The 57671-nt window shown below is 39.0% G+C and carries 62 protein-coding genes, 7 tRNA genes and 10 pseudogenes (1 of these 79 cut by a window edge); 22 read left to right on the top strand and 57 right to left on the bottom strand.

The window, feature by feature from the left end:
• Positions 1–118, bottom strand: partial view of an MMPL family transporter gene (locus tag AU387_RS01950; RefSeq protein ID WP_059334590.1) — the 5' portion only. Its footprint begins 2540 nt before the window's first position; only the first 118 of its 2658 coding nucleotides appear in the window; its start codon is at positions 116–118; its stop codon lies off the left edge, out of view.
• Positions 115–573: a MarR family transcriptional regulator gene (locus AU387_RS01945; RefSeq protein ID WP_044161608.1), complete on the bottom strand. Its 459-nt coding sequence runs from the start codon at positions 571–573 to the stop codon at positions 115–117. Before AU387_RS01945 ends, AU387_RS01950 begins: the two co-directional genes overlap by 4 nt.
• Positions 574–740: 167 nt before the next feature.
• On the opposite strand from AU387_RS01945, the gene dinB reads away from it, so the two are divergent.
• From dinB to abc-f, 3 genes are all read left to right on the top strand, one after another.
• A complete protein-coding gene (gene dinB / locus AU387_RS01940; protein ID WP_059334588.1) occupies positions 741–1250 on the top strand; it encodes a damage-inducible protein DinB in 510 nt (169 codons plus the stop codon).
• A gap of 178 nt (positions 1251–1428) precedes the next feature.
• A complete protein-coding gene (locus AU387_RS01935; protein WP_059334586.1) occupies positions 1429–2808 on the top strand; it encodes an amino acid permease in 1380 nt (459 codons plus the stop codon).
• 319 nt (positions 2809–3127) lie between these two features.
• Entirely contained in the window at positions 3128–4762 is a 1635-nt protein-coding gene (gene abc-f / locus AU387_RS01930; RefSeq protein ID WP_059334585.1) for a ribosomal protection-like ABC-F family protein, read from the top strand.
• Between the two features lie 394 nt (positions 4763–5156).
• Here abc-f and AU387_RS01925 read toward each other — a convergent pair whose 3' ends face one another.
• The 4 genes from AU387_RS01925 to AU387_RS01910 form a co-directional block, all read right to left on the bottom strand.
• A complete protein-coding gene (locus AU387_RS01925; protein WP_059291873.1) occupies positions 5157–5630 on the bottom strand; it encodes a GNAT family N-acetyltransferase in 474 nt (157 codons plus the stop codon).
• Positions 5631–5762: 132 nt separating this feature from the next.
• Complete coding sequence (locus AU387_RS01920; RefSeq protein ID WP_059334583.1) at positions 5763–6107, bottom strand: DoxX family protein; 345 nt, start codon at positions 6105–6107, stop codon at positions 5763–5765.
• Entirely contained in the window at positions 6104–6703 is a 600-nt protein-coding gene (locus tag AU387_RS01915; RefSeq protein ID WP_059334581.1) for a TetR/AcrR family transcriptional regulator, read from the bottom strand. Before AU387_RS01915 ends, AU387_RS01920 begins: the two co-directional genes overlap by 4 nt.
• 159 nt (positions 6704–6862) lie before the next feature.
• Positions 6863–7198, bottom strand: coding sequence for a thioredoxin family protein (locus AU387_RS01910; protein ID WP_059334578.1), 336 nt, complete (start codon positions 7196–7198; stop codon positions 6863–6865).
• 334 nt (positions 7199–7532) lie between these two features.
• On the opposite strand from AU387_RS01910, the gene AU387_RS01905 reads away from it, so the two are divergent.
• Together AU387_RS01905 and AU387_RS01900 are read left to right on the top strand one after the other, a co-directional pair.
• Positions 7533–8117 (top strand): DUF421 domain-containing protein, encoded by a 585-nt coding sequence (locus tag AU387_RS01905; RefSeq protein ID WP_059334576.1) that lies wholly within the window; start codon positions 7533–7535, stop codon positions 8115–8117.
• A gap of 223 nt (positions 8118–8340) precedes the next feature.
• Positions 8341–8742 (top strand): annotated as a pseudogene (locus AU387_RS01900) (MBL fold metallo-hydrolase); the annotation flags it as partial.
• An 86-nt stretch (positions 8743–8828) separates the two neighbouring features.
• Here AU387_RS01900 and AU387_RS01895 read toward each other — a convergent pair.
• Complete coding sequence (locus AU387_RS01895) at positions 8829–9602, bottom strand: GNAT family N-acetyltransferase (protein WP_059334571.1); 774 nt, start codon at positions 9600–9602, stop codon at positions 8829–8831.
• A 375-nt stretch (positions 9603–9977) separates the two neighbouring features.
• On the opposite strand from AU387_RS01895, the pseudogene AU387_RS01890 reads away from it, so the two are divergent.
• A pseudogene (locus AU387_RS01890) lies at positions 9978–10861 on the top strand (carboxylesterase).
• Between the two features lie 83 nt (positions 10862–10944).
• Here AU387_RS01890 and pdxR read toward each other — a convergent pair.
• Positions 10945–12393, bottom strand: coding sequence for a MocR-like pyridoxine biosynthesis transcription factor PdxR (pdxR, locus tag AU387_RS01885; RefSeq protein ID WP_059334569.1), 1449 nt, complete (start codon positions 12391–12393; stop codon positions 10945–10947).
• A gap of 133 nt (positions 12394–12526) precedes the next feature.
• On the opposite strand from pdxR, the gene AU387_RS01880 reads away from it, so the two are divergent.
• Positions 12527–13426, top strand: a complete 900-nt coding sequence (locus AU387_RS01880; RefSeq protein ID WP_059334567.1) for a DMT family transporter — start codon at positions 12527–12529, stop codon at positions 13424–13426.
• 203 nt (positions 13427–13629) lie between these two features.
• Here the strand turns inward: AU387_RS01880 and AU387_RS01875 are convergent, their stop codons facing one another.
• The 4 genes from AU387_RS01875 to manR form a co-directional block, all read right to left on the bottom strand.
• Positions 13630–14055 (bottom strand): MaoC family dehydratase, encoded by a 426-nt coding sequence (locus tag AU387_RS01875; protein ID WP_044161648.1) that lies wholly within the window; start codon positions 14053–14055, stop codon positions 13630–13632.
• Between the two features lie 509 nt (positions 14056–14564).
• The gene (gene manA, locus AU387_RS01870) at positions 14565–15512 is read right to left on the bottom strand and encodes a mannose-6-phosphate isomerase, class I (RefSeq protein WP_059334565.1); all 948 of its coding nucleotides are present in this window, start codon (positions 15510–15512) and stop codon (positions 14565–14567) included.
• A 16-nt stretch (positions 15513–15528) separates the two neighbouring features.
• Positions 15529–17469 carry a PTS fructose transporter subunit IIABC gene (locus AU387_RS01865; RefSeq protein WP_059334563.1) on the bottom strand — a complete coding sequence of 647 codons (1941 nt, stop codon included), beginning with the start codon at positions 17467–17469 and terminating at the stop codon, positions 15529–15531.
• A gap of 148 nt (positions 17470–17617) precedes the next feature.
• Positions 17618–19570, bottom strand: coding sequence for a mannose transport/utilization transcriptional regulator ManR (manR, locus tag AU387_RS01860; RefSeq protein ID WP_059334561.1), 1953 nt, complete (start codon positions 19568–19570; stop codon positions 17618–17620).
• 562 nt (positions 19571–20132) lie between these two features.
• Here manR and bltD point away from each other — a divergent pair.
• Positions 20133–20591, top strand: a complete 459-nt coding sequence (bltD, locus tag AU387_RS01855) for a spermine/spermidine acetyltransferase (protein WP_044161656.1) — start codon at positions 20133–20135, stop codon at positions 20589–20591.
• 126 nt (positions 20592–20717) lie between these two features.
• On the opposite strand, the gene AU387_RS01850 is transcribed toward bltD, so the two are convergent.
• The 4 genes and pseudogenes from AU387_RS01850 to AU387_RS01840 form a co-directional block, all read right to left on the bottom strand.
• Entirely contained in the window at positions 20718–21608 is an 891-nt protein-coding gene (locus AU387_RS01850; RefSeq protein WP_059334559.1) for a Vgb family protein, read from the bottom strand.
• A gap of 184 nt (positions 21609–21792) precedes the next feature.
• Positions 21793–22665 (bottom strand): YitT family protein, encoded by an 873-nt coding sequence (locus AU387_RS01845; protein ID WP_044161659.1) that lies wholly within the window; start codon positions 22663–22665, stop codon positions 21793–21795.
• A gap of 195 nt (positions 22666–22860) precedes the next feature.
• Positions 22861–22965 (bottom strand): annotated as a pseudogene (locus AU387_RS21880) (MerR family transcriptional regulator); the annotation flags it as partial.
• A gap of 363 nt (positions 22966–23328) precedes the next feature.
• Positions 23329–23961 carry a type 1 glutamine amidotransferase family protein gene (locus AU387_RS01840; protein WP_059334557.1) on the bottom strand — a complete coding sequence of 211 codons (633 nt, stop codon included), beginning with the start codon at positions 23959–23961 and terminating at the stop codon, positions 23329–23331.
• A gap of 200 nt (positions 23962–24161) precedes the next feature.
• Between AU387_RS01840 and AU387_RS20955 the strand changes: the two genes are divergently transcribed.
• On the top strand, positions 24162–24362 hold the full coding sequence (locus AU387_RS20955; protein WP_232460800.1) for an EamA family transporter: 201 nt from the start codon (positions 24162–24164) through the stop codon (positions 24360–24362).
• A 96-nt stretch (positions 24363–24458) separates the two neighbouring features.
• Here the strand turns inward: AU387_RS20955 and AU387_RS01835 are convergent, their stop codons facing one another.
• The 4 genes from AU387_RS01835 to AU387_RS01820 form a co-directional block, all read right to left on the bottom strand.
• On the bottom strand, positions 24459–24875 hold the full coding sequence (locus AU387_RS01835) for an NUDIX hydrolase (protein ID WP_044161664.1): 417 nt from the start codon (positions 24873–24875) through the stop codon (positions 24459–24461).
• Between the two features lie 338 nt (positions 24876–25213).
• The gene (locus AU387_RS01830) at positions 25214–25831 is read right to left on the bottom strand and encodes an FMN-binding negative transcriptional regulator (RefSeq protein WP_059334555.1); all 618 of its coding nucleotides are present in this window, start codon (positions 25829–25831) and stop codon (positions 25214–25216) included.
• Between the two features lie 23 nt (positions 25832–25854).
• Positions 25855–26373 (bottom strand): spermidine/spermine N(1)-acetyltransferase, encoded by a 519-nt coding sequence (paiA, locus tag AU387_RS01825; protein WP_044161668.1) that lies wholly within the window; start codon positions 26371–26373, stop codon positions 25855–25857.
• 23 nt (positions 26374–26396) lie between these two features.
• Positions 26397–26849 carry a MarR family winged helix-turn-helix transcriptional regulator gene (locus tag AU387_RS01820; RefSeq protein WP_059334554.1) on the bottom strand — a complete coding sequence of 151 codons (453 nt, stop codon included), beginning with the start codon at positions 26847–26849 and terminating at the stop codon, positions 26397–26399.
• Positions 26850–26963: 114 nt separating this feature from the next.
• On the opposite strand from AU387_RS01820, the gene AU387_RS01815 reads away from it, so the two are divergent.
• The 3 genes and pseudogenes from AU387_RS01815 (at position 26964) to AU387_RS01810 (ending at position 28656) form a co-directional block, all read left to right on the top strand.
• Positions 26964–27608 (top strand): YczE/YyaS/YitT family protein, encoded by a 645-nt coding sequence (locus tag AU387_RS01815; RefSeq protein ID WP_059334552.1) that lies wholly within the window; start codon positions 26964–26966, stop codon positions 27606–27608.
• 216 nt (positions 27609–27824) lie between these two features.
• Positions 27825–27934, top strand: a pseudogene (locus tag AU387_RS22340) (hypothetical protein); the annotation flags it as partial.
• Positions 27935–27953: 19 nt separating this feature from the next.
• A pseudogene (locus AU387_RS01810) lies at positions 27954–28656 on the top strand (hypothetical protein).
• A 198-nt stretch (positions 28657–28854) separates the two neighbouring features.
• On the opposite strand, the gene AU387_RS01805 reads toward AU387_RS01810, so the two are convergent.
• From AU387_RS01805 to AU387_RS21455, 3 genes and pseudogenes are all read right to left on the bottom strand, one after another.
• The gene (locus tag AU387_RS01805; protein WP_059334551.1) at positions 28855–29448 is read right to left on the bottom strand and encodes a YdeI/OmpD-associated family protein; all 594 of its coding nucleotides are present in this window, start codon (positions 29446–29448) and stop codon (positions 28855–28857) included.
• A 194-nt stretch (positions 29449–29642) separates the two neighbouring features.
• Complete coding sequence (locus AU387_RS01800) at positions 29643–30020, bottom strand: hypothetical protein (protein WP_059334550.1); 378 nt, start codon at positions 30018–30020, stop codon at positions 29643–29645.
• A gap of 175 nt (positions 30021–30195) precedes the next feature.
• Positions 30196–30433: pseudogene (locus tag AU387_RS21455) on the bottom strand (tetratricopeptide repeat protein); the annotation flags it as partial.
• 88 nt (positions 30434–30521) lie between these two features.
• Between AU387_RS21455 and AU387_RS01795 the strand changes: the two are divergent.
• The 3 genes and pseudogenes from AU387_RS01795 to AU387_RS01785 all read left to right on the top strand — a co-directional run bounded on the left by AU387_RS01795 (position 30522) and on the right by AU387_RS01785 (position 32061).
• Positions 30522–30905: a VOC family protein gene (locus tag AU387_RS01795; protein WP_044161679.1), complete on the top strand. Its 384-nt coding sequence runs from the start codon at positions 30522–30524 to the stop codon at positions 30903–30905.
• A gap of 129 nt (positions 30906–31034) precedes the next feature.
• A complete protein-coding gene (locus AU387_RS01790; protein WP_044161681.1) occupies positions 31035–31373 on the top strand; it encodes an MmcQ/YjbR family DNA-binding protein in 339 nt (112 codons plus the stop codon).
• A 227-nt stretch (positions 31374–31600) separates the two neighbouring features.
• Positions 31601–32061: pseudogene (locus tag AU387_RS01785) on the top strand (CarD family transcriptional regulator).
• 926 nt (positions 32062–32987) lie between these two features.
• Here AU387_RS01785 and cspC (AU387_RS01780) read toward each other — a convergent pair.
• The 3 genes from cspC (AU387_RS01780) to AU387_RS22335 all read right to left on the bottom strand — a co-directional run bounded on the left by cspC (AU387_RS01780) (position 32988) and on the right by AU387_RS22335 (position 34898).
• On the bottom strand, positions 32988–33191 hold the full coding sequence (gene cspC / locus AU387_RS01780; protein WP_010333137.1) for a cold shock protein CspC: 204 nt from the start codon (positions 33189–33191) through the stop codon (positions 32988–32990).
• 751 nt (positions 33192–33942) lie between these two features.
• Positions 33943–34146, bottom strand: a complete 204-nt coding sequence (cspC, locus tag AU387_RS01775) for a cold shock protein CspC (RefSeq protein WP_010333136.1) — start codon at positions 34144–34146, stop codon at positions 33943–33945.
• Positions 34147–34736: 590 nt separating this feature from the next.
• A complete protein-coding gene (locus AU387_RS22335; protein ID WP_082687809.1) occupies positions 34737–34898 on the bottom strand; it encodes a molecular chaperone TorD family protein in 162 nt (53 codons plus the stop codon).
• 155 nt (positions 34899–35053) lie between these two features.
• Here AU387_RS22335 and desA point away from each other — a divergent pair, with 155 nt between their 5' ends.
• Positions 35054–36082 carry a Delta(5) desaturase DesA gene (gene desA / locus AU387_RS01770; protein WP_044161685.1) on the top strand — a complete coding sequence of 343 codons (1029 nt, stop codon included), beginning with the start codon at positions 35054–35056 and terminating at the stop codon, positions 36080–36082.
• Positions 36083–36557: 475 nt separating this feature from the next.
• Here the strand turns inward: desA and AU387_RS21875 are convergent, their stop codons facing one another.
• A complete protein-coding gene (locus AU387_RS21875; protein WP_059334547.1) occupies positions 36558–36911 on the bottom strand; it encodes a hypothetical protein in 354 nt (117 codons plus the stop codon).
• Positions 36908–37141: a helix-turn-helix transcriptional regulator gene (locus tag AU387_RS01760; protein WP_003240464.1), complete on the bottom strand. Its 234-nt coding sequence runs from the start codon at positions 37139–37141 to the stop codon at positions 36908–36910. The genes AU387_RS21875 and AU387_RS01760 overlap by 4 nt, the downstream gene beginning before the upstream one ends.
• Positions 37142–37329: 188 nt before the next feature.
• Between AU387_RS01760 and AU387_RS01755 the strand changes: the two are divergent.
• A pseudogene (locus AU387_RS01755) lies at positions 37330–37551 on the top strand (SMI1/KNR4 family protein); the annotation flags it as partial.
• Positions 37552–37947: 396 nt separating this feature from the next.
• Positions 37948–38250 (top strand): YfzA family protein, encoded by a 303-nt coding sequence (locus AU387_RS01750; RefSeq protein WP_059291894.1) that lies wholly within the window; start codon positions 37948–37950, stop codon positions 38248–38250.
• Between the two features lie 218 nt (positions 38251–38468).
• Here the strand turns inward: AU387_RS01750 and AU387_RS20945 are convergent, their stop codons facing one another.
• Complete coding sequence (locus tag AU387_RS20945; RefSeq protein ID WP_082687808.1) at positions 38469–38558, bottom strand: phosphatase; 90 nt, start codon at positions 38556–38558, stop codon at positions 38469–38471.
• 404 nt (positions 38559–38962) lie between these two features.
• Positions 38963–39442 carry an HXXEE domain-containing protein gene (locus AU387_RS01745; protein ID WP_059334545.1) on the bottom strand — a complete coding sequence of 160 codons (480 nt, stop codon included), beginning with the start codon at positions 39440–39442 and terminating at the stop codon, positions 38963–38965.
• Between the two features lie 321 nt (positions 39443–39763).
• Here AU387_RS01745 and AU387_RS01740 point away from each other — a divergent pair, with 321 nt between their 5' ends.
• The 3 genes from AU387_RS01740 to AU387_RS01730 are packed head-to-tail and all read left to right on the top strand — an operon-like array spanning position 39764 to position 41044.
• On the top strand, positions 39764–40183 hold the full coding sequence (locus AU387_RS01740; protein WP_044161692.1) for a MarR family winged helix-turn-helix transcriptional regulator: 420 nt from the start codon (positions 39764–39766) through the stop codon (positions 40181–40183).
• Between the two features lie 20 nt (positions 40184–40203).
• Positions 40204–40596 carry a rhodanese-like domain-containing protein gene (locus AU387_RS01735; protein WP_044161693.1) on the top strand — a complete coding sequence of 131 codons (393 nt, stop codon included), beginning with the start codon at positions 40204–40206 and terminating at the stop codon, positions 40594–40596.
• 4 nt (positions 40597–40600) lie between these two features.
• The gene (locus AU387_RS01730; RefSeq protein ID WP_059334543.1) at positions 40601–41044 is read left to right on the top strand and encodes an EVE domain-containing protein; all 444 of its coding nucleotides are present in this window, start codon (positions 40601–40603) and stop codon (positions 41042–41044) included.
• Between the two features lie 533 nt (positions 41045–41577).
• Here the strand turns inward: AU387_RS01730 and AU387_RS01725 are convergent.
• The 14 genes and pseudogenes from AU387_RS01725 to AU387_RS01670 all read right to left on the bottom strand — a co-directional run bounded on the left by AU387_RS01725 (position 41578) and on the right by AU387_RS01670 (position 47102).
• Positions 41578–42102, bottom strand: a complete 525-nt coding sequence (locus AU387_RS01725; protein ID WP_059334541.1) for an NAD(P)H-dependent oxidoreductase — start codon at positions 42100–42102, stop codon at positions 41578–41580.
• A 183-nt stretch (positions 42103–42285) separates the two neighbouring features.
• Positions 42286–42405 (bottom strand): phosphatase, encoded by a 120-nt coding sequence (locus AU387_RS20295; protein WP_069487534.1) that lies wholly within the window; start codon positions 42403–42405, stop codon positions 42286–42288.
• Positions 42362–42917, bottom strand: a pseudogene (locus AU387_RS01720) (tetratricopeptide repeat protein); the annotation flags it as partial. The gene AU387_RS20295 and the pseudogene AU387_RS01720, both read right to left, overlap by 44 nt.
• Positions 42918–43197: 280 nt before the next feature.
• Positions 43198–44235: a flavin-containing monooxygenase gene (locus tag AU387_RS01715; protein WP_059291904.1), complete on the bottom strand. Its 1038-nt coding sequence runs from the start codon at positions 44233–44235 to the stop codon at positions 43198–43200.
• Between the two features lie 130 nt (positions 44236–44365).
• Complete coding sequence (locus tag AU387_RS01710) at positions 44366–45313, bottom strand: cation diffusion facilitator family transporter (protein ID WP_059334540.1); 948 nt, start codon at positions 45311–45313, stop codon at positions 44366–44368.
• A 295-nt stretch (positions 45314–45608) separates the two neighbouring features.
• Positions 45609–45704, bottom strand: a pseudogene (locus AU387_RS21870) (lipoprotein); the annotation flags it as partial.
• A 103-nt stretch (positions 45705–45807) separates the two neighbouring features.
• Positions 45808–45891: transfer RNA gene (locus tag AU387_RS01705), tRNA-Leu, on the bottom strand.
• Positions 45892–45972: 81 nt separating this feature from the next.
• Positions 45973–46054, bottom strand: a tRNA-Leu gene (locus tag AU387_RS01700).
• An 11-nt stretch (positions 46055–46065) separates the two neighbouring features.
• A tRNA-Lys gene (locus AU387_RS01695) sits at positions 46066–46141 on the bottom strand.
• 27 nt (positions 46142–46168) lie between these two features.
• Positions 46169–46243 (bottom strand) — tRNA-Gln (locus AU387_RS01690).
• Positions 46244–46255: 12 nt separating this feature from the next.
• Positions 46256–46327: transfer RNA gene (locus tag AU387_RS01685), tRNA-Glu, on the bottom strand.
• Between the two features lie 29 nt (positions 46328–46356).
• A tRNA-Ser gene (locus AU387_RS01680) sits at positions 46357–46447 on the bottom strand.
• Between the two features lie 5 nt (positions 46448–46452).
• Positions 46453–46527, bottom strand: a tRNA-Asn gene (locus tag AU387_RS01675).
• Positions 46528–46649: 122 nt separating this feature from the next.
• Positions 46650–47102 carry a SprT family protein gene (locus AU387_RS01670; protein WP_059334538.1) on the bottom strand — a complete coding sequence of 151 codons (453 nt, stop codon included), beginning with the start codon at positions 47100–47102 and terminating at the stop codon, positions 46650–46652.
• 102 nt (positions 47103–47204) lie between these two features.
• On the opposite strand from AU387_RS01670, the gene cmpA reads away from it, so the two are divergent.
• Complete coding sequence (gene cmpA, locus AU387_RS20290; protein ID WP_003225207.1) at positions 47205–47318, top strand: cortex morphogenetic protein CmpA; 114 nt, start codon at positions 47205–47207, stop codon at positions 47316–47318.
• 9 nt (positions 47319–47327) lie between these two features.
• Here cmpA and AU387_RS01665 read toward each other — a convergent pair whose 3' ends face one another.
• The 13 genes from AU387_RS01665 to AU387_RS01605 form a co-directional block, all read right to left on the bottom strand.
• On the bottom strand, positions 47328–49487 hold the full coding sequence (locus tag AU387_RS01665; protein ID WP_059334536.1) for a Tex family protein: 2160 nt from the start codon (positions 49485–49487) through the stop codon (positions 47328–47330).
• Positions 49488–49592: 105 nt separating this feature from the next.
• Positions 49593–50192, bottom strand: coding sequence for a phosphoserine phosphatase RsbX (rsbX, locus tag AU387_RS01660; RefSeq protein ID WP_044161719.1), 600 nt, complete (start codon positions 50190–50192; stop codon positions 49593–49595).
• A complete protein-coding gene (gene sigB / locus AU387_RS01655) occupies positions 50192–50980 on the bottom strand; it encodes an RNA polymerase sigma factor SigB (RefSeq protein ID WP_024120303.1) in 789 nt (262 codons plus the stop codon). The genes rsbX and sigB overlap by 1 nt, the downstream gene beginning before the upstream one ends.
• Entirely contained in the window at positions 50946–51428 is a 483-nt protein-coding gene (gene rsbW / locus AU387_RS01650) for an anti-sigma B factor RsbW (RefSeq protein ID WP_024120302.1), read from the bottom strand. Before rsbW ends, sigB begins: the two co-directional genes overlap by 35 nt.
• A complete protein-coding gene (gene rsbV, locus AU387_RS01645; protein WP_024120301.1) occupies positions 51425–51754 on the bottom strand; it encodes an anti-sigma factor antagonist RsbV in 330 nt (109 codons plus the stop codon). Before rsbV ends, rsbW begins: the two co-directional genes overlap by 4 nt.
• A 60-nt stretch (positions 51755–51814) precedes the next feature.
• On the bottom strand, positions 51815–52822 hold the full coding sequence (gene rsbU / locus AU387_RS01640) for a phosphoserine phosphatase RsbU (RefSeq protein ID WP_044161721.1): 1008 nt from the start codon (positions 52820–52822) through the stop codon (positions 51815–51817).
• Positions 52823–52833: 11 nt separating this feature from the next.
• Positions 52834–53235, bottom strand: coding sequence for a serine/threonine-protein kinase RsbT (gene rsbT / locus AU387_RS01635; protein WP_024714447.1), 402 nt, complete (start codon positions 53233–53235; stop codon positions 52834–52836).
• A gap of 3 nt (positions 53236–53238) precedes the next feature.
• Positions 53239–53604: an RsbT antagonist protein RsbS gene (rsbS, locus tag AU387_RS01630; protein WP_059334535.1), complete on the bottom strand. Its 366-nt coding sequence runs from the start codon at positions 53602–53604 to the stop codon at positions 53239–53241.
• Positions 53605–53608: 4 nt separating this feature from the next.
• On the bottom strand, positions 53609–54433 hold the full coding sequence (gene rsbRA, locus AU387_RS01625) for an RsbT co-antagonist protein RsbRA (protein ID WP_082687807.1): 825 nt from the start codon (positions 54431–54433) through the stop codon (positions 53609–53611).
• Between the two features lie 115 nt (positions 54434–54548).
• A complete protein-coding gene (gene ndoA / locus AU387_RS01620) occupies positions 54549–54899 on the bottom strand; it encodes a type II toxin-antitoxin system endoribonuclease NdoA (protein ID WP_003156187.1) in 351 nt (116 codons plus the stop codon).
• Between the two features lie 4 nt (positions 54900–54903).
• Complete coding sequence (gene endB / locus AU387_RS01615) at positions 54904–55185, bottom strand: type II toxin-antitoxin system antitoxin EndoAI (RefSeq protein ID WP_003225183.1); 282 nt, start codon at positions 55183–55185, stop codon at positions 54904–54906.
• Positions 55186–55300: 115 nt separating this feature from the next.
• A complete protein-coding gene (gene alr / locus AU387_RS01610; RefSeq protein ID WP_059334534.1) occupies positions 55301–56470 on the bottom strand; it encodes an alanine racemase in 1170 nt (389 codons plus the stop codon).
• A gap of 116 nt (positions 56471–56586) precedes the next feature.
• On the bottom strand, positions 56587–57603 hold the full coding sequence (locus AU387_RS01605; RefSeq protein ID WP_082687822.1) for a LolA family protein: 1017 nt from the start codon (positions 57601–57603) through the stop codon (positions 56587–56589).
• Positions 57604–57671: the final 68 nt, after the last annotated feature.

Below are 57671 nucleotides of genomic sequence, written 5' to 3'. Positions count from 1 at the left end.
GTGACTGCCCCTTTTGATTGGCCAGCTCCGTTAAGTTGGGAGAAAATAAACTCAATATAACAGTCAGCGCTAAGATAACCGCCGCAATGGCCCATTTGAATCTGACAATCGATTTCATTCCGGAAGATCCCCTCCTTTAAATTTGCTTTTTAGAATGGTAAATATGTCAATGAATGATTGTAAGTGCTCCTCATCTATATCGTGCATCAGCTCTTTGAGCGCGTGAAAGATAGCTGAATCCAATTCTTCGATAATGCTTTCACCATTTTCTGAAATTTTGATTCGTTTCGTGCGTTTATCACTTTTTACCGGACAGTCATCCCACTCAACCAATCCCTTTTCCAGCAGCTTCTTCAATCGGTTAGAAATCGCGCTCTTATGCACGTTTTGATACATGGCCAGGCTGCCGGGAGAAGATGGGCCCTTGACTTTTAAAATTTTTAACAGGTCGGCCTGTTCTCTGGAGATGTGTTTGAATACATCCTGATCGACTTCATGATGTACAAACTCTGTACCTTCAAGTAAAACTTCCACGAAAAGATTGATCGCTTGGCATAGCTTCTGTTCATTCAACGTCTTTCCTCCTGCACTTTAGTTTACACCCCTAAACTTTCGATTGATGCTACATAGTTTATCCCCCTAAACTATGTTCTGTCAATACATTTTATTCACAGAAAACTCCCTAAAGAATGTTTGTTCGTATACAATAGAAACGATAAACGCGAAAGGGGAAAATTCACATGTCTGATCTAGCATTACAATTGTATGAATATAACGTATGGGCTCATCAGCAAATATTTAATCGATTAAAAGAGCTTCCACAGGAGGTTTATCGTCAGGAGATCCAAAGTGTGTTCCCGTCAATATCCCATGTCTTGTCCCATGTTTATCTTTCTGATCTCGGCTGGGCGGAAGTGTTTTCCGGAAAAAGTATGAACCATGCTTTGGCATTAGCTGAACAGCTTACAGACCAGACAGTGGCGAAGGAACTAGCGGAAATGGAAGCCCTGTTTCTAAAGTTGTCCGAGCGATATACAGCTTTTTTCGAGCAAAAGGAACAGATCCATAAACCCCTTCAGATTGAAAATCCCGCCGGCGGAATCATGAAAACGACTGCTTCTGAACTGGTGCCGCATGTTGTAAATCACGGGACATATCACCGAGGCAACATAACAGCGATGCTGCGTCAGATAGGGTACGCATCTGCTCCGACTGATTATGGCCTTTATCTGTATATGAAAAAAGCATAAAATGGCGTAAACAAAAGCGGCTCCCACGATTGAGCCGCTTTTTTCGTATCTTGTGATGAATTGATAAACCTTAAAATTTCCTTCCATATTTCCTGTATAGTAAAAAAGATAGAAATTTTAGTGTTATAATAGTATCTAAAAACATGTTTAAACAATTTTCAATGGAGGAACACACAAAGTGACAGACGACATGACGCAAGATCCTAATATAAATCAGCAGAAACTGTCGAGAGGCCTGAAAAACAGGCACATCCAGCTTATTGCGATCGGCGGAGCCATTGGGACAGGCCTGTTTCTCGGCTCGGGAAAATCGATACACTTTGCAGGGCCGTCAATTTTATTTGCTTACATGATCACAGGGATCATTTGCTTTTTAATTATGAGATCGCTTGGAGAACTGCTGTTGTCTAATCTGAACTATCACTCTTTTGTTGATTTTGTTCAAGATTATTTAGGCGATATGGCCGCATTTATCACAGGCTGGACCTACTGGTTCTGCTGGATTTCAATCGCGATGGCCGATTTAACTGCGGTCGGGCTATATACCCAGTATTGGCTTCCCGGTGTGCCGCAATGGGTTCCGGGCTTAATCGCTCTTATTATTTTACTGATTATGAACCTGGCTACCGTCAAGCTGTTTGGAGAATTGGAATTCTGGTTTGCATTAATTAAAGTCATTGCCATCTTGGCGCTGATTGTGATCGGTCTTTTTATGATTTTCAAAGGCTTTTCCACAAGTTCAGGTGTTTCCAGTTTCTCAAATCTCTGGAGCCACGGAGGTATGTTCCCGAATGGAATACACGGGTTTATCCTCTCGTTCCAGATGGTTGTGTTTGCCTTTGTCGGCATTGAACTCGTCGGGCTTACGGCTGGTGAAACAGAAAACCCTGAAAAAGTCATCCCTAAAGCAATCAACAATATCCCTGTAAGGGTGCTGCTTTTCTATATTGGGGCGCTTCTTGTGATTATGAGCATCTATCCATGGGATGTCATCAATCCTAGCGAAAGCCCATTCGTACAGGTCTTTATTGCAGTCGGCATCGTCGGTGCGGCAAGCATTATTAACTTTGTTGTATTAACGTCAGCTGCCTCAGCCTGCAACAGCGCTGTATTCAGTACAAGCCGCATGGTCTATTCACTGGCGAAAGACAAAAATGCGCCGGAATCAATGGCGAAACTGACACCGCGCAAGGTACCCAGAAATGCATTGTTCTTTTCAGCTATCGTGATTTTAATCGGTGTCACATTGAACTACATCATGCCGGAAGGCGTATTTACCTTGATCACAAGTATTTCCACCGTATGTTTTATCTATATTTGGGGAATTACTGTTATCTGCCATATGAAATACCGTAAAACAAGACCTGAATTGGCGAAAGCAAACAAATTTAAGCTGCCGCTTTATCCATTTACAAATTACTTAATTTTGGCTTTCCTGGCGTTTGTCCTTGTTGTACTGGCATTAGCACAGGATACTCGGGTTTCCTTATTTGTTACACCGGTTTGGTTTATTTTGCTGATTGTGATCTATAAAGTAAGAAAAGCGAAGCATCAATAAGATTCGCGGCTCCTGCCTCAGAAATGAGAGCAGGAGCTTTTTTGATGAAAATGACCTTTGCTTTCTAATTGAAAAATATGCTATATTGTTTGTAATAAATTGAGAAGGGATGATGGGTGGACAATGATTAACTAATCTTATTTTTAACGATTGAAATCGCATATTTCAAATCATAAAAAAATAGGATTAGTCTGCCCATTTTCTATATACGTACGCGCTATTCTGAAGAATAGCTTATTTAATCATGGCAAAGGCACGGCTAATCCTTCCAAAACATTTGGGAGGATTTTTTTGTTCTCCCTTAAAGCGAGGGATATAGATGAAAGAACAATTAAAACTAATAAACGTCAGCTATGAAGTGAAGGATCTTACCGTTTTTAAAAACGTAAATGCCAGTGTTCAGCAAGGAGATATCATTGGGATTATCGGCAAAAACGGGGCTGGAAAATCGACGCTGCTTCACCTCATCAACAAGGACTTAACTCCGTCACAGGGACAAATCCAATGGATGCAGCACGGCTTAAAAAAGGTGCTGGTTGAACAGGAAACTGAATCGTATTCCTTTGAGAATCAGACACCTGCCGAAGTGAAACTGCTGGAGAAATGGCACGTGCCAGCCCGTGATTTCAGCCAGTTAAGCGGCGGAGAAAAACTGAAAGCACGGCTGGCAAAAGGGCTATCGGAGGATGCAGACCTTTTCCTGCTGGATGAACCGACAAACCATCTTGATGACATAAGCTTGCAATTTCTCATTCAGCAGCTGAAAAATGTTAGCGGCACTGTCATTCTCGTTTCGCACGATCGGTATTTCTTAGATGAAGCTGCCACGAAAATATGGTCAATCGAGGACCACACGCTGACTGAATACAAAGGGAATTACTCTGGTTACATGAAGTTCCGGAAAGAAAAAAGACTGACACAGCAGCGCGAATATGAAAAACAGCAGAAAATGATTGAACGGATTGAAGCACAAATGACAGAACTCACTTCATGGTCGGAAAAAGCCCACGCACAATCGACGAAAAAGGAAGGGTTTAAAGAATATCATCGTGTAAAAGCAAAGCGCACAGATGCCCAGATCAAATCGAAACAAAAGCGGCTTGAAAAAGAACTCGAAAAGACAAAGGCTGAGCCTGTCGACCCGGAATATACTGTTCGTTTTTCAATTGATACAACTCATAAAACAGGAAAACGGTTTTTAGAGGTTCAAAACCTGACGAAGTCATTTGGCGAAAAGACACTGTTTCAAAACGCCCGCTTTACGATTCAGCACAGAGAAAAGGTTGCCATTACAGGCCCGAACGGCTGCGGAAAAACAACCTTATTGAAAGTCATTCTTGGACAGGAAACGGCTGAGGGAAAGGTGTGGATATCACCATCAGCAAAAATCGGTTATTTAACACAGGAAGTATTTGATTTGCCTTTAGAACAAACACCGGAGGAGTTATTTTATCAAGACACGTTCGAGGCGAGAGGAAACGTGCAGAATATCATGACGCGATTGGGATTTACCGCTTCTCAATGGACAGAACCAATTCAACATATGAGTATGGGCGAGCGTGTAAAGTGCAAGCTGATGGCTTATATCTTAGAGGAAAAAGACGTGCTGATATTAGATGAACCGACCAATCACCTCGACCTGCCGTCACGCGAACAGCTGGAAGAAACACTGTCACAATACAGCGGCACACTGATTGTGGTTTCACACGACCGTTATTTTCTCGAGAAAACAACGAACAGCAAACTCGTTATTTCAAACAATGGCATCAAAAAGCAATTGAATGACGTTCCTTCAGAAAGAAATGACCGGGAGGAGCTTCGTTTAAAGCTTGAGACAGAAAGACAAGAAGTGCTGGGAAAGCTCAGTTTTATGACGCCAAATGATAAAGGGTACAAGGAGCTGGACCAGGCTTTCAATGAGCTTACGAAACGGATGAAAGAGCTGGATCAATAGCGTTTTAGGGATACCAAGGGCTGTTCGCCCTTGGTATTTTTTAAGCTTTCGTCTCCAGCCCTCGCCGCAGGAAATATCTAAAGACCGCTCAAATGTTTGTTTATTCTCGTAAACCAGCTGAATGTCAGCCCTTCAAAAAGCGTAATAAAGGCTATCACACACTTCTCGGGCGGACATGTGATGCCCGATTCTTTAAAAACAAGTCCAATCCGGCTTTTCAAAGCATGCAGAAACATCAGTGGGCTGAAATAAAATTGCAGGAGCCATAAACGACATTGCCAGCAAAAAGGCTACATAGGGCATTCCGGGACTCAAAAAACCAATGATAAACGCTGCTTCTTCTTCAACAATCTCGGACTAAACGCGTCCGCTAAGCAGGCCGCATTTTCACCTGCTAGACCAGCTGTCTCCGCATTTTGATATTTGTCATGATATACCCCATTTTCTGATAAAGGTGGACGGCTGTTTCATTGTGCGCAAACACATGGAGAGCAAGCCTTTCCGCTCCCAATTGCCTCGCCTTATCATCTAACACGTGAAGCGCCAATTGAGCCAGCCCTTTACCGCGGAAAGCTTCATACAGGCCAAATGAATAAATAAACGCCTCTTTTTGCGGATGGTGCGGGTCAGCATACAGCCAGAGCCAGCCAATGTTTTCTCCAAGGTCATTCCTGATGTTCCAAAAATGATGATTGCTGCTGTTTCGTCCATTCGGAATCATGTTCTCATATGCCTGTTCCGATTTCTCAAACGCCTCTTTTTCCGTCCATGTTCCCGATTGTATGTTTTGTTTCGCATAATTTTGCACGGACGTCCCGCGAAATGCTTCAAACTCCTCCACAGTCATGTTTTCCAAAGTTAACGCCATCCTGTATTCCTCCTTTATGAAAAAAAGTCCAGCTGGTGCCGGACGAATAACGTACACATGAAGATCTATTTCTATTATTCTATTCGATAAGAGAAGGAGGTCTCCTGCAAATTGGTTTGTTAAGTGAATAGCTTACGTGGACTCCCAAATGATTATAATGATAGAAACAATCAAACAGATTATTGCGGGTATCGTCATGAGAACCGATTGGCGCGCTCGAACAATGTGTGCATGAACCGCTCCCGCCATGAGAACGACAAACAGGACGCCTGCTCCAAATGCTGCATACCGATTCCAAATTCCCGCTGTCATTGCAAATGCCCCCGCTATTTCAAGAATACCAGTAACAGTCAGAAACCATAACGGATATTGATAATGCCGCCAATGCTCCACTTGAAAGGGCACGCGGAACACCTTTATGATGCCTCCCGCGAGCATAAAAGCTGCCAAACTGACTTTCATGATCATAGATATCATCTTGCGTCACTCCCTTTTGGAAGCATCCCGTATATTAAGAGATTGACAACCTGCGCTGCGAGACTTGCCGGATCTTTGATTCCGGTTAACAAATATGAATCGGTCAAATGTTCAATCATGCCGATCAAGCATTCCGCCACGGTTGCCATTTCCAATTCGGAACGAAAATAGCCAAGGCGCTGTTCTGCTTCTAAGTTGTCTTTCAAAACCATCGCCACATCTTGTTTCAATTGTTTCGCTTCTGGATTGAGAAAAAAACCGATCCTTGTTAAATCCTTGTCCTCCGCCAGAAACTGAAAAACAGCTTCCACAGCAGAGAGCACTTTGTTTGTTACATCGTTCGCATGTAATCCGGTTTCCAGGAGAAGTGATTCTGTCAGCTTTCTTAAGCGAGAGTGGAAACCGTTGATTAACTCCTCAAAGATGGCTTCTTTACTTTGAAAGTACAGATAAAAGGAAGGCTGCGTCAGTCCGGCTCTTTTCACAATGGCACTAACCTTCGTTTCATGAAATCCCCGAATCGAAAATTCATGTGCAGCAGCTTTGAGCAATCGTTTCCGGCTCTCCTCCCCTTTACGTCCTTTTCTGCTTTTCACATCGGTTCAGCCTCCACAAAAAGATACTCTTCAGTAACATTACTTATGAATATTATTTCATGCACTTGGATTTTATGTCAATGAATTTCATATTCAGCTGCTTCCTTCATAAAAACATAACGAACATGACTTGATGCCATGTTCGTTTAGCTGCACATTTTATTCCTCATATAATTGATAAACTCTTTTTAATTTCTGTTCCAGCTGTTCAAAATGCACGAAACGCGCTTCTCTCAGAAATTCAGTACCCTCAATAAATAAAAGAAGAACAGGTACGGTGAAGACCGAAAATCTGCCGGCAACCTCCTCCACACTGTCAGCATTTACGTGTCCTAGTTTGATATGCGGAAACTGCTCCAGCAATTCTCTGAGCTGCGGCAAAACTGCGTGGCATACTGTACAGCTTGGTCTTGATATATAGATAAAACTTAACTGGTGACGGTTTATAAAATTCTCTATTGCATTCATTGATAGTAATTCAGTAACCTCTTTCATCTCATTCCTCCTGCTGATTGGTATTTACCTGCCTGAAATATACGGGACCAGCCTTGAGAATGTCCATATATCTGCTTTATTTTTATACAACCTGTCCAAAATTGTAAGACAAATCTTTTCACCTGCTCTACGCCGCTTGAAACGCGAACCGCTGTAAGGCAACTTTATCGCTGTTTATTCTCATGCGGGCAGGGCAGCTTGGCAACATACAAAGTCATTCATCATGCTGAATGAACAATCAGGCTTTCGGATATATTAACGTTCAAATGGTCAAAGACGCTCTGCAGTTAGCCTCCGGCGTTATAATCCTTTACATTACTGGTCAGGTGGTAGGATGAGTTTTACTTGGGAAGCATTTGTCCTCATGGTATCCGGTGTGGTTTTGCTTAGAATTTCAGGAAGAAAATCAATTGCGCAAATGACATCGGCACAAACGGTTGTCATGATTTCGATCGGCACCATCATTGTTCAGCCGATCATCGAAAACGGCCTATTAAAAACACTAGTTGCAGCTATCATTTTTACGCTCTCACTCCTTTTTATGGAATGGATTCAGTTGAAGTCTAATTTGATTGAAAGGCTGTTAACCGGGAAAGCGACAATTATCATTGAAGATGGCCAATTACATGTAGACAATTTAAAGAGAATGAGACTGACGTTAGATCAGCTGGAAATGCAATTGAGGCTGCACGGCGTTTCTACTTTACAGGATGTCAAAAAGGCGACGTTAGAAGCAAACGGCCTATTAGGCTTAGAATTAATTGATGAAGCCAAGCCTTTAACAGTCAGAGATTTAAAAAAGATTATTCACCCCGACTTTATCAAAGAAGATGTTCAGCCCTCCCATTCAAAGAACCGAAATTTATTTGATGAAATCGATCATGAAAATATAAATCCCAGTCCTAAAAAGCTGCATTAAAAAAGACGCCTGTGATTGGACGTCTTTGTGTGCCTTTTTTCATCAATTGTCGGCCATTCAATTGAACAGCTGGTGCAGCGCCTTCCTGTTCCAAAGAACACCACAGATCCAGAATATATACGTAATTTGTTAATCACTAATTGGAATAAGAATGGATTCCAATTACGGATGATTCGCCACAGTCTGGATAAATGTCTTCATCACTTCAGTATCCTTCCGCCTTATAACAAAAACCAAAGGCGAACACGGCAGAGGAGACATTTTAAAACTTGCCGGTCTTGTATGCGGCGTCGTGTTCAAACACCAAAGCGAGAAAACGTTATATGTAGCCAGAGATACTGTTTGGTATGATGCGATCCATGAAGAGATCGATACACACCAGCCAGAAATCATTGTAGTGAACGGAGGAAACAATCAATTCTTTGAGGGCGGCTCTCTCGTCATGGGGAAAGAAGATATCCACGAAACGCATCAAGCAGCCCCTCATGCAAAAATAATCGTGAGCTATATGGAAGCGGTCAACCATTGGGCACTATCCAGAGAAGAATTAAAAGGCTTTATTCATGAAAAAGGCATGTCATCTCATGTACTAATGACGGATGATGGCGAATCATATTCATTTTAAATGCCGAAAAGAGTTCATGTGAATAAGCATGATATTCTCCGTCAGCTTGGTGCTCAAGAAAAGGCCCTTCCTTAGAAGGGTCTTTATTAACCTGATTTTTTAAAAAAGATGGAGTATTTGGTTGATATCTCAAATCCTAGTTTTTTTGCTGAATGAATAGATGATTTGTTGCTGACATCACAATCCCAGCTAGGGCTGACGCCGTTTTCGAGACAATCATTTATAAACTTACTTCCAGCTATATAAGCGAACCCCATCCCTCTATATTCTTCACGTGTATAGATATCCATTTCCGCACGATTGCCGCCTAGAAATATGGAAGTGCACTCACTGACAACAAGATTGTCATACAAAACCGCGAATCCAAATCCGTTTTTTAAAAAATTCGAGACTGAACCCCAATACTCCTCATAATAAGCTTTTTGAAATTCAGTGCTGCTTGAAATGATATCTTCATTTATTCTTTTTAATGTAAATCCCTTTGGAAGCTGAAAAGCCTTTTTGACAGAAATTTGTTGAGAAAACGCATATCGCATCATTTGATTCAACTCATCAGGCAGTACAGTTTTTATTACGGTGTCCCATGAGCGATTGGGAGAAAACAGAGTAAATCTTTTTTGGGATTTAGCTCTCTTTTGGTATAATTCAACGATAAACTCATTAACATTTTGATTCCTTTCATCCCCTGCAACATAATAAATTCCTGAGCTGGTTCCTATCAGAAACGATTGATCATCTGCATAAACAACTCCCGGAATTGTTTGTTCTAATATTGAATAAACAAATGTCGGGCAACATGTTTCTTTATGATGTATCAATGGTTTGACTTTACTATATTGTTCTTTTTTTATCTCCTGCAAACTGTACCCTCCTATCACTTTCCCTCTTTTATTCTATCCGTAAAAGAATTCCCCTCTTTTAACGACACTTCTGTAAAGAGCTCTCACCATGATTCAGTATGATACTTCAGCCTGATAAGGTTTGTTCTTAACGTTTCTAAAGGTATTTATTGCATGTTTGTTAAAGTACCGCGACTTTCTCGGAAACGATTGATTTCTGTTATATGTATTTTTATACCTCTGTATCAAATTATTTATCCCCAATTTCATTTAGAATTTGATACAAAACGAAAACTGTATTATATTTTGTAAATAGCTCTGTTATAATCAATTACTTTACTTTTCTTTTCTGCACGTAACAATACATTCTTTTAAAAAGGACGGGAGGAAATTTGCATGTCAAACCATTCACCAATGTTTCCCCAATTAAGTGACAATGGCATTCACTATTTTCAAACTTATGATGAAAGCCTTGGTCTTTGGCCAGTTCCCTACAAAGCATATTATGTATCCACTCGTTTCGGTCAAACGCATGTGATTGCAAGCGGACCAGAGAATGCGCCGCCACTCGTATTGCTTCACGGGGCACTATTTAGCTCCACGATGTGGTATCCCAACATTGCGGATTGGAGCAGCAAATACCGAACTTATGCAATCGATATCATAGGTGATAAGAATAAAAGTATTCCTGCAGATTTATGTGGTACAAGAACGGGTTACGCCGATTGGCTTCTTGATGTGTTTGATTATCTAGGGGTCGAAAAGCCTCACATGATCGGACTCTCACTTGGCGGACTTCATACTATGAATTTTATTTTACGTGCGCCAGAGAGAGAGTAAAAAGTGCAACTCTTCTTAGCCCAGCGGAAACATTTTTACCATTTCATCACGATTTTTATAAATATGCGCTTAGTCTCACAGAACCAAATGGAGTTGAGAGTTTCTTAAAGTGGATGATGATAGATCGCAATGTGTTACATCCACTTTTTGTGAAGCAGTTTCATGCAGGAGTTATGTGGCAGGATGGAGCAAGACAGCAAACCCCTAAAGCCGACGGATTTCCGTATGTTTTCACCGACGAAGAATTAAAATCAGTAAAAGTCCCGATTCTATTATTACTAGGTGAACATGAAGTCATTTATGATCCGCATTCAGCCTTACAGCGCGCATCTTTATTAGTGCCTGGAATTGAAGCAGAAATCATCAAAAATGCAGGCCATGTTTTATCATTGGAACAGTCTGAAACCATAAATGAACGAGTTCTGAGCTTTTTAGAATAGCCAGTAAGATGAGGAGACACCCACCACTCTACATATTCATCTTATAATTTCTAAGAACCTATCTATCAACATTGAATGCATTTTTATTTACTTGCCAGTTCCTTAATGATCAAACTTAATTCATAAATTCCCTTTTGGAGATCTTCAAGGGATGCATAAGCGTATGACAAGCGAATATAATTGCCTTTTTCCTGAGCATAAATACTGCCAAGATTGAGAAGAATCCCTTTTGTTAAGGCTTTTTTATAAAGTAATTTCATAGATATCGAGGGCAATATTTTTAACCAGATAAAGAATCCCCCTTTAGGAATAGTCCAAACAGCTGCATTCTTCATATTGTTTTCTAAAGCGCTCGTAACAAATTGCCTTCTTATCTTTAATTGATGTCTCACCCGTTCTAAATGCCGCTGATATTGGCCAGATGTAAACCATTCCGCCGCTACTCTTTGAGACAACGAACTCGATCCGTAATCTGTCTGCATTTTAATGTCAGATAAACGTTCAATCACTGGCTCTGGCCCGACTATCCATCCAATCCTTAAGCCCGGGCTTAGCGTTTTCGATAAACTTCCTACATATAGCACATGGCCGTTTTTATCTATTGTTTTAATAGGATATGGCGGAATGTCATCTATCCACAACTCACGATATATGTCATCTTCAATAATGGGAAGCTGCTTTTTTTCGCTTGCGGTAAGGATTTCTTTCCGCCGCTCTTCTGACATTAAGATACCAGTCGGATTTTGAAAACAAGGGTTTGTATATAATATGGCTCTTCCCCGTTCCCCCTTTGTCATATGAATATGGTTTGGCAAAAGCCCCTCTTTATCCATAGGAAGTCCAGTCAGATTCATTCCGGCTGATTGAAATACATGTAATGAATAAAGATAAGATGGCTGATCAAGAAAAACAGTTGAACCTCTTTGCAAAAGCCCCATTGATATAAGCTGTAAGGCTTGCAGTGCTCCTGAAACAATAAGAATGGATGAAGGTGAAGCATGAATCCCGATTGTTTTTAAATAATCACTCAATGCCTCTCTTAAAGGCAAGTATCCTTTTGGTTCCTCATATCCGAACGCCTCTATGTTTTGAGATACCTTGCCCATAATCTCTTTCATAGCAGACAAAGGAAAAATCTCATTTGAAAGTTCTCCTTTGCTTAGCTGTATAAGATCAGAATTTGATTCTGATTGATTGATCTCTTGAACAATTCTTCGGCTTGGCTGCTGGATTCCCGAAGTTACATGTTTCTCCCAATTGGGTGCAGAATACTTAGCCAACAGTGTCCAAGTATTGTTGATGACAACTGTCCCTTTGCCCATTCTGCCTTCAATCAACCCATCTGCCATCAATTCCTCTAACGCTGTGATAACCGTGCTTCGATTTACATGAAAGTCTTTTGCAAGCGTTCGCTGGCTTGGAATCTTACTTCCAATCGGCCACTCTCCATTTCCTATTTTCTCTTTTATATAATCAATGATTTGTAAGTACTTAGGAAGCTTTCTAACCGTTTTTTCTTCTGTAAAGCTCATCAAAAGCAGTCTCCTTCAACTAAAGTGGTTGGGTCAAAAATTGTGTAACTGGTTGAAGCCATTTTATCAAATCTCTATTAGTATAAAACACACTAAATAACTGGTTGGTTTTTGTAGAGAAGGAGTGAAGATCATGAAAAAGAAAACTGTGCAACTCATCATATCTTACAGTCTTATGATCGGTTTGTGGGCATCAGCTTTTCCGGGAATTCGTGTAGGTCTGGAATATTACACACCCGAACACCTTGCTTTATTTCGTTTGTTAATCGGATCTATGGCATTGTTGCTTTTTGCTGTGCTGACTAAAATGCGCTTACCTGACATGAAAGATATCCCTGTCATCTTATTATTAGGGTTTTTAGGTTTTGCACTCTATCACATTTTGCTTAATATGGGTGAAAAAACAGTTAGTGCCGGGATTGCAAGCTTACTCGTAACCACAGCACCAATCTTTTCTGCGGTGTTGTCTCACCTGTTTTTTGGTGAACATTTTGGTTTTTCTAAATGGATTGGCTCTATCATTAGTTTATTGGGTGTGTCATTTATTTCATTAGGAACAGGAGACCATGCGCTTTCAATGAAAGGAATTCTGTTCATTCTGCTGGCAGCTTTTGCAGAGAGTATTTATTTTGTTTTTCAAGCCCGTTATATAAAAAAGTATGGTTTTATTCCATTTGTAACGTTCACAATTTGGGGTGCAGCCTTACCAATGCTTGTTTTTCTTCCAGGCCTATGTGGGGCGTTTTTAAACGCCTCAATGAACTCCACATTGTCTATCGTTTACTTAGGTTTATTCCCGACGGTCATCCCATACTTTGCGCTTGCATATGTAACTTCAATCGTCGGTGCTTCTGAAGCAACGATTTCACTTTATGTAACACCTGCTTTGACGATGGTGATTTCCTGGATGTGGATAGGGGAAATGCCTTCACTTATTTCACTGCTAGGCGGAATGGTGACTGTCAGCGGGGTATGTTTCACCTACATAAAAGGAAGCAAAATAAAAATGTTAAAGGAGATGAAAAAGTTCTAATTTCCTTTTCTGTCTTGATGTACGGTATCGGTCGGTACCCTGCTTCATGTCATGACATGAATGAATAAAAAACATACCAATCGTATTTGGTATGTTTTTTTCTAAGATGAGCTCTTAACATTGTAAGTCCAAAAAAAGCATATCTTAATTATACTCTCATCGTTTGATCAATTGGTGATCAAAAACCTTTACTATTACATTATTTATTGCTTAATCAATACTGATAACTCACCTTCGAATACTTTTTCTTCTTTATGATTATAAGTAAATATCAATACAGTAAGTATTCCCGTTCCACTTTTCTTTGGTTTCTTATCTACCACCTCAACAACTGAATGCAATTCATCGTCTGGATACACGGGTTTTATGAATTTAATATGATTCATCTCTGTTCCAGCAATAATATCGTCGCCATAGAACCCCTCTTCAATCCAGAGCTTAAAAGAAATGGCTAACGTTTGTATGCCAGAAGCGATGATTCCATTAAATCTGCCTTTATTCGCTTTTTCCTCGTCTACATGCATATATTGAGGGTCAAATTCTTCCGCAAACCTCATTACATTTTCTTTTGTTACCCTAAAAGACTTTGTATGAAATACTTGTCCAATCGCAAATTCATCCAACTTCATAAATACACCTCTTATCAAAATATTCTTCATCAACTATCACATAAAAAATACTTTATCATATTTCATGTAGATCATCCTTTACATTCTTACCTATAAAACTTGTCAGATCAAATGTTCAGTGTGGGAAAGAACCATTTGAAATAGCGAACGTGACAGCCCAAAGATGATTTTGCACATAAAATAAAAAAACTGGTTTTTAATAGGATAACTTGTTTTTTACAAACAAATCATTCAGAAACACATTTCGTTTTCTTCTCTTTTTATCCATATAAAATTGAAGCAGCTTTTATAGGTTGTCTTTAGCAAAGTGATTGTTGTCTGCAGTTAATCTGCTGGACACATACTCCCAATTGCAGATAAGATTAAAAGAAACCATCGAAGGGGTGTCATAGTGAGTGAATATGAAAAAAGATACCAGCTGGTATCTTTTTATATTGAAAAGCCAAAATGAGATCACTTTGGTTTCTCTATATCGACTTAAAACGTGAAACTGGTCATAAAGTTTTATTTTACAGATTAGATACGATACACTCCGCATCCCCCGCGAGTTTGAATTCCCCAAACCCGTTAGGCAGCAACATATGATCTCCTTTTTTAAAGTCATATGTACGCTCGCCGGAGATTATCCGGCCTTCTCCTTCGATGACGCTGACAAGAAGGAATGATTTTTGCTGTTTTAAACTTGCTGATCCTGTTAACTCCCACTTTTCCACTGAAAAATAAGGGCACTCAATCAATACAGCTATGTGCAAATCATCTGTTTGTTTATATTGAACCGTTTGCTGCTCTGGCGCAAATGGTACGTCTATCACTTCTATGCTTTTTTCCAAATGGAGCTCGCGCAAATTGCCTTCTGTATCTTTCCGGCCATAATCATATAATCTGTAGGTTGTATCGGAATTCTGCTGCGTCTCCAAAATGAGAATGCCTGTCCCAATCGCATGAACGGTGCCGCTTGGCACATAGAAGAAATCCCCCGGTTTTACCTTTACGCGGCGCAGGAGCTTGTCCCATTTTCCATCTTCTATCATCGAGATCAGTTCTTCCTTTGTGTTTGCGTTGTGGCCATAAACGATTTCTGCATCTTCTTGGCAGTCTATGATATACCAGCATTCTGTTTTTCCGAGCTCTCCTTTTTCACGCGTTTTTGCATACTCATCTTTCGGATGCACCTGAACGGATAAGTCTTGATTGGCATCCAAAATTTTCGTGAGAAGAGGGAAGCGGTCCCCCTTCAGATGTCCGAATAAATGCCGATGATGATCCCATAATTCACTGAGCGTAAGCCCCTTGTATAACCCGTTTTGAACAATACTTTGTCCATTTTGATGTGCTGCAAAAGCCCAGCATTCCGCCGTTCGTTCTGATGGGATGTCATAGCCGAAAGCAGCCAAAGCGGTGCCGCCCCAAATCTTTTCTTTGAAAACAGGCTTGAAAAATAACGGTTCAGTCATCATGAAAAATTCCCCCGCTTTATATGATTTCATCCAGGAGTTTGTATGCTTCGTCTTTTGTCTGGACAGAGAGCAGCCTTTCCCTATAGCTGTCATCCATCAGTTTTCGAGATAGCATTTGCAGCAGTTTCAGATGCTGGTTCCCTCCGCTATCTTTCGGTACAGCGATCATAAAGATTAACTTTGCTTCTGATCCATCAAGACTGTTCCAGTCAATGCCTGATCGTTTGATTCCAAACACTACACTAGGCTTCTTGACGGCATCAGACTTCCCGTGCGGGATCGCGATATTCATGCCAATCGCCGTTGTCCCCTCTTGTTCGCGATTCATGATCGCTTGTTTAAAACCGCTCTCTGAATGCAGCATACCTGTGCGGGACAATTTTTGAATCATTTCATCAATAATGTCATCTCTGGTTTCGCCTGATAATGTTGGTTCAATAAGATCTATACTCAAAATGTCTGTCAGCTTGTTAATATCCGTCTTCTCCATCTGTCTGCTTTCCGCTTCATTGTTTTGTTGCGGAACGTCATTCGATGCTGCAGCTTCATTCAGCCCGGCGGGTGAAGAAACCGGAATATCTTTTTTTAGTACATTAACTAAAAGAGCGGTGGTAAGAGATCCGGCAATCACTGCAATAAAAAACATCAATACATGATCAACGGCGCCTAGTACTGCCACTATAGGCCCGCCGTGCGCTACTCTGTCTCCGACATTGCCGATCATAGCGATCACAGAACCAATCATAGAACCTGCCATAATCCCCGGAATGACGCGAAGCGGATCTTGTGCCGCGAATGGAATGGCTCCTTCAGTGATGCCGAAGAGACCCATGGTAAATGATGCTTTTCCCATTTCTCTCTCCGACTCCTGAAATTTTCTTTTTCCAAAAAACGTTGCAATCCCAAGGCCAATCGGGGGTATACAAATGGCGACGGCAATCGGTCCCATAATTTCATAGTTTCCTTCTCCGATCATGGCCGATCCAAACAGGAATGCCACCTTGTTTACGGGGCCTCCCATATCAAATGAAATCATTGCGCCTAAAATCAATGCCAGCAGGATGGAGCTTGAACCTTTCATACCCGCCAGCCATACCGTTAAAGATTCGAAAATTTGGGCTACAGGTGCACCGATCAAAAACACAAACGCCAAACCTACAATTAGTGAAGCGAACACTGGAATAATAATAATCGGCATAATCGGCTGAATCGCTTTTGGAACCTTTAATTTTTTGATCCAAAGGGCAGCATACCCCGCCAAAAATCCGGCGATGATGCCGCCGAGAAAACCGGCGCCGCTTGCACTGCCGTAAAAGCTTCCCGTCGCTGCAATATATCCGCCGATCATTCCTGGTACAAGCCCGGGCTTATCAGCGATGCTGTACGCGATATATCCGGCCAAAATCGGGATCATGAATGAGAATGAGGCACTTCCGATCTGTTCAATCGTTTTCCAAAAAGATTCATCCGGAATGACTAAGCCTTTCGGTGTTTTCTCACCTCCAAGCGTCAATGCAACCGCTATCAATAACCCGCCGACGACGATAAATGGAACCATAAAAGAAACACCGTTCATTAAATGACGATAAATCGGATTTTGTTTTTTCTCCAGTTGATTGCCGGCTTCCGAATTTGAAGCTGAACGGTAGACCGGCACATCGCCGCTAAGTGCTTTTTGAATTAATTCTTCCGGTTTGCGGATACCATCCTGAACCCCGACAGACAACAGTTTTTTTCCTACAAACCGGTCTTTGTTTACCGAGCGGTCTGCCGCGATAATGATCGCGTCTGCTTCACGAATCTCCTCTCCGGTCAGCTCATTTTCCACTCCGATTCCGCCTTGGGTCTCGACTTTCATTTGGACGCCTAATCTGTCGGCAGCTTTTTGCAGATTTTCAGCCGCCATATATGTATGGGCAATTCCATTCGGACATGATGTAATCGCTAACAGTTTCATACGATTCCTCCTTTAAAGTATGAATCATAAGGCCTGTAACAACTGTATATTAAAATCATGCTTGTAAAAGCGCTGTTTTTTACCGTTAATTCCGGAAAAACCAGCATTTATCCATATGAAAAAAAAGCAGGGCATCAAAGCCCCGCTTTTAATAATTCAAATAAGATAAAAATCTCATCACATTTGTTTCTTCAGTCAGCTTATGAATGAATGCCGGCTGCTCACTCAGATATGACAGTTCATGGAACAATTGCTTTGTCATGTTTTGATCCTCGTGTTTGACAGCCAGCATAAAGACGAGCGACACTTTTTCAGCCCCCCAATCAAGCGGCTCTTTTAATGTGGCAATCGCAATGGCTGATTGTTTAATAAATTTAGAGTTTGCATGAGGAATCGCAATGCCAGCCCCAATGTTTGTCGCCGACATTTTTTCTCTCATCACAGCATGAATGGCATACTCCTTTTCCACATACCCTTTCTCGTATAAAGCCATTGCCATTTGTTCAATCAGCTTATAGCGATGAACTGACTCTTGCTGCAAAAAAACTAAGAAAGGAGTCGTATTGTTCAGCATCTTAAACGTTTTTTGTGTTTGGCGTTGGGATTCGTCAACCTGATCCATAAATGCACTTAGTTTCTTCTCATCAGAAGGCTCCAACAGCGGTGATACAACAATATGAGGAATCGGCACATGTTCCAGCGCTACCGTGGAAATGACAAGATCTATGTCCCCATTCTTTTTTGTGTAATCTGCTAAATCAGCTTTTGCAATACAGGCCTTCACAGCGATTTGATGAAATTTCCGTTCAATTTTTGTCCGCAGCAATTGTGACATTCCAATGCCCATGTGGCAGACGATGATTGCCTTTTTACGCTTCTCGCTGCTGTGGTGCAAACGTTCGACCGCAGCTTGAAAATGCAATGTCAGATAAGCGGCCTCTTCCTCAGGAATAGAAAGAGCAAACGTTTGATTGATGTCTTCCAGAACGTCAATGATCATATGAAACAGATAGGGGTACATTTTTTTTATGTCATTTAGCATTGGATTTGATACAGAAAGATCGTAATTCAGCCGGTTTAGCACTGTGTTAAGATGGATGTTCAATCCGTTGATCAAATCCTGATCATTATGAAAATCAAGCATTTTCAGCTCTGACACACGATCGATTAAATGCCGCACAACCATGGGAAGCAAGGGATTTTCCAGAACCTTTTTTTCTTCTTCCCAAGACCGAAAACGAACTTTTCCGCCGAGTATATGGAGCGTTACATACACGGCTTCTTCTTTAGGGAAGCGGATGGCAAAAACCGCTTCCAGCCGTTTTAAACATGTCATTGCCCATTGATATTCTTTCTTCTTTTCTACTGCTGCCATTTCTGTTGGCGAAATCGAGATAGGCTGCTTCATTTTGATCCGGCGTATCATCAGCAATGTATGCAATAATAAATTCTCGAACGTTTCATCTGTGAAATAGATAGAATGGTGCTTTTGCAATGTTTTGAATTCATTCGACACACATTTCACTTCATGAGTTAAGAACTTGCTTTTGATAAACTGACTTGTAAACTCTGGATTATCAATCAAATCAGAGATTCTGGCTAAGGCTTTTCTTTTATTTCTTTCATTTCCCTCAATCTTTAAACCGAGCCGCTGCTTTGACACCAATTTGAGATCAAATCGCTTTAGCCACTCTTCAATTTCATGTAAATTCCTTTTGATGGAAGACTTATTCAAAAAATGCTGAGCGGCAATTTCTTTTGCTGAAACATGTTTTGGGTTCATTAATAATTGATAAGCGATTTGCAGAATTCTTTCTTCATCGGACTGGTGCTTTGAGCCAAAATGTTCAGTACCCAATTGTTGAGTTAACCGGGCCCTTTCATGTTCTTCTATATTTAAATAGACACCTAATCCTGGTTTGCGAATGAGCTGAGCAGGAGAATGTTCATGCAGATAACCTTCGATCGTTTTCAGATCATTCCTGATCGTTTTTTCAGAACACTTTACCCTGTCGGCGAAATCTTGCACGACTAAATAGTCATCAGGTTCAGATAACAACAGATACAAAATGTCTTTTTGTCTAGTATTCATGTATCTCATCTGTTTTTCTATCCTTCCTGTGTTTCACTCAAATGATGTACGATAGTATAAGTATACTACATAGGAAACCGCTTACATTATAAAGTAAAATAAACGCGTTAAAAGTTTCGTTTTTTACCGAAACTTCCGGAAAAATTGGATTTATGCGCAGAAAATTCACCTGTTCATCATGAAAAAGAAGATACTCACCATTAAAGAATGTTCAGGACAAGCTTCAATTGGGATGACTTTCATTAAGTAAACAAGTACTAATTTATGAACGAGCACCTAGTGTATTGCAAGACCTCCCATACAGGTTTACAAAAAAAGAGCAGCTCCTCAGCTGCCGCGACAAAGATATAAAATTATAAGGTTTTTCTACGAAGAAGTGATGTTAGATGAGCTATCAGTTAAAGGCTATGAAAAGTATTTAATTAAGGTTTTTGTGCAAATTGTAAAGTAAGGGGATTAACTGCAGAACTACTTGTTCCTAAGACTACATGATGTGGATGAAAGCGTAACAATGTTATTGATCTGAAAATCGTCTGTCCTTTTCAGAAAAAGAGAAAAAAGGAGAATGGCTATGAGTATTGAGATAAAGGCGGTAACTGAAGAGAATCGTGAATCTATTCTGTCTCTTCATGTTCACAAGAGCCAAATATCATATATAGAATCAACCAAGCAATGTCTAGAGGATGCAACTGAATGTCAGTATTATAAACCTGCTGGACTTTATTACGAAGGGAAGTTAGTCGGTTTTGCTATGTATGGATGGTTTCCTGAGATTGATGAAGAAAATAAAAACGGCAGAGTGTGGCTTGACCGATTTTTCATTGACGAGCGTTTTCAAGGCCAAGGATTAGGCAGCAAGATGCTTGAAGCTCTTATTCATCACCTTGCTGAGCTATATACATGTAACAGAATTTATTTAAGCATTTTTGAGAACAACATTCATGCTTTGCGCCTGTATCAAAAATTCGGCTTTACATTTAATGGTGAGCTCGATTTTAACGGCGAGAAGGTCATGGTAAAAGAGCTATAAGTACTTAAGCTGTTGAAAGGCTACATTGACGAGACTTCAGTTCATGTAACATGATGACGTTTCACGCAAATGAAAAAGCATACTATGTTCTTGGTATGCTTTTTATATTCTTTCAGCACTTTCTCTTCATTTCAGTAAACGCAGCTTTCCGATCTTATTGCATTCTAATGCGAACCATACACTGCCTTCTTTGTCACAGCCAATTCCGTGAGGTTCGCCATTAGAGGTTTTGATTGTATATTCTTCAAAGGTTCTCTCTTTTGTCAATCTTCCTATTTTATTTGCTCCCCATTCAGTGAACCATAAATCCGATTCGACTCCCGCCGCAATAGCATGAGGCCGGGCATTTGGTGTAGGAATATCAAATTCCGTTATTTCGCCGGACATCGTGATCCTTCCTATTTTATTCCCCATTATTTCTGTAAACCAAAGGGCACCATCATTTCCGCTTGCAAGACCTACTGGCGCTGCTCCCGGTGTTGGGATTGGGTATTCCATTATTTCTCCTGATCGGGTTATCTTGCCGATCGCATTGTTTTGGTTTTCAGCGAACCAAAGTGAGTCATCGGGCCCCAACGTAATAAAAGAAGGATATGATTCTTTATTCGGCAGTTCGTATTCATGAATCACACCTTCTGCAGTCAATCTCCCTATGCGGTTTCCATTCATTTCAGTAAACCAAATATCACCGTTAAGACCTTCAGCAATTCCATATGGCGCTGAATTTGGATGAGGTAACGGGTACTCTGTAAATACGCCCGTTTCTGAAAGCCTTCCAATTTTATCAGCCCCATTTTCAGTAAACCAAATATCACCTATTGAAGATATGGTCAAACACAGCACTCGTGCATCAGGAGTTGGAACAATAAATTCCTTGATTGTTCCATTTTGATGAAGACAACTGATTTTATTTGCTTTATGTTGAGTAAACCATACATTTCCTTCACGAGAGACCGCTATCCCATAAGGACCAGAATCCGCTTGTAACATATCTATTTCTTTCAGCTCAATATTCAAATAAATCCCTCCATTTAAGCATACCCTTATACAAAAAAGCCTCCTATTCTCATTATACGAGACAGGAGGCAATGGAATTCCAGTACAGACTGCTGGTTACTTTATTTTCTGGGCGTGTAAACAAAACAATTTAATATAAAATTTCTGAGATATCTCACTTTTGGGTTTGAAGTTCTGTTTTTCTCTAATGACTCGTATGTCTTCTAAAATTACTGCCCTTCACTTCAGCTACATCATATACGGTAACAAAGGCATTTTTATCAATTTCATTAATAATTTCCTTTAGTTTTGTTTCTTCAAGGCGGTTGATGACACATGTGATTTCTTTAAATTTCTCGTGGGAAAAACCGCCATAAGCTTCTTTATAGGTAGCACTTCGTCCTAACTGATCACGTATTGTCTCTACCATTAATTCAGGCTGGGTTGAAATAATTTGAAAGGTTTTAGAACCACTTAAGCCTTCCTCAACGATATGTATGACTTTGGACGCAATGTAGTAAGCAATGACTGACAGTAATGCCCCTTGTAAGCCAAATACAATGGATACAAAAATAAACACAAAAAGGTTTAAGAATAAAATGAGATCGCTCGTTCCAAATGGCAATTTTCGAGACAGCAGCACAGCGAGCATATCAATTCCATCCAATGCGCCGCCGTTACGTAACGCTAACCCCATTCCCAATCCAAGGATAATCCCGCCAACAACGGTTATTAACAGGGTATCCCCCTCTATGATGGCTGGAGTGTGGTGGAAAAACATTGTGCCAGCGGCAAGTGTTACGATTCCGATAATGGATAATAATGCAAAGTCTTTCCCGATTTGCTTATATCCTAACCAGACAAACGGGATATTTAAAGCTGCAATAAGGACTCCTAGCGGCAAATCAAATAGCTGCGAACCAACGATACTAAGGCCTGTCACCCCTCCATCAGATACACTGTTTGGAATCAATACGGTTTCCAGTCCATACGCCGCTATCATTCCTCCGATAATAACCATTATGACTTGCAGTACCCTTTTTATTTTAAAATGCTTATGTTTTTTGTTTGTATTCATCTCATTCCTCATTTCGAATATTTAGTCTTAATTTAAATATACCATAATAGGTTTATTTATACTAAAGACCATATACAGAAGGTATCTATATGTTCCCCAACAGTAACCAAATGAATTCCTCTGATAAGTTCCAGAACTTTCTTCTCCATGTTCATAACTCGGCGGATTTCTTCCCTTGGGGAGAAAAGTATATGCCGAAAAGGAAGGCTTGAAAACACCGATACTATCATGATAGCGCAATGTTTGAATTGAGATGTTATTGAGACGGGCTGTTTCTCCAATTGTAAAATATTCCTTCATCCATTATCTCCTTTCTATCTGTCAGCTCCTTCAGAAAATCTTTCATTTACCTATTCACAAATACGGACTAAACCCTAAACGAACTAACTCGAGAAAATAGAAATCCCTAAAATCTGCTGAAAACAAGTTTTATACCAAACTGTCATGAATGAATACATGTATAACCGAAAGCCAATATTAGACTTTAGAAAAAAAGCCTAATCTCCCAAAAAGATTAAGCTTTTTCCCTTTACTATGCTTATACTCAGCCCTCAACACTGCTTTGTTTTATGAAAGCTTGTTGTCATTACAACATCACTTCTGAGTATTGTTAAAATGTTTGGCATCGTCGAAAGTATATAAAACTCAGTTGAATGATTTCGCTCATCTCTCTATTGAATTCATTAATTCGTAGAAGTATTCTGGCTGATGTGTCTTATTGAGGTTATACCATGAATGTAATGTATCTGGCGCAAATACATCTAATGTTTTCAATACTTCCATCGCAAATTCCAGAGGAGCTACTCCTGAAGCAGTAATCAAATTCTCACCAGATACCGCAGGCCCCATCTCATAAAACGTTTCTCCTTTATAATGAGGACAGACCATTTTAAGATACTCTAAGTCATTGCTAGTATGCTTTCTGGAATCTAGGTATCCCATATTGGCGAGGCCCTCCGTTGCACCGCAAATTGCAGCAACAATAGTGCCCAGCTCTAAAGCTTCGCCAACTTTTTTCAAGATAGGCTGATGAATATCTTCTCCCCAAGTATTCGCTCCAGGTAAAATGAGAAGATCTTTCCTCTCAAGAGTGCACTCACCAACGGAAATATCTGATTTTACGCTTAAACCTCCCATTGTAGTAATCATTTCTTGATTAACTCCTACTGTAACTACTTTTAAAGGTGCTGCATCTTTTTTGAAATATCTTCCTGAGTTTAGTTCAGCGATTAAATATCCATATTCCCAATCTGACATTGTATTACATACATAAAGATAAACATTTTTCGTTTGCATCCCATCACACTCCGATCACAATTGATATAGCCTATTATATATTACTTCCCTGACAGAAGTTATCGTACTTGATGACATTAATTCCGACAGAACATCAATAAGGCTTATTCGCTAAAAACTTAAATAGATTTACCGTATAAGTAATCATCATTTTAGGGATTGTAAACACTGGGATTGGATTTTGGTTATTTTTCTCGGGTATGCAAAAATTAAAAGGTCAGAGTATTGCTATGATAAGCTATGTCGATCCATTTGTAGCTATATTAATTTCTGCCATTATCCTGCAAGAACAAATGACCATTGTTCAAATGCTAGGTGGCGCACTCCTTTTAGGCTCAACATTTGTTAGCGAGAATAAATCAATCACATTTTCCAAAACGATTAAAGAAAATATCAGCTAAGTAACGTACAAAAACAAAACAGTGGGGAGCATTTGTTACCTACTGTTTTGTTTCTTTTGTTTGCAACTTGACCTACTAACCTGACGATTACTGCCATTACCCTATTGTTCCTTGATTATTATATAGGGCGTATCCTGTCAGCATTTTATTAAGTCCTTCTGAGTAATACGGCATTCGTTCATTTGCCTGTTCAATGTCAACCCATTCAATTTGCAATATCTCGTTTGGCTTTTTAATCGCTTCGGTTCCTCCAACAATTCGTGCTTCAAATGTAAAAAGGATAGCGTGATGATTCCTCTTTACATATTTCGCTTCGTTAACAGCAATTAAATTCCCTATTTCTACTTCAAAACCTGTTTCTTCATGCACTTCACGTATAGCAGCTTCTATTAACGTCTCATCAGGTTCAACTCTTCCACCCGGAAGTGACCAGTGTCCTTCATGATTATCCACCATTAATATCTGATTACATTTACTTTTAATCAACGCATACACAACTTTTACTTCTTCCATGGGAATCTCCTTTATAGAACAAAATTCATTCTCGGTTGATTGTTGTTTTTCTATATATTTACTATAAATGATAACTGGTGAGTTTTGATGAGCAGCTTTCTCTCATAGCTGTATTTTCTGCATAAAAAATAATACCAAAGGCAGTTAAACCCTCGGTATTATTGGGATGCGGCCGAGGAATTGAACCTTCACAGGTTATTCATTCACTAGACCTCAATAAAGAGAAACTGTGTTTTCTGTTGAAATACCCTTATAAATCAACGTTTGATTTACGTACTCTTGTCTTTATTTAAACTTTTGGAGAGATTCAAACTCGCTGCTGTAAGGAAGACTTATATTTAATCTTTTAATCGCTTTTCCATCAGTTCTGCCATTTGTTTCGAATTTGGATTTCCTTCATGTCGTAATTGATCAATGATATTCATATAATCCTTTTCATTTCGGTTCTGACTTAATTTATATGAAGCCTGAATTTCTCCCACCTTCATCTTAAATCCGACAATACCTTTCAGCTGACTTTCTAAGAGCTGAGGAGAAAGCTTATCCCATAAAACAGGATTCTTACGGTGCTTTTCGTATTTTTGCAACAACATTGTCAGGTCATGTTTTAGCTCTTCTTCGTTCAAAATGCTGGCTGTACCGTATACATGTACGGCTTGATAGTTCCATGTTGGGACGTTTTCCTTTTCATACCAAGAGGAAGAGATATAAGCGTGCGGTCCCTGAAACATAACAAGCACATCTTCACAGGTTTCAAATGTTCTCCATTGAGAATTCCCATAAGCAATATGCCCCGTTATATAGTAAGTATCTCCCTCTTTCATGAACTGCAATGGCAAATGAGTTGCAATTGGTTTCCCTTGCGCTGTTGTGACAATTGTGCCAAATGAGTTGTTTTGAACAAAGTCCCAAATGTCATCAGCATTTGTAACCTTATAGTATTTTGGAATATACATATAAACCCGCCTTTCATAAAAAGTTATACGAGTGTTTTGATCATGATAAAGTCTATTTGTTCTTCATCACCCATATAAAAAGAGTGGGCTCCAGTTTGAACAAACCCCATTTTCTCATAAAAAGCAATAGCATTTTCATTTTTTTCCCATACGCCTAGCCAGATTTTCTTTTTATTAGATTCCAGCGCAATTTCCACAGCTTTATTGAACAGATATTTACCAAGGCCATGTTTTTGAAATTTGTTCTTGATATAAATCCTCTCGATTTCTAGTGATTCGTCACCCATTTCTTCAGACTGAGCCTCATTGGTATTGACCTTTAAGTATCCAGCGACTTCATGATTAAAATAAACAAAAAAGAATTGTGAAGAGACAGTGGATAATTCCTTTTCCAATTGTTTAGAATGAAACGCACTTTCCAAATAAGCTTTCATATTTTCAGGTGAATTCTGGTCTTTGAATGTATCATTGAATGTTTCAATACTTATTTTTTGGAGTATTTTTAAATCTTCATGGCTGCATTTTTTTAGTTTTACACTCATGCTCATATATGCTCCTTTTAAAATTAATAATCTCTCTTGTTCCCTTTTTTTACATATCCCCAGTCAACTTCTACATTTTTTCTCATTCTTTGAAGAAGGTGAAAAATGGTTTCTGCTTCTTTTTCAGAAAATCCTGCTAATGCGACACTATTCGAATGATCATTTTCTCTTTTTATAACGGGAAACACATCTTTCCCTTTTTCTGTTGGAAAGAGTTTTTTTATCTTTTTGTTATGTTCATCATCCATCTTTTCAATAAAACCGTTTATTTCGAGTTTTTTTATGGCACGAGCTGCGGTTGTTCGGTCTACTTTAATCATTTCAGCTAACTTTTCTTGAATGATTCCTGGGTTTTCACATATTCGGACAAGGTACAAATACTGCCCTTTTGTGAGGTTATATTCTTTAAATTCTATATTGCTTATCGAATCTAATGCCCTTGCAATCATTCCGATTTCGCGAAGAATTTCCTTCATCATGCCCTCCTTAGTACATATCTTTGTTGCAAATACAACAAAAATGACCTATATTGAATATAACGTAGCTTTGTTGTATTTGCAATAAAAATAACGAAGAAGAGGTCGAGTAAAGTGAAATATACTTTTTATGTATTAGGAATTTTCATTTTAACTCTTGGTATTTCCTTCACTATCCAATCAGACCTTGGAACTTCACCCTTTGATGCAGTTGTGGTAGGACTGTCTAAAAATGTGGGGCTTACAGTGGGAAGCTGGGAAATCATAATAGCGTTCATATTGATATGCTGTAATTCAATTTTAAATAGACAAAGACCGGAAGTTTTGGGAATGTTAACAGCATTTATAACGGGGATTGGGATTGATATGTGGCTTTTTTTATTGCACAATTTGATAACGCCTGACCTATGGTTCAGCAAAGTGATTTGTTTTGGAACCGGCTTAGTCGTTATAGGATTAGGAACTGCAACCTATTTGCACACAAATTTTGCACCAATTCCAGTTGACCGATTAACATTCATCATAAAAGACTTAACTAGAACAAATATCTTTTTTTCGAGAACATTCATTTATGTCGTATTCTTGATAGTTGCCATCATTTTTAATGGGCCAATTGGCGTCGGGACTATATTAACCGTTTGTTTAGGAGGAATAATCCTTAATGCCTTTATGCCATTTACAGAACAAATATTAGACCGCATATTCACACACTCTAGTACATCAACAAATGATGACAAAGATAAAAAACATTCAATATAGGCTGCTTAATGTAAAGAGAAAGTGGTTTTTATTTTCGCAGTTTCTAGGTGATTCCTCATGAAATCCATCCGTATACAGTGTGGCCATCATTTCAAAAAGCTGTCGAGATTTACTCGATTGAGCTAACATTCGTTATCTCTCCTTAAACAATTTTTTCGAACTTTCATATCTATTCCATGGTAATATTTAGATATAACTAATTGAAAGGATTGGACAATGATGGTATTTGAAGCTAAGTCTTTGTTTACTGAAGCTGAAAACCGAAAAAAGATTATAAAAAACTGAAAAATCAACTGATTAAGCTAAGAAAAGCATGTAAGGCTGTTGATGGTGAGGGATGAAATAATGAAGAAACTGAGAAATATTTTTTATTCTAATGTTGTCATGATGCTGCTCGTCTTATTGCTCGTTGGATGTATGGGCGGTAAGGAAGAAAAATCAAATAATGATTCTGCATTACAATCTGAAAAAAAAGAATAATGAGACTGAAGATAGCAACCAAATAGCTAAGGATGAATCAGAGGCAACAACAGGATCAGAAAAATCCGGAACAAAGAATTCAAATGAAAATGCCTCAACAGAATCCTCAACGGATGAATCAAAAGAAACCTCTTTAGAAGGACAAAAAAACGAGGTGAACAGCGAAAAAGACAATGTATTAGCGGAATATTCTTCTGAGAAAATCGAATATGCCAGAGTTTGGTTGCAGCTTGGAGCAAATCAAGAGATAGATGAACTGAATGTTCGACATATTTCGGCTGGCGAACCAATCAATCCGAATGATGACACCAGTGCTGGCTATCCGGAAGATGTTATCCAGTTAGCAGGCTCTCGTTTAGTGGATGGATCTGTAACTTATAGCGGTAATGGCGATGGCACGATTAAAGTATACAATGTTCCTTTACGCTGGGATTCCTCAGATGATTTAAGTAAAGGCGTAATGCGGGAAGTGACTGAGAATATAATAAAAAATGCAAAAACAGTGTACGTTGATACAGGAGACAGTGAAAAAATCAAGCGCCTCATTGACATAATGACTATTCATTAATCAGTAATCGTTTTATTCTAACGAAAATGCCAAACAAAATAAGGGACGGTTCTTTTATACATTGAACCGCCCCTCTGCATTTTATTCTGACACTAGAAATACCATGGTTGGTATCATGGTTGCCTTCATCCTTCAATGCTTCTTTCATGACAGTTTCATAGAAATCTCACTTAGCAAAATGCCTTCCTGGCGAATATACTAATCCTTTAATCCCTTTCCATCGAGAATTTTCTTCATGTATTTTTCAACCCTTGACTCTCGAGTTTTGGATTGTTTGGCTTGAGAAAAATAAAGAATGTATGCTCTTTGCCGTCCCGGGGTCAATGCTTCAAAAGCCGTTTTCAAGGCAGGGATTTCATCGAATTTATGTTGAAGTTCCTCTGGAATGATGTATTCCGTATTCTTTTTAACATTCACTTCCAAACCGGCTTTTTCAACTTCAATGGCTTCATCAATATAGGCTTTCAAGATGGGTTCCATTTCAGCTATTTCCTGAACATTGGTGAACCGAATCTGGCGCGCCGCCTGTACATTCTCCGTTTGTTGGATAAGAATCCCATGAGGATCCTGTAACAAGGCGCCTTTGTGAAACAGAAGCGCACAATATTCTTTAAATCCATGTATTAAAACGACGTTTTTTTTATGAAACGTATAACAAGGATGCATCCACTTAAATTCTTCAGTCAGCTCACAGTCAAGAACGATATTTCTTAACCGCTCATATTCTTCCTTCCACTTTTCAGCTTTACTTAAAAATTCATCAACCTTAGGATTCGTTCTGCTATTTATCATCAGGCCCCCCCTCTTTTCCAAACCGTTTGCTTTTTCATCACGTTAGCTTCACCGGCTTGACTGTACTTTCCTCTAACAATTTTTTAGCCTCTTCACCCATTTAGATATCACGATCATGTTGGTGTCACTGATCAATCGAAGGCCCCTTTCCTCGACATTAGGGATAAAGCTTTTCAATAAAGGCAACTATTATATTAAGATTTAACCTCTTTATTCCTATCAATGAATAGGGTTACTACAACACTAATTATGCTGACTAAAGTTCCTAAAACAGAAACAAGAATTGTCAAAAAGCCATTGGGAATAAGAAATCCAATTGGAATCATCCCCAGAAAAGTTAAAACGATAAAACATTGATATACTCCAGATATTATTCTTACAGCCATGTTGCCAAAAAAGGACATGGCTAATGGAGGGATGAATAAAAATACAACTATCCCAATTGATATCATTAAGATCATAGGCTCATCAAATGAAATAACATTATCTCCAGGGGAATCTTTAGCAGCCACTAGTATAACAACTATAGACATCATCAGTGTAAGCAAAACCAGAAAAAACCTTTTTAGCATTATTATGACTCCTTTTTTTATAAATGTACTTATAAACGGGCATCCCGCCTTTTTCCATTTCATAACCATTTTATATTATTCAATGAAAAAATAGGCAGTCAAAACGCAGCTATCAATAATATTTATCACCACTTACTATTAAGACATAAATTTACATATTGGTAAATAACCACATGATATTCATATGTGACATTGCAATGCTTTACGTTTTTCTTTGCAGCTTCCAAAGAATTCAAAAATTGTTCCTAGGCTCTTTCATATTCTAAAGAATCGATCAAGTTTCCTGCTACAATAAATTGACAACGTATAATTTGGACAGTTTCTTACACTCCAAAAATGTTGAGTGCACGATTTGCATCATTCATGGAGAAATACGTTTGTTTCATATAATATACATAAGACACTTTGAAAAAAGCCGGAACAGGACTTCTGACAAATGTGTGGGTTATTTGCTTGCAGCCAGTATCATGCGTCATAAATATCAAAGGAGGCAAAAACAGTATGAAAATCATTGTTACCAGTATATTCGTACAAGACCAAGACAAGGCACTGGAGTTTTATACAGAAAAGCTGGGGTTTGTAAAAAAGGAAGACGTTCCTATGGGGAAATTCAGGTGGATAACACTTGTTTCTCAAGATGATCAAGATGGAACCGAACTTTTACTCGAACCAAATGAACATCCTGCCGCTAAGGAGTATCAAAAGAAGATATTCGCCGAGGGCTTCCCAGCAACAATGTTTGGCGTTACAGATATTCAAAAACAGTACACACAATTAATGGAAAAAGGCGTGAAGTTCACTATGGAGCCGACAAAAATGGGAGAAGTCACAATAGCTGTCTTCGACGATACATGCGGCAACCTCATTCAGATTATACAAAAGTAGCTTCATGACGTTCTTATATTAACACCTAATAGTCAAAACGAGTAAAACAGATTTTACTTTGATATATAATGATCTATGAATCATTGACTCATTTATCTATATCATAAATTATAATGGTGGTGGCTTATTATGACTCTGAATGAAATAATGGATTACTGCCTGTCTTATCCAGACACCTATAAAGACTATCCTTTTGGTGAAGGATGGACTGTGATGCGTCACAAAGGTAATAAAAAGTTGTTTGCGCTTATCTTTCATCTAAATGGCCATCTATGCATCAATCTTAAATGCGAACCTGAACGCGCCAATTTTCTGCGCAGCATCTATAAGGAAGTGAAACCCGGTTATCATATGAATAAAGACCACTGGAATACCATTATTTTAGATGGTGCCCTCACGAAAGAAACTCTTGGTGATATGGTGCAACATAGTTTCGAATTGACAAAGCCGAAGAAGTCTCATAGCTAAAATGAAAAACTGATCTATGGTAATTAGTCGAGGTTTCAGGATATACACGGACCAATTGACCTTTCCTTTATTGGAAATCATACACATTCCTATTGTTTTTGCTTGATCTGATTTTTTCAAAAAAGTTATTGACAATAAAAATATTATCATGTTATTATTAAATATTTTGATTATCCACCTCCATATATGGTAAGCTTAAGAAGGTTACCATTACGGAGGTGGATGATATGTTTCAAATTGGCGATAACATTGTTTATCCAATGCACGGAGCAGGTATAATTGAAGCCATAGAAGAAAAAGAATTCTTAGAGGAAAAACAACAGTATTATGTCATAAAAATGTCAATCAGTAATATGAAAGTTATGATTCCAACGCGTAAAATATCGAGTTCAGGTATACGACCAGTTACTGATATACTTGCGTTAAAACACATTATACACATTTTTCAGCATGGAGAATCAGATAGGTTACTGCCGTGGAAACAAAGGTATAAAGTAAACACGAACAAAATAAAAACGGGTGAAATACAAGACGGCGCCGAAGTTGTACGTGATTTAATGCGTATGAAGAAAGAAAAAGCACTTAATGCAAGCGAAAAAAAATGTTGGATCATGTATATGAATTTTTGATCAGTGAACTGGAAGTAATTAAAGGAATCACTGAAAATCAAATAAAAAGTTTCTGTTAAGGTTAATATTACACTCCGAAAACATTCTGAATTTTTCATCAATATCATGATTAAAGGTAAATCATTTCAAAGACATTCAACTTTTTCACCTTATTTTTAGTACATTAACCTCTTTTGTTATTCCTACAATCTAATCCATTTTTATTATTTAAATTTCTTCAACGGACATTTGAAGTTTATCAAATAGTCACTTGATTTAGTACCTGATTCACACTGGCACGGACAAGGAGCCGTAAGGATGAAAGAGAGGTAGGGCTTTCATTGTTTTAGGTATATCTAAGTCAAGAAAAATCAATCAATCTCCCCTCTATCGTTAAGAATTTCTTATATCCACTGCGCCAGTCAATAGTTAAAGAAGCCTACTTCTAAAAAGGATCAGTCTTATGAAAATTTGAAGTTGGTGGAATTCTTGCAGATGAACCAGCTGTTATCATAATTAATCAACAACACATAAAAATTGTTAAATGAACGAAGAAAAGGATGATTCTTTACAAAAGGGATGGTCCTTTTTGTTCACTATTGGTAAAAAGAGAATATACATAAACTTCATCTGATGTGATGAATGAAAAAGAAGGAGAGTGTCGGAATTATCATGGATGACTCCCGTTTAGTGCGGCGCTTTTGGCGGTTGATACACGACACATGTAGAGTTGGCTATTATTTTTAACATTTCGTAAAAGTTTGCTTCCTAATAAGCTGTAGGTGTGTTTGAAAAGAAATAAATAACTTATATACATTACCGCATATTGTCAATCCGATATGTTCTACTTGAAAGAAACCTTTGAAGCGTTAAATCTTTTTCTATTACCTGTACCATCTCCCTACTCGAACGTTGAGTAGGGTTTTTTATTGAGTTTGAGTATTATACAGAGAACGCAAAAAAACAGGCCCCTATACTAAGAGCCTGTTTTTATAACGAGTTTAGATTAAGAAGCTTTTTGAACGTTAGCAGCTTGAGCTCCACGAGCACCCTGCTCAACGTCAAACGTTACTTTTTGACCTTCGTCTAATGATTTGAATCCATCACCTTGGATTGCAGAGAAGTGTACGAATACGTCGTCTCCATTTTCACGTTCGATAAATCCAAAACCTTTTTCTGCATTAAACCATTTAACTGTACCTTGTTCCATTTTTGTTGCCTCCTAGTGCGTTACCACACATTTTAATTACTATCCCTGCCCAAAGTATCATCAAGACGAAAAGTCAATCTTCATACTATCCTTTACACGAACAAAAATAATCTTTCTTTATCATAGCACGTAACGGAAATAATTGCAATTATAATATCGTTTTAAATGAATCACGAGTGTGTACTTCATTATTGATTGTTAACAAAATTTCTTAAAAAAGCTCAGCTGTTGCTTGTTCAAGTGCAAGATATTTTTTTAAAAGCAGGGCTGTTCACTAGTAAAGCTTTGCCTCTACAGACGTCTTCTGTCACTCATTGTTTAGCCTCGTTTGCCAAGAATACTTGACCACACATCATCTTCCTTTTCTTCATTACCACTTTCCAAAGCCTTTTAATCATTTTGACACTAACATTAATCCTATTTACAGTAGTATTTTCTTACTTGTAATGTTATGTTCCTCAATCAATGCTCACGATCGAAATAAACCGATTCTTATATATTGGCAAAAAGAAATAATAGTATGTGATTGTATTCGAAAAGAAAAATAAATAATTTATATACATTCCCGCATATTGTCAATCCAGTATGTTATACTATAAACAAACCTTTGAAGCGTTAAATCTTTTGCTATTACCTTGTAACATCTCCCTACTCGAACATTGAGTAGGGTTTTTTATGAGTTCGAGTATTATACAGAGAACGTAAAAAAACAGGCCCTTTATTAAGAGCCTGTTTCTATAAACATTTAAGATTAAGCAGCTTTTTGAACGTTAGCAGCTTGAGCTCCACGAGCACCTTGCTCAACGTCAAACGTTACTTTTTGACCTTCGTCTAACGATTTGAATCCGTCACCTTGGATTGCAGAGAAGTGTACGAATACGTCGTCTCCATTTTCACGTTCGATAAATCCAAAACCTTTTTCTGCATTAAACCATTTAACTGTACCTTGTTCCATTTTTGTTGCCTCCTAGTGTGTTACCACACATTTTAATTACTATCCCTGCCCAAAGTATCATCAAGACGAAAAGTCAATATTCATACTATCCTTTACACGAACAAAAATAATTCTTCTTTATCATAACACGAAACGGAAATAAATGCAAATTAATGTTATTGTTTTATTCGCGCCATTATTTGTTAAACATACCGAATAAGAGGCCTTCAATAACTATGGTTTGAAAACACCGTGAAAATGAATCGCGAGTGTCTTTAACCCTTTTTCTTTGCTTAGTCGTACTTCGTTATTGATTGTTAAAGATTTCTTTACAAAGCTCAGCTGATTCTGGTTCAAGTGCTAAAAACAGCGCTGTTCACTGGTAAAGCTTTATTTCTGCAAATGTTTGCAAACGTTACTCATTGTATATCCCATTTGCCAATATGCTCATAAAAAAATAAAACTTGATCTCAAATTATCTTCCTTTTCTTCATTACCACTTTCCAAAGCCTTTTTAATTAAGCAACTAGGAAATTCAAGGTCTTCCAGCTTACTTTATTTTGACACTCAGAATTCAATCCATATTTACACTTGTAAGGTTTGTTCCTCACTCAAGGTTCACGGTCTAAATAAACCGATTCCCATGGGGGAGCAGGGATAGAGTTTGGTCCGATAAAGAGATGGGTATAATCTTTATACAACTTTTGTTTCCAGGCTGTCTCTGTTAATAAAGATTTAATTAAGCTGGAAATCAGTTTCACATTTCGATTCATTTAACAGCTTTTGAGCAGGATCCTTAGCTGACTGGGAATTTATAACAAAACCATGATACTTATCATATATGATGTATGACAGCTGGGACTTCAAAGAGCATAAAACATTTTCTATACTGAGCTTAAGAACATTAGGGAAGGGGAAATTTTAATAAATGAATAAAGAAAACCTAAGGACTTTGAGAAAACTGGTTACCCCTTACGAAAAGTCCGATTTACAAAAAAGTATATGTCAAATCATTAACACATTGGTACCATTTTTCCTATTATGGTGTTTGGCATATAAGAGCTTGTCGATTTCTTATTTCCTTACATTAGCGATTTCTGTCGTTGCGGCGGGTTTTTTAGTGAGAACCTTCATCATCTTTCATGATTGCTGCCACTATTCCTTTTTTAAGAGCAGAAAGGCGAATCGAATCCTTGGAACAATAACAGGAATTCTGACTCTGCATCCTTTTGATCATTGGGCACACGACCATTCTGTCCATCATGCGACTAGCAGCAACCTGGACAAACGGGGTACAGGCGATATTTGGGTACTGACTGTTGAGGAATATAAGGAAGCCTCAGCTAAGACAAAAATAATGTACCGTTTGTACAGAAATCCGTTTGTTATGTTTGTTATTGGGCCGATTTACGTCTTCGGGATTACCAATCGTTTTAATCGTAAAGGGGCAAAACGCAAAGAGCGGATGAATACATATGTAACAAACCTGGGGATCGTCGTTTTGGCAGCACTTTTATGTTGGGCTATCGGCTGGCAAAACTTCCTGCTGGTTCAAGCGCCAATTTTTATGGTATCGGGATCCCTCGGAATTTGGATGTTTTATATTCAGCATACGTTTGAGGATTCTTATTTTGAAGAAGATAAGCATTGGGAATATGTAAAAGCAGCAGTGGAAGGAAGCTCGTTTTATAAGCTTCCCAAAATCATGCAATGGCTAACAGGCAATATCGGTTTCCATCATGTTCATCATTTAAGCCCGAGAGTCCCAAACTATAAGCTTGAAGAAGTACATAACAGCACTGAACCATTGCAAAACGTTCCGACCATCACACTGGCAACAAGTCTTAAGTCGTTAAAGTTCCGCCTATGGGATGAAGAAGGCAAAAAATTTGTTGGTTTTAGCCACTTAAAAAAAGCTTCTAAAAGCCAAGCATCAGCGCGGCTAAGAACGGATTAAATAAACTCCCCATAATCGATGATAAGGGGCAGTGTATCTTGCAGAATAAAAGTGCAGACTCGCGCAAAGGTTTTGTGCAGGGGTCAGCACTTTTTTAATGCCAGATACACTTGCAGACTCCACAATGCGGTACATTTATTGCTGTATTTCCCGAAAAAAAATAATTCCAAAGATGGTTAAACCCTTGGTATCATTGATGCGGTCGAGAGGATTGAACCTCCACCGGTTATTCACCCACTAGGCCGTCAACATAGTAAATCCATATCATTGATTATGAGCGCTTGTTTTCATTACACTTTCTAACTCCACTTTACATCACTTCTAACGGTTTGTATGAATTGTGGTTAATAATTGGTGAGCAAAAAAACCCCTTACTTTCCCACTCTCCAAATCTCATTATAAAATGATTTCATATTCGTTAGCTCTCCTAAAACAATTAAAACTACAGAGACACTATCTTTCTCGGTAATTGAATTTACAAAAAATCTTTTTTATATCGAACGGCTAGATAGATTGCTGAAGCGAGGAATGCAATAGAATACTTAAATAAGAAGAAAACTTGCCACATATAATCTTTCGGGAAAATCGTGTCGCACAAAATTAGTGCACATAACATATAGAGGCAACTTTTTAATGCTATTTGATTTGTTCTCTCATCAGTCTTACCCATTTTTTTATGAAATACGATTGTCAGAATCAATCCAACTACGAGCAATACAAACCCGCTGCCAATAAGAATATTCCAATTTCCCGGAGAATGTTCAGCCCAGGACTTTAAAGGGTGAAAAATTGCGTTAGTGATCGTATCTGAGATCGAAATCATTTTCATTTTTGATCATTTCCTTTCTCATAAGTAAAAATCTCGTTTACATCCACATTAAAAAATTCGGCAATTCGAAAAGCTAACAGCAGAGTCGGAACATAATTTCCTTTTTCCATTACAAAGATGGTTTGTTTGGAAACCCCGACTTTCTTTGCTAATTCTTGCTGAGACAATCTGGCAAGTACACGATATTCATAAACCTTATTTGAGATCGAATCACCAAAATCTTTCTTCATGACCATCACCTCTTGAGCCAAATTATAAACTCATATTATATAAAAGTAAAGTAAACTTATACAAAAATATAATATACCTTTACGTTTACCTAAATTACTTTGATTTAATATGAACCTGATCGCATAAAGAACCTGATGAAATTCATGATTTCGTTAGGTTCGATCTGGTGTAATTTATGTTTTTATAAGAACACGGTTTTGGTGGCGCATACGGAACAATGATTCTTGGTTATGACTTTGAAGGCGCTGAAGTTGTAGAGCAAACAATAGAATACAGAACGTTTTACAATTTTATACCAGGTCTTGTTGTTATTGAGTATATAAATGAATTTTCTTATTGTCTTGATACAAACAGAATGGTAGATGGAGAGTATCCAGTTATTCTTTGGGATAACCATGAAGGATATGGATATACCTTAGATTGACCCTCAACCTAGTAAGAACGTATCTTGGGTTACAAAAGCTTTTAATCAAAGCATCTGTTTATTTTATTTACACCAATTTTCATCATTTTTTTTGAATTCTGGGCACAAATGAGTCACCTATTAGAGACCAACGGAACTCTACATTTCATCGAGTGATATGTCACTCATTGCCCTGTCGTAAAAAAATAATTCTAACTTTAATATTGCTCCCATTCTTGCTGTGTATGCAGGTATCTCTCCGCATCAACTTTCTTCAATATCTGAACAATTATCTAGCTTGGTTTCAAGTGTTAGAATCCATCAACATTAGATTTTGAAACTTATTCTTTAATTTTCCGTATATCAATATAAAATGGTATCTAATGCAGGGAGGAATATTAGTTGGCTGAAAAGCAAAAAAGTGTTCCATTTTTTAAAAAATATTGGGTTTCTCAAATTGGTGTATTTTTATTGTCACAGATAATTTTTATTACATTTGAAACAACAGGATGGTTACCTAATTATAGAGAGATTGATGGAACAATATTTGGGAGAATTACGGAATCCTCAATTTTTATAGACTGGTTTACTTTTTATGAAACACCACAATTAAATTTACTTACTGTCTTTTTTGGCGTCTTCTTTCTTGTGCCTGGAATAATAAGTGCATTAAAAAACGTATTTTCGCGTAATAGCTCTAAATAACCGTGATTTAAAATAAATATGGTTTATTAAAATGAATAAAGTTTGAGAAGAGTTGTACTTAAAGTAACGGGTGCGTTAGTTGAACAAGTCAATGTTATAAGAATGGAACTTCCATATATTCGGAGTTCTATTTTTTATAAGTAAACCAACATTAAACCAGAACCTTTTAAAAAAAGCTTAATCAAAAAGAGTAAGCTTTTTCTAATTATTTTAGTAACCTATGCCCCTACCCTATCTGCAGCCACTTTCACTTCTGTACTATGATCACTTTGCAAATAAGTTATTGAAAATACACTACTTAAAACCACTGCTGCAAATAGTTTTCTTGAATTTCTTCTTCAGCAACTTAAAAAAGGTAAAGAGGATTTTGACGAAGATAAGGGTTGGAAAGATTAATCTTCCCATTCCAAATAAAGTTGTTTTGGGGATTGAATAATTATAATATAAAAATCCATACCAAGATGTTTTGGTATGGTTTCTAATAGACCCTCAACAGAGTAAATCCATAACATTGGTTATGAAAGCTTGTTTTCATTACACTCTTTATATTTATTTGCCATCATTTCTATACGTTTACATCAATTATGGTTTAAAAATGGTGAGCCAAAACAATGAATGACCTTGCTTTTTTTCATCTATATTAATTAATAATCCAATTTCTTCCTCACTGATGAAAGTTTCACCTTCTTCCTCAATTCTAATGAATTCAAACTCATAAAGGAGATACTTTATCACCAACTTTAAATAATAATGGAATTAGTGCTAATAAAATAATTCCTACAACCAACGTAGATATTATTAACTCCTTCCATACAATCAAATTCTTTACAAACATTTGATAAATAACTAATGCGTTTATTGGAATGTTAAGCAATAAGCCCGTAAGGAGTCCAGGTGCGTACTTTTTCATTAAAACAGTTGCGATAAGATGTGGAAAAATAGCATTGATAACCATAGAACCTAGAAAGCCAATGAAAATCCATTTTGCAATATCTGATTCTGGCATATATAAAAAACCAAATGCAGATAAATAAGCCAACATAGTTATAACAATGACAGCAAAATGAAATTCATTTGAGGTTACTGGCTTTTGAAACTTTGAAGATTGTTGAGACCATTCAGGTAACCAAATAGCTTCCTCAATATTATGCAGTGTAATAGCCAAACAAAAAAATACTGCGAAATAAACCATCTATCATTTCCTCCTCGGTGCCACGTCTCTTAAAGGAATCACCCAATATGTTTTAACAACATTATATTACATATGAGGGTGAACTATATGGTGTTAAAAGACAGCAGAAACCTGCCTAAGCAGTTGCTTCTTTTTTATATGTGCAATAACGTGTTGTTGGTGGCATGTATATTAAAATAGCCAAATGTATAAATACTACTACTGAATAAACCATTCCTGTTAGGCACACTTTTATAAAATTGAACTTAAACCTTGTGTCCTAAAAAATAATCAGTTAAACTGATTATATGTTAAACTGATTAATAGGAGGTGCAAACTTAATTGGATAGATGGAATCAATCTTATGGTTTTTTACTCGGAAAAGTTCTTCAACGATTGGAAAGCAAATTTGCTGAAGGGCTTATCCCATATGAGATTAATGCTAGACAATACGGAGTTCTATTGTTTATCGAAGGAAACCCTTACTCATCACAAAAAGATATTTCTGAAAACCTGCAAATAGATCGGACTACTATGGTAGGTCATATCGACCATCTCGAAACTTTAGGATTTGTTGAGAGAACAAAAAACCCTAATGACAGAAGATCCTATAGCCTTAAAATTACGGAAAAGGGTAACGATGTATTGGATTCGCGTTGGGAGTTTTTAATGAAGACGGAATTAGAAGTATTAGCTCCTTTAAATCAACAAGAAAGACAATTATTTAAAGATTTTCTTATTAAAATTTGGAAGTCACTATAAAAAACAGGAGGTTACATAATATGCATGCTCTCGATTATTTTAATGCACGTCTCGAAGCAACGATAAGCCCTATGGATTATGTAAAAGCGAAGCAAATGAGTCCCGAGAAATACTTCTTAATCGATGTCAGAAACGGTCCAACTCATGTAAGGAGCGTCACAATTAAGGATGCTAATGTTATCCCTGAACAAGAACTGCAATCTCGTTTAAATGAAATACCACAGGATAAAGAAATTATTGTTTACTGTTGGGATGTCTGGTGCAATACAGCTGCCAAAGTTGCTAAGTTTTTATTAGAACATGGATATAAAGTCAAAGAATTGACCGGTGGTATTGCAGCATGGAAAGAAATGAACTTTCCTGTCACAAACTCAGATCAAGGCAATAACATACCTGATAATTGTGGGTGTTGACTTAGTGCAAGATAAAAAATACTGGATTGGGGTTGCTTCTAAAGATCATGTAATGAGAGCTGTCCAAGGTGGTTTTGCTCAACTTTGTCATGGCAAAGAGGCACCTTTAAAAAAGATGAATACTGGTGATTGGATTATTTATTACTCCCCCAAGATGAATTTTAAGGAAAGCACACCACATCAAAAATTTACTGCTTTAGGCAAAGTAGTAGATAATCATATTTTTCAGTTTGAAATGGGAAATGACTTCAAACCTTTCCGGAGAAAAATAAGTTTTATTCATTGCACAGAAACACCGATTCGCCCATTAATCCCAAAGCTTTCTTTCATTAAAGACGAACAGCGTTGGGGGTATTCTTTTCGATTTGGACATTTTGAGATAAGTGAAAAAGATTTTATGCTAATTGCAAAAAAAATGGCGATGCTTAAGGAGATTAGAATATTCTAATCTCCTTAAAACTTTCTTATATATCTTTGACTTGTCACTCTTTGCATCCCGATTCAACAAGTTTTAAAATTAACCATTTATCACATGAAGAAAAGATTCAATCTCTATAGATTGAATTCCTAACATGCAATTGGTGCCATGTCATGAACTCTTAAAGGAGGTTTAATAAATCCAACAACAAAAAAAGATACCAATACGTTTTGGTATCTTCATCTAAATCGAGCCCCTCAACCTAATAAAAACATATCATGAGTTAAAAAAGCTTTTATTCAAAGCATCTATTTATTTATACTTATTTTCATCATTTTTCATGAATTCCGGGCAAAAATTGGGCACCTATTAGAGACCAAGGAACTCTACATTTCCATCAAGAAATATGTACTCATTGCCCTGCTGTAATAAATTTTAAGCCCTCGCTCTATGCTCCCCTGTATTCAGAATTCGATGTAACTTTGAAAGTTTGATTAAAATCTATCACAAACCCTTATTTTGACAACACATCATTTGTTTCAGCTTCCCTCGCGAATACCGGATCAATGCTCAGCTTTAAGATAGTCAACCAATTTCTCCGCACTGTTCTTAACATCTTCTTTTGAAAGGTGAAGTGTCCCATATTGTGTAAACGCAGGAAGAAAACGCATTCCTATATAGTTAGCAGTGACTTGAAACGGTCTGATAAGCTCGCTGATCGTGATATTATATTCTCCGCCTGCTTGATAATCAGATTCCTGTGCGCCTAAGGAGATAGCTAAGAGTAGTTCTTTCCCTTGCAATTTAGTTCCTCCAGTTCCAAAAGCCCAGCCATGTGTTAACACATCATCTTCCCATTGTTTGAGTAACGCGGGACTGCTGTACCAATACATTGGGAACTGAAAAACGATACGCTCATGATCTAAAAGGAGCTGCTGCTCTTTTTCTACATCAATGATAAAATTAGGGTATTCACCGTACAGGTCATGAACCGTAATGTCATTCTCTTGCTTTAAACGATTCATCCAGGTTTTGTTGACAACAGACGTTTCCAAATTAGGGTGTATAACGATAACTAATGTTTTCATTTGACTGATTATCCTTTCTTCGCCGATTAGGTATTATTGTTTTTACGATCATGAATTGATTCTAATTTTAAATAGCAACTTATTTACATTTATTTTAACATTTTTCATGAATTCACGGCACTGATTGGGCACCGATTACATTAAAGCTTAACCTTTTAAAAAGATTAAGCCTTTTTAATACCCTCATGCGCCTACCCTATCTGCAGCCACTTTGACTTCTTTACTAGGATTACTTTGCAAATAAGTTATTGAAAACACACTACTTAACATGACTGCTGCCAATAGAATCCGGCTGATTTTCATTAATATCTCCCCGTTTTAAATTTTTCGTCTTGCTTCAATACTCATACGATAATATTCATTAGAGAGCATTAAATTTCCTTGTTCATGAAAATAAGCAGCGACTTCAATCGAAAAATTTTCAACATCAGCAAACATTTTTCTCGAAGCCAGATATGAAAATGCATCCTTTATTAACTGAATCTCGCCATCTGAAAAAAATAATCCCTCTAATATTTTGAAATTCGCTGAGTATTCCTTATCATCACTTTTATCGGCAATAAATCGCCCTTTTCCCAAATTATGTCAAAACAACATCATAATTTTGTTGTTTTGCTTCAACATAGGCTAGAGTGAATAAAGTCTTTGTTAGGAAACTATGTTTTGATTTTTCCGAAAATTTCTAACGCTAAGATTAAATGTCGTGAAGCCTTTTTATATTCTTTCAATTCATCATAACAAATTCCAATATTCATGTGTGACATTGCAATTAAATGCTCTATGTTACTTTCCTTGGCAATCTCGATGTATGCCAATCACTTAACTTTATTGTGACTATGTCGTATGGAATTTTATCTTTATCTAAGAAAATTACCCCATCCTTACATAAATTGTGCAAATACTTATATTAATTGCGTTGTGTCATAACACCCTTTATTTTACAAATATGTATTTGTAAAAAGGTATATTATATCTACTCCTTTGCGTATTTTTTGCGGTTATACCAATACTTTTGCGACTTGACACTAACCTAATCAAACTTATTCACACAAAGAATAGAGCAGTAAACATGTGAGTTACTGCTCTCTACTTAGTTTATTCTCCGTTAATTTGTTTTACAATGTATTCAGCATCATTTCCTACGCCTTGAAGCAATGCTGAACCTCGCCTATACTGCCAAGGCAAACCTATAAAGTACAATCTCTCTACAGGTGAAACACCTCTATGATGTATGATTCGACCTTCTTTATCCAAAACACCTTTTATATTTATCCAATGAAGGGGATTACGAAAACCAGTAGCCCAAATAATATTGTTTACTTCTAATGAAGATGAATCTTTAAAAATGACTTCATTTTGCTTTCCGGCTATGACTCTTGTTTTTAAGATGATCTCCCTCTGTTTTATTGCATGCTTTAATTCATACCCAAAGATTGGATCACCTTTCTTTTGAATGAATTTTCCTAATATTGATGTATGACTTGCATGTAAAACTCCTAATTTATCAAACCACCAAAAGATGCTTCTTTTTCCAATCAATAAAGGGAAATAAACTGGTTTATTACTACAAGCTAAATATGTAACTCTTTCTTTGGATAATTCAACAGCTATTTGAGCACCACTATTCCCCCCACCCACTACTAGTACATTTCCATGTACCAATTGTTTTGAATTCTTATATTGTGATGAGTGTAATTGATTAATATTACCGGATAAATCCTTTGATATTGATGGAATATTAGGGGTATGAAAAGGACCTGAAGCAATAACAAGATTCTTTGTTTGATATTCTTCTCCATTTGTTTTTATTAAGAAATGATTCTTTAATTTCAGGACACTTATTACTTCTGTTCGTAATTGGATTGGAATTTCAAATCTATCAACATATTTCTTTAGATAAGCAACAATTTCATTTTTTGAAGGAAAGCTATGTTTTTCTCCTTCAAGATGCATTCCAGGCAATGAGCTATACATTCGAGATGTAAATAAAACTAATGAGTCATACCGATCTTTCCAGCTATCCCCCACCTCATTACTTTTATCCAAAATGATAAACTTTTGATCGGACTGCTTTAGATAATATCCTATTGAAATTCCTGCTTGACCAGCTCCGATTACTATAGTGTCATACATATTAATCCCCCCACCAATTTTACTTATACGAGAGATAGACTAACGCTAGCTAAAATGCCTCTTAATAATTAGTAGAGATAAATCTGACTAACGTTAGTTTATCTCCTTATTGTAAATCAGATGAAAAATTTTAATGGTGATGGTGGTCATGCGGCTGCTCAATTGTGGCCTGACAAATGATCGCATTATCATGATTATGTGCTTCGGTTTCCATTTGAATGGTTACGTGCGTAATGCCTTTATGCTCAAGCTCATGTTCAATTTTACGTAAAATATTTTCACTTTCTGAAATCGTCAGTTGATCGTCAACAACAGCGTGACAAGAAAGAGCGTTTAATCCACTTGTGATAGACCATATGTGTAGATCATGAATGCTTTGAATTCCTTCTGTCTCTTCAATTGTATGAATGATGTCAGTGACATCGATATTTTCTGGAGTTCCTTCCATTAATACGTGAATGGAATCTTTAGTCACATTGTAACCGCTTCTTAGAACAAGAATAGCCACAATGACACTAGCCAATGGGTCTGCCCAGCCCCACCCAAAGAAGATGATAAGTATGGCAGCTAGAATGGCACCTACAGAGCCGAGCATATCGCTTATTACATGTAAATAAGCTCCTCTTATGTTCAGATTATTCTCTGTTTCTCCGCCTCTCAACATAATCCATGCGACTAATATATTCACAACCAACCCGATAATACTAATCGTAAGCATGCCAGTTGTTGCTACTTCTGGTGGATTAGAGAAACGTTCGATTGCTTCATAAATGATATAAAGAGAAATAAGAATTAATGCAACACCGTTTATCACAGCAGCAAGAATCTCAAATCGCTTATAGCCGAATGTCTTATTATGAGTTGCCTTCTTTTCAGCTAATGTAAAAGCAATCAGGGCAACCATTAATGAGATTGAGTCACTTAGCATATGGCCTGCATCTGATAAAAGCGCCAAACTATTTGTTAAAAATCCACCTATAGCTTCTACAATCATATAACCAGTAATGATTATAAAAGAGATCAATAAAACCTTTTTACTGGATCCTTCAGTATGATTGTGGCTATGATTGTGACCCATAAAAATCTCCTCCTCAACTAAAGTTTCTTCGTACATATGTATTTATTATTTCAAATCCGTTATTGAGCATTCTGATGATACAAAGAACATTTATATATGAGTATGTGTTCATATATAAATATATCTGTTTTACACTGAAAAGTCAAAATATTTTTTGCGAAATCTCAACATAATCTCATTTTTATATATGTGCAAATAAAATCAATTGATGCTATTCGTAAATATACTTTTACAGCTTAATACGGATCACGACGTCCCTCTTATAAACAGAAAAAAAGAGGAGTAAACACATGGTTTACTCCTCTAACTTAGTTTCTTCACCTTTCGTTTCTTCATAGCTTGGTGTTTTCTTTGATAAGCCAAGACGATCATTTTCGCCAGTTCTTGACATACCTTCTAGATTACTTTAGGTAAGCGGGCAGTTCGTGGGCAGTAGACAATTTAAAAATAAGCACAAAAAAACACCAAAGGCCTACAACCCTTGGTATCATTGATGCGGCCGAGAGGACTTGAACCTCCACGGGTTATTCACCCACTAGGCCCTCAACCTAGCGCGTCTGCCATTCCGCCACGACCGCGTGATCATGAAATTGTGTTTGTGCTGGTTTAACAGGCTCTTAACCTAGTAAAACCAATTTGCGTGCACTTTGTAAATAAAGTGCGGGTGAAGGGGCTCGAACCCCCACGTCGTAAGACACTAGATCCTAAGTCTAGCGCGTCTGCCAATTCCGCCACACCCGCAAAAAGACAAATGGTGAGCCATGAAGGACTCGAACCTTCGACCCTCTGATTAAAAGTCAGATGCTCTACCAACTGAGCTAATGGCTCTTACTATTTAATTTCAAAAAATAAAAATGGCTGGGCTAGCTGGATTCGAACCAACGCATGACGGAGTCAAAGTCCGTTGCCTTACCGCTTGGCTATAGCCCAACGAAAATGGAATGACCCGTACGGGATTCGAACCCGTGTTACCGCCGTGAAAGGGCGGTGTCTTAACCGCTTGACCAACGGGCCGATGGTTGAGAACTTATATCGCAATCTTATGGCGGAGAAGGAGGGATTTGAACCCTCGCGCCGCTTACGCGACCTACACCCTTAGCAGGGGCGCCTCTTCAGCCACTTGAGTACTTCTCCAAATATGGCTCCACAGGCAGGATTCGAACCTGCGACCGATCGGTTAACAGCCGATAGCTCTACCACTGAGCTACTGTGGAATAATGAGACAAGATTCATTATATCAGACTTGTCATTAAGAGTCAAGAGGTAAATGTTTTTTATTATCTCTCGTGACGACTTTTATAATGTAACATAGGCTTGCCAGTTTCGTCAACCTTTTTTACGAAAAAATTCTTTTTATTTTCCCGCGGCATTTTCCGCATCTGTATCTGTCAGGATTCATAGCGCGTCTCTTTATATACTGTTGGCCGCAAGCCGTACATATATACCTATATGTTTTTTTGCTTTCTATTTTTTTCTTTAGAGGCGTACAAAAGCGGGGCGCATTGACTTGCTGGAGAAGCGCTCTGAAATCTTTGTCCCTGTGCTTGTATCCTTTTCCTTCAAGGTGAAGATGATAATGGCAGAGCTCGTGCTTAATAATGCCGATCAGTTCCTCCCTCCCATGCTCAATCAAATATTTTCTGTTCAATTCGATGTTATGAGAGGTTAACAGGTATCTTCCGCCGGTCGTTTTGAGTCTGTCGTTGAAAACAGCCTGATGGCGAAACGGCTTTTTGAAATATGTGTTAGAAATATCCTCTGTAAGCTTTTGCAGCTCTTTGTTATCCATGGTGCACCTCACTAAAAAAACATTGAACGGGACAATTCACTGTTCGCATACAATAGGGTAATCACCGCCCCTCTTATATAAAAGCTGAGGAGGAATGAGCCTATGCCAAACTGGCTGAAAAAGCAGATGCAAAAAGCGTTCCTTGAAAAAGATAATTACCAAATTAAACTGCTGAATCAATGCTGGTATTTCTATAGGAAAAAACACTGCTCGTAAGCAGTGCTTTTATTTTACCATAGACAGTGACACTCTGCCTTTTTGTACATCGACACCGTCAACCCAAACCGTCACGATGTCACCGACGGATACGACATCAAGCGGATGCTTGACGAATTGATTGCTGAGTTTTGAAATGTGCACAAGCCCGTCCTGTTTGACTCCGATATCAACAAACGCTCCGAAGTCCACTACATTGCGCACGGTGCCCTGCAGCTCCATTCCTTCTTTCAGATCCTCCAGCTGAAGGACGTCTGTTTTCAGCAGAGGCTTAGGCACCTCATCACGCGGATCACGTTCAGGTCTTGTCAGCTGTTCACAAATGTCTTTCAGCGTAATTTCACCGATTCCCAGTTCCTTTGCTGTTTCAGAAAGCTCAAGTTTGTTGATTTTATCCTTCAATTCCGCCGTACCGATCTGCTCTGTTGAAAGACCGAACTTTTTCAAAAGCGTTTTTGTTTCTTTATAGCTTTCCGGGTGGATTCCTGTTCTGTCCAGAGGCTCTGTCCCTTCCTGCACTCTTAAAAAGCCGATACATTGTTCATAGGTTTTCGCGCCGAGCCTTGGAATATCCTTCAATTCTTTTCGATTCGAAAACTTTCCGAGCTCTTCCCGCTTTTTGACGATGTTGCCCGCTACAGACTTCGATAATCCCGCTACATACTGAAGCAGCGCGGCGGAAGCTGTGTTGACATTTACTCCTACCTGGTTTACGACTGTCTCGACGACAAAGCGCAGGGATTCATTTAATCGTTTTTGGCTGACGTCATGCTGATACTGCCCCACTCCTACAGATTTCGGGTCAATTTTGACGAGTTCCGCAAGCGGATCTTGAAGTCTCCGTGCGATGGATACTGCACTTCGTTCCTCGACCTGAAGCTGAGGAAATTCTTCTCTGGCAAGCTCAGAAGCCGAATAGACGCTTGCCCCCGCTTCATTGACAATCACATAATAAATATCACGCGGCGTGTCCTTCAGCACATCGACAATGAATTGCTCTGTCTCCCTGGAGGCCGTGCCGTTTCCAATCGCCACCATTTCCACTTGATACTCTTCAAGAATCGTTTTCACTTTCTCATGAGCTTCTTTCGTTTTTTTGACAGGTGCATGCGGGTAAATCACATCAATTTTTAAGACCTTCCCGGTTTCATCTGACACTGCCAGCTTACAGCCTGTTCGGAAAGCCGGATCTACACCAAGAACCGTCTTGCCTTTCATCGGCGGCTGAAGGAGAAGCTTTCTGAGGTTCTCAGAGAAAATATGAATCGCCTGTTCATCCGCTTTTTCCGACAGCTCTTTTCTGATTTCACGTTCAATGGCAGGCTGGATCAGTCTTTTGTAGCTGTCTTCAATCGTTTCCTGCAAGATTTCTTTTACAGACGTTGAACGGTTTTTGATGATTTGGTTTTCTAAGTAAGCCTTAATGTGATCTGCTGGCGGTTCGATAGACACCTTTAAAATGTCTTCTTTTTCGCCGCGGTTCATGGCAAGCACTCTGTGCGGAACGACCTTTGCGATTGGCTCTTCATACTCGTAGTACATTTCGTACACGTTTTTTTCATCTGTGTCTGCTGATTTTCCGGCAGCTGACTTGATCGTTCCTTTTTTAAAGGTTTCCTGGCGAATCCATTTTCTGAAATTCGGTTCGTCTGAGATTTGTTCCGCAATAATGTGCTTGGCGCCTTCAATGGCTTCTTCTCTGGTGAACACTTCTTGTTCTTCACTGATATATTGGTCTGCTGTTTCTGCAAGGCGGTCATCTTGCGGAAGGGTCATGATATAGTCAGCAAGCGGCTCAAGGCCTTTGCTTTTGGCGACTGTCGCTTTCGTTTTGCGCTTTTGTTTATACGGACGGTAGAGGTCTTCTACTTCCTGAAGTTTTACGGATTGGTCAATTTTGCGTTTTAATTCATCTGTTAGTTTATCCTGCTCGGCGATTAGCCTGATCACTTCTTCTTTTCGCTGATTCAGGTTTTGTATGTATTGCCATCGTTCAGAAATGGTCTGAATCTGAACCTCGTCCATTGAACCCGTCTGCTCTTTTCGATATCTGGCAATGAACGGAACTGTGTTGCCGTCCTCAAGCAGGCGGATGACGCTTTCAACATGTTTTTGTGATAAACCTATTTCTTTCGCAATTTGCTGTTTCAAAAGGGCTGACGTTTCCATGTAACCATAGCCTCCAATTTTGTCGTTCTTTCTCTAGTGTATCAAAAACAGAAAAAAACACATAAAAAAAGAAGCCAGCTTTCCCAGCTTCTTTTTTCTGCTCTTCTAGGACAGCTGCCCAAGAATATATGTCAGATCGTCTTTTCTTGATGTCGTATACATTTTCAGTGAATTAGATATCTCTTCTACCGATTGGCCTTTTTTTAAGTGGGAGCGGATATCGGGTACGTTGAGTCCATCTGTATGTATAATGAACTTAGAACCCTTTTCATAGGTAGCGGTGTGCGTTTTGTATTTTTGCGGCTTGCCTGATAAATAGCCTGAAATCGGCAGAGGATAAAAGCTTTCACCAGACGGGGAATGCAGGATAAAACGTACATTTCCGACGGAGCAGTACGTAAACTGCCTTTGTTCAAAGTTGATTTTTAAGATAGAAGCTGTCGCCCCTCTTTTGTTTCTCATCGCCTGATTACAGCGTTCGATAATGCTTTGTACGTCTTCGTTCGCATAGTTTTCCACTAAGTCTTTGATTGCTGAAGAAGATTCGTTGGCAAGCGATCCGCTTCCAAGTCCGTCGGCTACCGCACAAATTAATTCTTTATCATCAGCTTTCATAAAAAAGCTGTCGCCGCAAATGGATTTTCCTTCTTTATTCAATTGGTATACAAGGGTTTGAATATGCTGGTTTTCTTCAACCTGGATCATTACATTAACTCCATGGAGGGATCTTCAATCAAGGCCTCTCTGAGCTTCTTCACAGCTTTGCGCTGCAGACGCGAGACGTGCATTTGAGATATACCGAGAATGTCCCCAGTTTCTTTTTGGCTTTTGTTTTGAATGTACGTTAGGTCTATGATTTGTTTTTCACGGTCTGAAAGGACATGAAGCACGCTTTGCAGCATCATTTGCTGGTTCACCCGTTCATATCCATCCTCCTGTGATCCGACGATATCGAGAATGGTAACAGTGCTTCCGTCCGCATCTGCTTCAATGCTGTGATCGACAGATAAGGCTTGATAGCTTTTGCCCATCTCCATGGTTTCAAGAACCTCTTCCTCTGATACATCGAGGAATTCAGCAATCTCTTCCACTTTCGGCGACCTTTGTGTTTCTGTCGTCAGCTGATCGACCGCCATTTTGATTCTCGGCCCCAGTTCTTTGATTCGTCTCGGAACATGAACGCTCCACGTCTTATCTCTAAGGAAACGTTTAATCTCCCCGATAATTGTCGGGATCGCAAAAGCTTCAAACGATTTGCCCACCACGGGATCGTAGCGTTTTATTGCGCCGAGAAGCCCGATCATGCCGACCTGGCGGAGATCTTCGTGGAAGCTTTTGCCCTTTGAGTATTTCTTCGCAAGCATATCAACCAGATTTGTATACACCTGCACAAGCGTTTCTTGCGCCTGTTCATCTTGTTTTGTTTGGTAATCGCTTATGAGCCGATCGACTTCATCCTTAGTTAGTTTCGTAGTTTTTGATGGTTGTGTCATGATCAACTCGCTCCCCATTTAAATACTTTGTCATCGCTACGGTGACGCCGGAGTTGTTTTGCACTCTGACTTCATCCATGAGCGTTTCCATTAAATATAGACCGAGCCCTCCTTCTGATAATTGATCGACTGTGTGTGAAGGTGTGTACGGCCCAAGATCCTGCTGCTTTTCATCAAAATCAAAGCTGTCGCCTTCATCCGCCACAATGACCTCTAAACGATCCTCGAACACACCGAATCGGATTGACACTTCCCCGTTTTTGTCTTCTTTATATGCGTGCTGAACCGCATTTGTACACGCTTCGCTCACTGCGATTTTCAAATCTTCAATTTCATCATACGTATAGCCCATTCTGCTTGCGACGCCTGACAGAGTCAGCCGTATAATTCCTACGTATTCAGGCTGAGCCGGCACTTTCATTTCGATGTAATCAGCTTTGTTCTTCATTGCACTCCACCTTCTGACTTTGCAGAAATATCAATGATGTCCTTTAGACCTGTAATTTCAAACAGACGAATCAGGCGGTCAGACAGATTTTCAAGCTTGAGCGAACCGCCTTGTTTTTTCACTGTTTTAAATACACCTACAAAGACGCCAAGCCCGGTACTGTCCATGTAGCTGACATCCTTCAGGCAAATCCTTAAGTCAGCGCCTTGTTCTGCCAGAGGAACGAGTTTTTCTCTGAGAACCGGAGCTGAATACACATCAATTTCTCCTGCAATGTTTACTTGTATATCATTCACATTCTGTCGCACATCAACATTTATATTCATTCATATCACCTCAAAGTATCCTTTAAATCATAGTTGTTGTATACCCTCGGCTGGCAAACGCTAAACCTTTCTTCTTAAAACAATTAACGTAAAATCATCGTGAAGCTGAAAATCCTGCAATTTGAGGAGGCTGTCATATATGTTTTTGACCATTTCCTGCGCAGAGCAACACATATGTTCCTCAATGAGCTTCTGTATATCGAGACGCTCCAAGAAACCGTTTTCCGTCCTGCATTCTGTAACGCCGTCAGAAAATAAAACAATCATATCTCCTTTTTCGAGATATTGGTCAAATTGCCTGTAGTCATAATCCTGCGAGATCCCGAGAACCAGCCCTTTAGCTTCTAAATCGTAAAATGCATTGTCTTTTTGAGAATAGTAGAATCCCGGTTCATGTCCCGCTGAAGCGTATGTAAATCGATGATTGTCCGTATTGTAATTGGCATAAAACATCGTAATAAACATACTGGCATCAACGTTTTGTTCAACAACGCGATTCAAGTTTTTCAGCACCTGTGAAGGGTGAATGCCCGTTTCCGGCAAAGAATCCATCGCGTATTTAATCATAGACATACATAAAGCTGCCGGAATTCCTTTGCCGATGACATCAGCAATGGCAATATTAATGGACTCTTTGTCTTTAACAAAATGGTAATAATCACCGCTCATCTGTTTGGCGGGCACACTGATCGCGCCAATGTCCAGCGCTTCTTCCTCCGGAATTTTTGTTCCCAGAAGCGTCTGCTGTACATTAGCTGCGATTTCAATTTCTGATTTAATTTCCTGCTGTATCCCCCTGAGGGTTTGATGCTCTTGATAAGCCATTCCATATCCAATCATGACTTCTATTAAAAAATCCAGCGAATGAAAAACATCTTCCGGGAGACTCGGATACAGCTCCTTCAGCACTTTTCGGTGAATACTGATGATTTCTTCCGGAGGAATTTGATGCTCGATTGTTTTTCGGCTGAATTTTTGGGCTTGATATAAAGATGTTTCTGTTAATTCGGCTATATATCGGCTAAGCAGCTGATGGTACCGCTGCTCAATAACCTCCCTAAAATCCACTTTCTAACCTCCTACCGAAGCCATTTTATGGCTTGTATCTCTGTTCCTTCCCCCGTTACGGAATTTAAGCTAAATTCATCCATCAGCCTTTTCACGCCGGGAAGTCCCGCTCCCAGTCCGCCTGACGTTGAAAACCCGTCTTCCATGACTTTTCGGATATCAGGAATCCCCGGCCCTTTGTCTTCCGCTATAATTTTCAGGCCCTTTTTTCCTCTGTCTGCGACCTGTTCAATTCCAATCTGGCCTTTGCCGGCATATAAATAAATGTTCCTGGCTAATTCTGATATAGCCGTTGTGATCCTTGCCTGGTCTACAGTGCCGAAACCCAGCTCTTTTGCAACGTTTCGTCCCAGCTGTCTGGCGGCCACGATATCCCATTCTGTCATGATCTTTACACAGGATTGGTCGTTCATTCGCTATTCCCCCAATTCCCGCTTCAATGTCTCAAGCCCTTGCTCTAAGTCGAGCGCCGTTTCGATTTCCTCAAGCGCGATTCCAAGTTCAATCAGCGTCACCACAACGGCGGGCTGAATGCCTGTTAAGACAACTTTTGCGCCCATTAACTTAGACATTGTGATGACATCGCCCAGCACTTTGGCGATAAATGAATCAATCATGTCCACAGATGTCAGGTCAATGACGACCCCGTTGGCACCTGTTTCGTATATTTTATTTAATAAATCTTCTTGAAAGGTTAATGCTGTCTGGTCATCAAGTTCCCATTGAATGGACACTAATAAGCAATTATACAGTTTCAAGATCGGGATTTTTGGATGTCTCACAATGTTATTCCCCCAATGAAACGATTTTTCGATCCGTCATTTCCAATGCTGTTTGAATTCCTTTTTGCAGGGTATTCTTAGTAATAACTTGGGATAAATCAATGCCCAGATTGACGATGGTCTGAGCAATTTCCGGACGGATTCCGGCGAGCAGGCATTTCGCTCCGACAAGCCTTACCGCTTCAGACGCCTGAATAATATGATGGGCAACCATCGTATCGACGACAGGCACACCGGTAATATCGATCAGCACGACTTGGGAACGGTGTTTGACAACGCCGTTAAGCAGATTCTCCATAATTCGTTTTGCGCGTTCCGTATCGATCGTTCCGACCAGCGGCATAACCGTTATATTTTCAAAAACCGGGATCAGCGGCGCAGAAAGCTCCTGCAGTGCGATTTTTTGCAGGGATACTGTTTTTTCCCATGAGATGGAGTACTGATTAAAAATTTCTGTATTAATCGGACTGAAGAAGCGGTCAATCTGCCAGATTAATTCCGTACTCTCTTGATCTGGCAATCTCTTATCGTTCATCTTCGTGTAGAGACGCTTCCAGAATTCAGCAAGCGCCGTAGCCAGAAACTTCATAGAAAGTCCGATTTGGACGGCTCTCAGCGCCAGTTCGCTGATTTGGCTTTCAGCAGCGCTTTCATCATTAACAAATGAAAGCAGAATGTCGATATATTCTTTAGATATATTTTCATAAACTTGGTCAGTCAGCTGATATGATTCTTGTTCACTTAATTCTTTTAGTGTGTCAGTCCACAATTGAAGCAGTTCATTTTGATTCTCGGCTATGAACTGATAGACAGTCTGATTCGACATCAAATTCGCTTACCTCCCGATAAAAAATAACATATTTTTTCGTTATTCCACTATTATATCGTTAATGTTTTTTGAAAACAAAAAAAGTTGCTCTATTTGAGCAACTAGGTAAATATTACTAAAAATCAATGAGTGCCAAACTGATCTGTAAGGCTTCATCAACCTTATCCATCATTTCATCATCCAGATGAGTAATCTTATCCGTTAACCTTTGCTTGTCAATCGTCCGAATTTGCTCCAGCAAAATAACGGAATCTCTTTCAAAACCGTAGCGTTTTGCATCAATTTCGACGTGGGTTGGTAATTTCGCTTTCTGTATTTGGGCTGTTATGGCTGCAACAATAGCAGTTGGGCTGAAGCGATTTCCGATGTCATTTTGGATCACTAAAACCGGGCGCACCCCGCCTTGCTCTGAGCCAACAACAGGAGATAAATCAGCAAAATAAACATCGCCGCGTTTCACAATCAAATGATTATCCTCCGCTGACTAAGCGCTCAACTGTCGTTTCAGCCTCGCACTCCGCAAAGTGAGCCTCGGAAGAAATGTTCAGGTTGATTTTCGCCATTTCCATATAGCCGCGTCTCATCAAATCACGGTTGTGACGAGTTGTTCGTTCGCTGACATAGGCTCTCACTGCTTGTGATATCAGTTCGTTTCTGCTTCGTTTCTCCCGCATCGCTACACCATCCAATTCAGCTACTAGGTTTTCGGGCAAGCTGATTTTCATTTCGGTTCTTGCGCTGGATTCAGACAAAAAACATACACCTCCACCAAACTTACGGATACGACTCTTTTATCCATCCAGTGATAATGATACCATTATTCACTCTTCAAGCAAAGCTGTTTTAAAAATTCTATCGTGATATGAGCTATTCGCTTGCATTCCCCTGCAATAAAGGGTTTCTTACTTCCATTATACTCCCATTTTCCAAAAACATACGGGGAACGCGGGAACTTATTGTACAAGCCACCTCGTAGTTAATGGTTTCGAGCCTGCCTGCGACCTCATCCATGGAAATATATTCATCCCCCTGGCAGCCGATCAATGTGACTTTTGAGCCCGGCGGATATTCCTGATCCAGCTCCACCATAAATTGGTCCATGCAGATTCGGCCGGCGATTTTCAGCCGTTTTCCTTTCACGAGTATCTCTGTTCCTTTCAATTGGCGGAGCCAGCCGTCCGCATAGCCAACGGGCACCGTTCCGATCCATGTGTCTTTTTCCGCTGTGTATTCCGCCCCGTAGCTGACACTTTCCCCTCTATGTACCTTTTTGACATGCGACAAGGTCGAATGCAGGGTGAATGCGGGACGCAGTTTAAACGGGATTTCATCGGTAATTTCCGCTGACGGACGCAATCCGTACATGCCGATGCCAAATCTGACCGCGTTAAAAAAGCCTTTTTTCAGACGCAGGCCGGCGGCGCTGTTGGCGCAGTGAACCATCAGTTTCTTTAAAGGCAGAGGAGCAATCAATTCTTTAAAGCGTTCAAACTGCATCAGAAAGTAGTCTCTTTGTTTTTCATCAGCAGTCGCAAAATGAGTGAAGACCCCTTTGCATTTTAAGCCTGGGTTGCGCTCCAGAATTTTCATCACGTGATGAATCTCTTCTTCTGTTTTCACACCGAGCCTGTTCATTCCCGTATCAACTTTCAGATGAAAATGAAGGGAAGCTTTCTTGAGGTGGCGCGCAGCTTCCTGAAGCCATTCAACAGAATAACCCGTTAACGTCACGTCGTATTCCGCCGCGATTTTCACATACTCCGGAGGAACCGCGCCGAGCACCAATATAGGCGCTTTCAGGCCCCGCTGGCGAAGAGAAATCGCTTCATCCAAGATCGCCACGGCTAAGCATGAAGCACCTGACTCAAGAGCCGCCTTCGCTACTTCTGCATCCCCATGTCCGTAGGCATTTGCTTTCACAACCGCCATCAGGTGGACATGTTCACCGATGTGTTTTTTCATATTACTGACATTTTCTTTAATCGCGGACAGGTCAATTTCCGCCCACGTGTCTCTGTAAAAAGGTTTTGTGCTCATTTATGACACTTCCTAGCGTTTATTCAATATCATTTACATATCATACTAAAATTATAGGGCAAAGTGAAATTCTGCCTGACGAAAAAAAGGCCAAATTCGATTCGGCCTTTAGGAGATTATTTGGATGATTGTCCCTTCATGCTTTTGGCGACTGTCACCATCTCCTCTTGTGAAAGATCTTTTGATGACAGAAGATAATCCACACCTTCGTAAGTCCATGTTAGCGAGGCATCTGACAAAGCGCCGATTGTGTAGCCGAGATTAACCGGTTCCGCGTTCAGCGTGACTGAGGAGGACGCTTTCGCAACCTGGGCTTTTTCCTGAATTAAGGTGAACGATTTTTCTCCGCCGTAAGTCATGATGACACGCTTGCCATCTTCCGTTGAAATATCTTTTTCCTCAAGCAGTTTTACGCCTAGCGGCAGTTCAAGCGGCGTTTTGACGGCAAAAGAGTCGGAAGGCTTCGCGCTAGTGGCGACATCCATTTGAGAAAGGGTCATATTTTTCTTTTCATCAAAGGACTCTTTGTCGAATTGCTTATTGAATTGGAAGCTGCTGAACTCTACTTTCACCATCACTTTTCGGTCGGTATCCATGACTTTGACAGATAGCGGGCTCATGTCCTTCTTGTTAAATGTGATTTCTTGTGTCGGAAGCATTTTGTTATGCTGATAGTTCGTTTTTGTTTCAAATACGTATTCTGATTCTTTTGAAGTGAAGACTGCATCCGAATCGTTTTGAATATCCTTTACAAGCGATTCAAACAAATAGACTTGGCTGCTGTTGTTTGGCCAGTCGCTTTGAAACCTGAAGCTCTTATTTAAAGACGGTGTGAGAACAAATACTCCGTTTTCATTTCGTAAAATGACTTGGTTTTGGTCCTTTTTCGGATTTTCCAGATAGACCCGGTACAGAGACGGTTTTTTATGCCAGATTTCCACATTGTATACTTGCGGGTCACTCCCTGTCTCAATGGTCATTTTTGCTTTTGCTTTGTACGAGGTATATTCTTTCGCCTTCTCGTCCAGCCCGGTAACGACATCTTCCTGTGATTTTTGTCCGCAGGCAGAAAGAATAAGGACAGCCAGCAGTCCCGTTAAAAGCAAAACAAAGCTTTTTCTCACCTTTTTCAACCCCTTTTTCTCAATTGATGTAAAAGGAAGAAATCGCTTGTTTGACTTTAACGGTACGCTCGGTACAA

The organism is Bacillus halotolerans (assembly GCF_001517105.1).
GTDB lineage: Bacteria > Bacillota > Bacilli > Bacillales > Bacillaceae > Bacillus > Bacillus halotolerans.
Note: the sequence above shows the minus strand (reverse complement) of the source record. Positions and strands in the feature narration are given on the sequence as shown.

Coding starts and splice junctions, on each gene's coding strand:
- dinB (WP_059334588.1), top strand. CDS start 741: ATGTCTGATCTAGCATTACAATTGTATGAATATAACGTATGGGCTCAT.
- abc-f (WP_059334585.1), top strand. CDS start 3,128: ATGAAAGAACAATTAAAACTAATAAACGTCAGCTATGAAGTGAAGGAT.
- AU387_RS01925 (WP_059291873.1), bottom strand. CDS start 5,630: ATGGCGTTAACTTTGGAAAACATGACTGTGGAGGAGTTTGAAGCATTT.
- AU387_RS01920 (WP_059334583.1), bottom strand. CDS start 6,107: ATGATATCTATGATCATGAAAGTCAGTTTGGCAGCTTTTATGCTCGCG.
- AU387_RS01910 (WP_059334578.1), bottom strand. CDS start 7,198: ATGAAAGAGGTTACTGAATTACTATCAATGAATGCAATAGAGAATTTT.
- AU387_RS01905 (WP_059334576.1), top strand. CDS start 7,533: ATGAGTTTTACTTGGGAAGCATTTGTCCTCATGGTATCCGGTGTGGTT.
- pdxR (WP_059334569.1), bottom strand. CDS start 12,393: ATGAGCTTTACAGAAGAAAAAACGGTTAGAAAGCTTCCTAAGTACTTA.
- AU387_RS01880 (WP_059334567.1), top strand. CDS start 12,527: ATGAAAAAGAAAACTGTGCAACTCATCATATCTTACAGTCTTATGATC.
- AU387_RS01875 (WP_044161648.1), bottom strand. CDS start 14,055: ATGAAGTTGGATGAATTTGCGATTGGACAAGTATTTCATACAAAGTCT.
- manA (WP_059334565.1), bottom strand. CDS start 15,512: ATGATGACTGAACCGTTATTTTTCAAGCCTGTTTTCAAAGAAAAGATT.
- AU387_RS01865 (WP_059334563.1), bottom strand. CDS start 17,469: ATGAAACTGTTAGCGATTACATCATGTCCGAATGGAATTGCCCATACA.
- manR (WP_059334561.1), bottom strand. CDS start 19,570: ATGAGATACATGAATACTAGACAAAAAGACATTTTGTATCTGTTGTTA.
- bltD (WP_044161656.1), top strand. CDS start 20,133: ATGAGTATTGAGATAAAGGCGGTAACTGAAGAGAATCGTGAATCTATT.
- AU387_RS01845 (WP_044161659.1), bottom strand. CDS start 22,665: ATGAATACAAACAAAAAACATAAGCATTTTAAAATAAAAAGGGTACTG.
- AU387_RS01840 (WP_059334557.1), bottom strand. CDS start 23,961: ATGCAAACGAAAAATGTTTATCTTTATGTATGTAATACAATGTCAGAT.
- AU387_RS20955 (WP_232460800.1), top strand. CDS start 24,162: ATGCAAAAATTAAAAGGTCAGAGTATTGCTATGATAAGCTATGTCGAT.
- AU387_RS01835 (WP_044161664.1), bottom strand. CDS start 24,875: ATGGAAGAAGTAAAAGTTGTGTATGCGTTGATTAAAAGTAAATGTAAT.
- AU387_RS01830 (WP_059334555.1), bottom strand. CDS start 25,831: ATGTATATTCCAAAATACTATAAGGTTACAAATGCTGATGACATTTGG.
- paiA (WP_044161668.1), bottom strand. CDS start 26,373: ATGAGTGTAAAACTAAAAAAATGCAGCCATGAAGATTTAAAAATACTC.
- AU387_RS01820 (WP_059334554.1), bottom strand. CDS start 26,849: ATGAAGGAAATTCTTCGCGAAATCGGAATGATTGCAAGGGCATTAGAT.
- AU387_RS01805 (WP_059334551.1), bottom strand. CDS start 29,448: ATGATAAATAGCAGAACGAATCCTAAGGTTGATGAATTTTTAAGTAAA.
- AU387_RS01800 (WP_059334550.1), bottom strand. CDS start 30,020: ATGCTAAAAAGGTTTTTTCTGGTTTTGCTTACACTGATGATGTCTATA.
- AU387_RS01795 (WP_044161679.1), top strand. CDS start 30,522: ATGAAAATCATTGTTACCAGTATATTCGTACAAGACCAAGACAAGGCA.
- AU387_RS01790 (WP_044161681.1), top strand. CDS start 31,035: ATGACTCTGAATGAAATAATGGATTACTGCCTGTCTTATCCAGACACC.
- cspC (WP_010333137.1), bottom strand. CDS start 33,191: ATGGAACAAGGTACAGTTAAATGGTTTAATGCAGAAAAAGGTTTTGGA.
- cspC (WP_010333136.1), bottom strand. CDS start 34,146: ATGGAACAAGGTACAGTTAAATGGTTTAATGCAGAAAAAGGTTTTGGA.
- AU387_RS22335 (WP_082687809.1), bottom strand. CDS start 34,898: ATGAATCGAAATGTGAAACTGATTTCCAGCTTAATTAAATCTTTATTA.
- desA (WP_044161685.1), top strand. CDS start 35,054: ATGAATAAAGAAAACCTAAGGACTTTGAGAAAACTGGTTACCCCTTAC.
- AU387_RS21875 (WP_059334547.1), bottom strand. CDS start 36,911: ATGAAAATGATTTCGATCTCAGATACGATCACTAACGCAATTTTTCAC.
- AU387_RS01760 (WP_003240464.1), bottom strand. CDS start 37,141: ATGAAGAAAGATTTTGGTGATTCGATCTCAAATAAGGTTTATGAATAT.
- AU387_RS01745 (WP_059334545.1), bottom strand. CDS start 39,442: ATGGTTTATTTCGCAGTATTTTTTTGTTTGGCTATTACACTGCATAAT.
- AU387_RS01735 (WP_044161693.1), top strand. CDS start 40,204: ATGCATGCTCTCGATTATTTTAATGCACGTCTCGAAGCAACGATAAGC.
- AU387_RS01725 (WP_059334541.1), bottom strand. CDS start 42,102: ATGAAAACATTAGTTATCGTTATACACCCTAATTTGGAAACGTCTGTT.
- AU387_RS20295 (WP_069487534.1), bottom strand. CDS start 42,405: ATGAAAATCAGCCGGATTCTATTGGCAGCAGTCATGTTAAGTAGTGTG.
- AU387_RS01715 (WP_059291904.1), bottom strand. CDS start 44,235: ATGTATGACACTATAGTAATCGGAGCTGGTCAAGCAGGAATTTCAATA.
- AU387_RS01710 (WP_059334540.1), bottom strand. CDS start 45,313: ATGGGTCACAATCATAGCCACAATCATACTGAAGGATCCAGTAAAAAG.
- AU387_RS01670 (WP_059334538.1), bottom strand. CDS start 47,102: ATGGATAACAAAGAGCTGCAAAAGCTTACAGAGGATATTTCTAACACA.
- cmpA (WP_003225207.1), top strand. CDS start 47,205: ATGCCAAACTGGCTGAAAAAGCAGATGCAAAAAGCGTTCCTTGAAAAA.
- AU387_RS01665 (WP_059334536.1), bottom strand. CDS start 49,487: ATGGAAACGTCAGCCCTTTTGAAACAGCAAATTGCGAAAGAAATAGGT.
- rsbX (WP_044161719.1), bottom strand. CDS start 50,192: ATGATCCAGGTTGAAGAAAACCAGCATATTCAAACCCTTGTATACCAA.
- sigB (WP_024120303.1), bottom strand. CDS start 50,980: ATGACACAACCATCAAAAACTACGAAACTAACTAAGGATGAAGTCGAT.
- rsbW (WP_024120302.1), bottom strand. CDS start 51,428: ATGAAGAACAAAGCTGATTACATCGAAATGAAAGTGCCGGCTCAGCCT.
- rsbV (WP_024120301.1), bottom strand. CDS start 51,754: ATGAATATAAATGTTGATGTGCGACAGAATGTGAATGATATACAAGTA.
- rsbT (WP_024714447.1), bottom strand. CDS start 53,235: ATGAACGACCAATCCTGTGTAAAGATCATGACAGAATGGGATATCGTG.
- alr (WP_059334534.1), bottom strand. CDS start 56,470: ATGAGCACAAAACCTTTTTACAGAGACACGTGGGCGGAAATTGACCTG.